This window comes from Pseudomonas sp. MYb60, assembly GCF_002979555.1.
Lineage (GTDB): Bacteria > Pseudomonadota > Gammaproteobacteria > Pseudomonadales > Pseudomonadaceae > Aquipseudomonas.
The window spans coordinates 57,672-115,342 of record NZ_PCOZ01000012.1 but is presented as its reverse complement, the minus strand read 5'-3'; the positions used below and the strand labels follow the sequence as shown (position 1 = coordinate 115,342).

Below are 57,671 nucleotides of genomic sequence, written 5' to 3'. Positions count from 1 at the left end.
TTGGCGACGGCCAGCCCGAAGCCCACCAAGAAAAAACCGCCTGGAACGGCCTCGAACGGATGTTCGCGCGTGCCGGACTCGGCAAGCCCACCGATCGACTTGGCCTGTGGCTGAGCGGTTGGGTGGTGGGAATCCTGTTGGGCTGGATCATGGCCGACGGGCTGGGGTTCATCGTGATGCTGGTCGCGCCGCCGCTGGTGCTGCGGATCTATATTTCCTGGCGCTATCAGCGCCGCGTGCAGCGCATGGTCGAGCAGTTGCCGCAGCTGCTCGACCACAGCGTGCGCAGCCTTAAATCCGGTCGCACCCTGGCCGACGCCGTGCTGGGCGGTATCGAGAACGTCGAAAATCCGCTCAAGGATGCGTTGGGTCGGGTGCAGCGCAACGTGCGCATGGGCGTGAGCCTGCCGGACTCGGTCAGCGACTTTGCCGAGTTCTATGAACAGGACGAGTTTCGCCTGTTCGCCCTGGGCCTGAAGGTCAACCACCGCTACGGTGGCAACGCCAGCGAACTGCTGGAAAACCTGATCAAGATGATCCGCGAGCGCGAACAGGGCTCCCGCCAACTCAAGGCCATGACCGGTGAAACGCGCATGACCGCCTACGTACTGGGCGGGCTGCCGATCCTCATCGTCGGTTACTTCATCATGGTCAACCCCAACTACTTGCTGACGATGTGGAACGACGAAACCGGCCGCAACATGCTGTTTGGCGCCCTGGCGATGGACGTCACGGGAACCCTGATGATGTGGCGCATGCTGAGGAGTGTCTGAGATGGTGCTGCTGGCAGCCGTCCTGATGTTGCTCGCCGTTGGCGTATTGGTGGGCGGTCACTTGCTCGAAAACCGTCGGCGCGAGCGGCGCATCGCCGATCGCCTGCAGGGGCAGCTGGGTGGCGATGCCACGCTCGGCACCCTGATGCGCCAACTCGGTGGCAGCACCCTGGCCCAGCGCTCGGTGAGCCTCGACAACGAAAGCCAGATCCTGCTCAACCGCGTCGGCTGGCGCAAGGCCAACCAACGCTCGCTGTTTGCCGCGTTTCAGATCGGCACGCCGATTGTGGTCATGGGCTTGACCATCCTCGTGCAACAGGTGTTTTTCCACGACTTCGAACCGGCCTGGATCGCCCCGGCCCTGGCGCTGGGCGTTGGCTACCTGCTGCCCAAACGGGTGCTGGCGGCCGCCGCCAAACATCGCCAGGCCCGCATCGCCAAAGAGATCTCCACCTTCATTCCGCTGCTGCGCATCCTGTTCGAGTCGGGGATGGCGGTTGAACAGTCACTGCGGGTGCTGGGCAACGAGGCCCAGCGTCTGCTGCCGCACCTGACCCACGAGTTGCGCCTGATCCTGGCGCGGGTCGATTCCGGGCTGGAGCTGGGCGAGGAACTGGGCAAGACCGCACGCCTGCTGGAAGTGGATGAATTTACCGACACCTGCATCATCCTCCAGCAACTGATCCAGCAGGGCGGCGGCGCGATGAAGTCGTTGCTGGCCCTCAAGCAATTGCTCGATGACCGGCGCCTCACTGGCCTGCAGGAATACATCTCGAAAATGTCGGCGAAGATGTCCGTGGTGATGATGGTGTTTCTGTTTCCCGCCTTGCTGATTGTGCTCGGGGGGCCGGCGTTTATCGGCATTGCCCGAGCCCTGAAAAACTTTTGAGGAGCGCCTGATGAAACTCATGATTGCCGCCATGGCCCTGCTGATGCTGGGCGGCTGCGCCACCAACGGCCAATCGCCGTGGGCATCGCTGGGCTCCGGCAGTTGCAGCAAGCCCAGTGCCGACCAGGAATTGGCGCTGAACCTCGCCGATGACATGGCCAACGAAGGCAAGCTGCACGCCAGCCTGGCCAACCTGCAAAGCCTGCCCGATGCTCTGCCCCAGGTACGCCAGCGCAAGGCTCGCGCCTATCGTTTGCTGGGCCGCAATGAAGCCGAGCCGCTGTACCGCAGCCTGGTGGGCACGTGCATGGGCGCCGCAGGCGAGCATGGCCTGGGCCAACTGGCGGCGGCCAAGGGCGACAACGCCCAGGCCCTGGCCCATATGCAACGGGCCGCACAGTTGGCGCCCACCGACGACAAGATCCGCAACGACCTGGGCGTGGTGTACCTCAACCAGCTGCGCCTGGAGGACGCGCGCTTTGAATTCATGACCGCCATCGAACTCAAGCAGAGCGACACGCTGGCCGCCGTCAACCTGGTGACGTTGCTCATCTATCAGGATGACTGGGGCCAAGCCGCCAAGGTGGTCAGCCAACTGGGCCTGAGCCCCGAGCAGGTCAACCAGGCCCAGGCGCGCGCGCAGCAACTCAAGGACTCAGGCGCCTCGGCGCGCAAAGTAGCGGCGGTCAGCGATGCCCAGCCGCTGACGATCAAGTAAGGAGTCAGTGATGAAAGCCCATTACCTTGCCTGCCTGGCACTGCTGCCACTTGCAGCGTCGGCGATTGAACCGGGGCCATCGTCCCCGCAACAAGCCGAAACAGAGAACTGGATGACCCTGCAGATCAATGGCCGTGCCGCGTCGTCAACGCCACAACGCACCTCGCCCGCTGAACGGGAGCAGGCATTGCAACGCTGGCTGGACAGTAACAAGCACCCGATTCCGGAATTCTTCGAATCGGAATCGGGCGGGGGCTCTTCAGGCGGGAGCAGTCAGTGAGCGGTGACCCGCTGGCGCATCGCCGAGTTGTTCGGTGACAGCGCCAGCGCCAGTTGCGTGCGGTTATGCATATGGGTCAGGCGCAACACCTGGGACACGTACAGCTTGACGGTGTTCTCGGTAATCCCCAGTTCACAGGCAATCTGGTAGTTGGTCTGGCCCTTGCCGACCAGCCGCGCAACGTCGAGCTGGCGCGGTGACAGCTGGGTGAAAATGCTCGGTATTTCCACTGCACCCGCGTCTTCGCCCGCCAACTCGCCTTCGTCCGCCGCCGCACTGGCAGGGCTGCGGCGCACTTTGTCGAGGTCCAGATACAGGTCGTTGATGGATTCGGAAAGGTATTGCAGCTTCTGGTTCAGGTGCCCCAGTTGCAATTCTTTCTGGCGCTCTTCCAGCGCCGACTCTTGACGCTGCAGGCCCTCGAGCAACTCATCGAGGTTGATGGGCTTCTGGTAGTAATCGGCGATACCGGCGCGCAGGGCCTTGATCACGTCCTGCTTGTCGGCGCGCCCGGTGAGCATGATGGCTTCAAAGGCGCGCTGCTTGCCGGCGACTTTCTGCATGGCCTGGACCAGCTCGATGCCGTCCATGTCAGGCATGTGCAGGTCGCAGAGCACGAGGCCCACTTCGGCGTCCTCGGTAAAGCGCTGCAACGCCTGGCGGCTTGAGCCACACGGCACGCAACGATAGCCACTGCTTTCGAGAAACTCGCAGAGTTCTTCAACGATCAGCGGTTGATCGTCGACTACAAGTACTTTTACTGCCGAGGTAAGCTTGTTCACGCGCTACTCCATGCCTGGCAAGCCAATTGATTGACCTATCCCTTTTGACGAAAAATCCTGCTCATCTGTTGAATAAACCTAGCTCTACTTTCCGACTATGTACATAGCAGTAGAGCGGCTGGGCGACTAATGGATCCAAAGCCAATACAGTACAAACCCTGTCAATACAAACGGGGCGAATGGCTGTTTTTTTGACGGTTTGTCGACGGATACGTCACTACCGCGCCTAAGCCATTGACTAATAAGTAGCCAGCCGATTTGCGCTGCCGCAGCCCCAATCAACGACCACAGCAAATAATCGACCGTGGTGGCCAAACCCAAGGCACCGAGCAGTTTCACGTCTCCCGCGCCAAACCGCCCAACGGCATAGCCCGGCAATGTCAACAGCAGCGCCAGCGCGAATGCCCACCCTCCTTGACTGGCGGGCGCGCCCAGCCAAGTGGCGCCGGTCCACAACAGGTAGATCAACGCCAACAGCGCCAACCCCAGGGTCAGGCTGTTGGCAATTTGCCGCTGACGCATATCCTGAATTGCACACAGTCCCAGCCAGATCACAATTACTGCGCCATGAATCACGTAAAAAACATCCCTTTTTGCTGATTGATTCTATGCTGATATCAAGTAGTAGCCGTCAGGGTAGACGCAGTCATGAAAACAAGCCTCCCTAGAAAGCAAAAAGGTGCGGCGGCGATTGAGTTCGCGCTGGTATTCGGGATTTTTTTTGCCGTGTTCTATGGGTTGATCAGTTATAGCTTGCCGATGCTGTTGCTGCAGTCGTTCAACCAGGCGTCGGCGGAAGCCGTGCGCCAGGCCATGGCTGTCGACCCAGTGACCGCCGGGACGGCATTTGGCGCCCAAGTGACCCAACGGGCGAAAGACGCTGCCGTGCTCCAATTGAGCTGGATCCCTCCCAGCTTTCAGTTCCAGGCTTCCCATGTGGTCGCCACTTATGTGGGCACCACCCTGACGGTGGAGATCAAATACCCCACCACTAACCTCTATTCAGTATTCCCCGCGCTGGTGATACCCGGCGTAGGCACGGTGCCGAACCTGCCCGCCACCCTGTACGCCCGTTCGAGTCTGCAATTTTGACGGCGGGGGATAATCTGTTCGGACGCCTGCTCGGTCGTACCCACGCCCTGCCCCTCGAAGCGTCCGCCGCGCCCGGCAATGGCCTCTACGTGCTGTTGGACCACCAGGGTCACGTCCTGAATGTCAGCGGCGCCCTGCGCATGCTGTTGGCCGCCCGCAACCTGGGCCACGCCGGCGTGTTGCTGCGTGACCTGTTGAGCGCCGACAGTGCGCTGAGTATCGAAGGCAGCCCCGCCGATTGGCAACGACACAGCCTTGACCTGGACTTCCAGGGCCCCGCTGGCCAGGTCCTGCACACCCGCGGATGGGTGGAGCGCCAGGGCGACGGCTGGACCCTGCGCCTGCTGGACATCAGCGACCTGCTCGCCGGCCGCCAATTGAGCCAGCACCGCGAACAGCATCACCGCCTGGCCAGCCAGATGAGCGAGCAGTTGCGTGTCTGCAGCCTGAGCCGCCTGCCCGAGGTGTTCAACGAACACCTGCGCATTCTCTCCCAGCACTGGCGCGTGCCCTGCGTCGCACTCGCCCTGCTGGACGAAGAGCATCAGGACTGGCGCATCTACGGCCAGTACAGCGCCCATGATGCCCCGGCCCTGTGGCAAACCGGTCAGCGCCTCGGCACCTGCCTGGACAGCGCCAATGGCAATGCACCGCTGACCCTGGACATCACCAAGGGCGGCAGTGAAAACCTGCGCCTGCACAGCTTGTTTGGCAATGCCGATGGATTCCTCGTCCCCTACCGCGATAGCCAGGGCATCGCCGCCTGGCTGCTCTGCGGCTTCTTCACCGGACAGCAGCACACCAGCGACCGGGACTGGCTCACCCTCACCGCCGCCCTCGCGGACCCTCTGCTCGGCCGCCTGCGCGAGCAGCGCCATCAGCAGCAACTGGAACGTGTCGACGCCCTGCAAGGCCTGCTCGGAACCGGCTGGTGGGAGCTGCTGCCCGCCACCCAGGAAATCCAACTCGCCCCGCAACTGCTGCGCAGCCTGGGTCAGGCGGAAGCCACGCCCAAGCAAGCCCTCGGCCGTTGGCTGGACGTGATCCACCCCGCCGACCGCCAGGAACTCGACAGCCGCCTGCAAGACCTGCACACCTTGGGCAAACCCTTGCTGACCAGCGTGCGCCTGCACCCCAGCGACGCCGAGCCGAACCCCATCTGGTACCGCGTCCAGGGCCAGGTGCTGGGTGCCGGCGACCACCGCCGCTGGGTCGGTTTCATGCTCGACATCAGCGACATCAAGAACCAGCAAGTGCAAGCCGCCGCCGCTCACGCGCGGCTGGACAACCTGATCGCCAGCGCCCCGGCCGTGATCTACGTGCAACGCTACGTCAGCGGCGCCCTGCATCCGGCCTTCTTCAGCGACAGCCTGCTGCCGCTGCTGGGCTGGACCCTCGCCGAGTGCAACCACGACAACCTGGCCGCACTGATCCATCCCGACGACCGCGACCTGTACTTCGAACGCACCCGCCAGTTGCTGCGCGAAGGCACTGCTCGCAGCCGCTACCGCGTGCGCGATAAACAGGGCGGCTACCACTGGCTGCTGGATGAAGCCAAGCTGTTGCGCGACGACCTCGGCCTGCCGGTGGAAGCTGTCGGCCTGTGGCTGGACGTGACCGAGGCGACCCTGGCCGCCGAGCACGTCAAGCAAAGCGAAGAGCGCTATCGCATCCTGGTGGAAGACTCCCCGGCGATGATCTGCCGCTACCGCCCCGACCTCACGCTGACCTTCGGCAACACGCCGCTGGCCAACTACCTGGAATGCGTGCCCAGCGAACTACCGGGGCTGAATCTCGGCCAGTGGCTGTCGGACGACCAGCGCCAGGCCTTCGTGCAACGCATCAGTCAACTGAGCCCGGAATTCCCGGTGAGCACCGCCGAAATCAGCCTGGAGCTGCCGGGCCGTGAGCATGCCTGGTGGGTGTGGTCGGACCGTGGCGTGTTCGATGAACAAGGTGCGCTGGTGGAAGTTCAGGCCGTGGGCCGCGATAACACCGAGGTGCGCCGCTCCCAACAGCAACTGACCCAGAGTGCCAAGATGGCCACCCTGGGCGAAATGGCCACGGGCCTGGCCCACGAGATCAACCAACCGCTGAACGTAATGCGCATGGCCATCGTCAACGTGCTCAAGCGCCTGAGCAACGGCGACGTGCAAGTGGAGTACCTCACCGAAAAACTCCAGCGCATCGACAACCAGGTGCAGCGCGCGGCACGGGTGGTGGACCATATGCGTGTGTTTGGCCGCCGTTCGGAAATCGAACAAAAGCCCTTCGACCCGGCCCAGGCCGTGGAGGGCTCGCTGTCACTGCTCAGCGAAGGCTTGCGCGGCAAAGGCGTGGAAGTGCTCGTCACTCCACCGGCCTTCGCGGTGCAGGTCAAAGGCTACGTCGATCAACTGGAACAGGTGCTGATCAACCTGATGGTCAATGCCCGCGATGCGTTGTTGAGCAAAAAGGAGAAACACCCGGACTTCCAACCCTGGATCGCCCTGCACTGTGAACATGACAGCCGTCATGTGCGCATCCTCGTGGAGGACAACGGTGGCGGCATCGACCCGCGCCTGCTGGAGCGGATTTTCGAACCGTTTTTCACCACCAAGCCTATCGGCGTGGGCACCGGGCTCGGGTTGTCGGTGAGCTACGGCATTGTGGAGAACATGGGCGGACGCTTGAGCGTGGTCAATGGCGAGCACGGCGCACGGTTCTGCGTGGAACTGCCGGTGCTTTAGATCACCAGATAGGCACGCCCCATGTGACAACTGAGGTTGGCCCCGACTTCAGCGCCGCCGAGGGTGATGCCCAAGGCTTTGAACAGCGTATTCAGGATCGGGTCGAGGATGGGTGACAGCAGGCTCTGGATCGCGCCCACCAATGTGTTGGTGATCGACGTCAGCAGGCCTGCTACACCGGCCAGCGCACCGCTGGACACCGAACCGCTGGGCGGCGCGTAGGTGACTTGAAGGCCGGTGAGGGTGCCGCTCAGGCTCGACACCAGATTGGTTGAGCCCAAAGTCTGGTAGGTGGGTGCCAGGTTCATTTCCGCCACCGGCATGTAGTACATCGCGCCGGAGGTCGAGCCGATGCTCGATTGGGCCTTCAACAGCAGGCCGCCGCCCTTGTTGGCTTGGCGCGTCCCGCAAACGACCAGCAGCACGCAGTGCCTGGAGCCGATGTCGAGCAGGCGCATGGGCTGCACGGCCACGGGAGCCGACGAGGAAAATGCCGTCGACGGGTCAATGTCACCGACCGTCAGCGTGGCCAGGCTGGTGGTGGTTTGCGCGGTCAGGGATTTCGTCGCGGTGCTGGCGCAGGTGAAATCGCTCACATAGCTTTGCGCACCACCCGCTTCGATCAGGATGTCCAGGCTGCTCGCAAGCTGGATATCGGTGGTGTCGCAGGCCACCACGCACAATACCGAGTTGATCACCCCGCCCAGGTTCAGGTTCAACAGGTTGCTGACGATCCCGGTCACCGGCGTGGTAATGCTGGTGACCGCAGAGGCCAGTGCCGAGACGGTGTTCAACACCGGCAGGTCGATGGATATCAAGGTCCTGACCTGGGCCGTGCGCACGAAAATCTGATCGACCTTGGGCGTTTTGGTAAACCCGACCTTGGCTTTATATGGGTTGCCAATCGCCGACAACTGCGGGGCTTCCATCACCTTGGACTGGATCGACACGCTGCCCAGCCCCAGGAGATTGACCTGCACCGCCGCGCCCACTGCGTTCTTGCTGCTCGACAGTTGCGCCACGCCTTGCAGCAGGCCAAACAACTGCACATCGGTATTCAGCGCTGCGGCGGGCGTACCGGTGGCGATCTTCAGCAGATCGCCCACGGTCAATACCTTGGTGTCCGGCGCAATGGCCTTTATCGCCAGGGTGTCATTGATGACAGCAGTGAGTGCCGGGCTGTTTTTTTGCAGCACCTTGACCGAGGCGTCAATCAACTGGTTGGCGGAGACGGCGGTTTTCAGCAAGGCATCGTAGTCACCGGCCTGGACGTTCAACTGCACGGCCAACTGGTCGAGGTAATTGAGCAGGTTGACGTTCGCGCTGGCCAACCCCGTGTACCCAGCCGCTGAAATCGACAGGCTGCCGCCCAGAAAACCGCCAAGGGTGGCGTTGAGCAACGCAGATTTGCTCGAGTCGACGTTGACCAGCGTGCTGCGGATCGTCAACTGCGCCACCGGCGGGGCGAACGCCGCGACCGCGGTCGCGGTGAGGTTGGTCTGGGTGGTAACCGCATTGCCGGAGAACAGGTTCCACAGGCCGCTGGCAATACCGGTGACCACACTGCGGGAAGCGATCACGCGCACGGCGTCGTTCTTGCTGGCATCGGCGGTGAACACGCGGATATTGCTGGCATTGGTGGCCAGGGTGCCACAGGTCACGGCCAACCCACGGCTCGCGTCTCCGGCGACCACGGTAAAGCCATTGCGGGTAGCGTTCTGCTTGGCGTAATCGTTGGCGGTGGTGGTAGGTGAACAGAGGCCGCCGCGGGTGGCGGCTTCCAGCGCAGCGGAGTCGGCGATGGACTGCAGTTTGCGCTTCTCGAGGTACAGGCGACCGCTGTCGACGGCCAGCAACATGAAAACCAGCGCCACCGCCAGGGTTGCCGCCGCCATCAAGCCAATCGCACCACCTTGCCTGGAACGAAGTCGGGGAGACATCGAGCACTCCTTTAGCGCTTACTCTCCGTAGTTGAATTGGAGTGTAGACAAGGCTAGGAGACCGACAGGATTTTTGTGTCTGGAGCAGGATCAATGGGGGGAGGAGGCTAGCCCCTCCCACACTATTCAGCGCGGCGGGTAGGTCGAGAGAATGTGATTCACCGTGTTGCGAATCGCACTGCTGCGATCCTGCGGGTTCGGCGTACTGCTCATCATCTGCTCATCACTGCCACGCCACACCAGTTTGCCGTCCTTGCCGTCGAGCAGGTCGATCTGGATGGTCGCCACCTTGTAGGTGATGTTGCGGGTTTCGTTGTACATCGGCCCGCCCCAATAGCCATTCCACGGGCCGCCCCAGGCGCCGCCGTAGTTGGTGGTGACTTGTTGCTGGCGGTCCTCGACGATCAGGTAGGCCTGTACATTCAGGTCAGCCTTGGTCCCCGCCGCTGCCGGGCGCAGGCCGCGTTGGTCGAGTTGATCGCTGACGGCCTGGCGGATGCGTTGTTCGGTGAGGTCGCTCTTGATGCGAGGATCATCCGGGCGGTATTGCAGGGCCGGGTCTTTCCAGGCCCAACTGCGGTAGGCGCCGAAATCCCGACTGGCGTCAAAGTCGTGGTTGACCTGATTGGTCTGGCAACCGCCCAGCAACATCACAACAGCGAGCGTAGCGATACGACGAAACATGATGGTTCTCCAAAAGCGCACGGCGCTTGAAATGAGAATAGCGGTTAACTGGGAGGATACGCCGTCATCGCCTTCTGCACGGCCTGGCGCAGGGCGTCGCCGCGTTCGCTCTGGCTGCCTTTGCTGCCGGTTTCCGCACTGGCACTCCAGACCGGCTGACCGGTGCGCGCATCGAACAGGTCGACGCGAACCACCACAACCTGGACTTCATAGGTGCGCACGATCGGCACCGAGTTGTACATGCCGTAGCCATTGCCATAGCGGTTATAGCCGCCATAGCCGTAGCCGTAGTCGTCCTGGACCTGCCTGAGGCGCTTCTCCAGGCGGACATCGGCGCTCACAAACAGATCGGCGGGACGCTTGTCATGCAAAGGGCGCAAGCCGCGCTGGTCGAGAGCGCCGCTGACGGCTTCGGCAATCTGCGCCGAATCCGCCCAGGCCGTACCCGCCGGCAACTGGCCGTTGCGCCAGGCCCAATTGCGGTAGGCACCGTAGTCACGCACGGGCGCCGGATAGGCGCTGGCATCGAAGGTCCTGGCCGCCTGGGGCGGGGCCGCGGGGATCGGGGCCGAAGCGGCCACGTAGGGATTGGGGCTGGAACAGGCCGCCAACCCCAGGGAGAACAACACCAAACAGAGACGACGCATTTCGACCTCCGCAGACTGGGCCGCCTATACCGGACGGCAGACCCAGTGCAAATAACGCCCAAGTCCGGCAAAGCTTGGGTGACGACGGTGAGCGAGCTCCATCTCCAAAAGGTCCTGTAGATCAGCGCGGGCCTGGAACTCCACCGGCATGTAATCGTGGAACACCCGCACCCCGCTTTGGCTTTGGACCTGCCAGAGCCCCGCGAGTTGCGCCGCCAATTCACGCGGGTCAAGCGGCTGCTGAGGGGTGAGGCTCTGTTTTTCGCCCGCCATGTCATTTTTGCGCATCTTGCGGAAATGGCCCTTGAGCAGATTGCGATAAATCAGCGCATCGCGGTTGTAGAACGCCAGGGATAACCAACCGCCGGGCAGCGTGAGCTGGTGCAGCACCGGGAGGATCGCATGGGGTTCGGCCAGCCATTCCAGCACGGCATGGCAGAGCACCAGGTCGTAGGGTTCGGTGAGCTGGCCGGGCAGGTCTTGCCAGGGGGCGTGAATGAAGGTCGCTGTCTGACCTGCGTCGGCGAAGCGCTGGCGGGCGCCGTCGAGCATCGGCTCGGCCGGTTCGGCCAGCGTCACGTCGTGGCCCTGCTCGGCCAGCCACAGCGACATGTGGCCCAACCCGGCACCGATATCCAGCACCCGCAGTGGGCGCGTGGGCAAGGCTTCGGTCAGGTCGGCCTGAAGCACCGCCAGGCGAATCGCGCCCTTGGCACCGCCGTAGATTTTCTCGGCAAAACGCGTGGCCAATTGGTCGAAATGACGGTCACTCATGGGCGAACCGCCGTTCGCTGTCGGCCAGTTTGGCGCGCACCACCTCATTCATGTCCAGCCCCAACTCACTGCACAACAGCAGCAGGTACAACACGACATCGCCAACTTCCTGCCCGGCGTGGGCGAGCTTATCGGCTGGCAACTGGCGCGATTGGTCTTCGCTGAGCCATTGGAAGATTTCCACCAGCTCGGCCATTTCCACGCTGGCGGCCATGGCCAGGTTTTTCGGGCTATGGAACGGCTTCCAGTCGTTGTTATCGCGGATGCGGTGCAGGCGTTCGGTGAGGTGTTCGAGGTTCATGCGGGGGCTCCTGAAGGTGTGTAGCTTCAAGGGGATCGGCCTTTAAGGCAAGCGAATCTCCGGTGTGCCCGCGAAGGCGATTTAGTCGACGACACTGAACTCAAGCCTGGCTGTTTGCCCGGCTTCATCGAGCACACTCAACTGATACCGCCCCAACCGCTCGAAGCTGGCGTTGATGAAGTCCTGGTTGCCACTGTCCCCCAACGGCGCCCCGTTGAGGAACCACCAGCGCCGCCCACTGCCGCCCAACGCAGACAGTTTCAGGCGCAGCGCCTGCTGGCTGGCAGCGGGCAGCCGCAGTTGATCACCTTCGCGCACACCGACAATCGACAAGGGTGACGAGGCCGCCAACACCGGCGGCGGACACTCCGGATCCGCCACCGGGATACGCGCCTCACGGCGTTCGGCCCGAGGTAGCCAGGGCTCCAGCGGCGCCGGCCACAGGGCGATATGTTTCGCCTGCGCCCCGGGGCAGCGCGCGTCGACCCGCAAACCCGCAGCATTGACCCATACGCTCTCCATCAGACCCACGCTCAAGGGCTGATCCAGAGCCTGCAAGGTCGGCGGCGTGGTGTTGTCCAAGGTCCAGGCGAAGCGTTGGCGGCGGCAATTGGGATCACTGCGGCTCATGGGCTGGCCCAGCGGCCAACAGATCGCGGCCACGCCGACATTGGCCGGTACCGGCAACACCCGCGCACTGATGCCGCGCTGGCTGTCGCGGTTGGTGAGGACGTCGTGCACCTGCAACATCAGCGGCGCTGCCGAAGCCAGGCCGAACTGGCCGGGCACGGGCGTGCCATCAGGGCGGCCGATCCATACGCCGATCAAGTAGCGCGGGCCCACGCCAATCGCCCAGGCATCGCGAAAGCCGTAGCTGGTCCCGGTTTTCCAGGCCAGCACGGGGCGCTGCACCAACTCGGCACGCGGATCACGGTCGGGGCGCGCCTGGCCGCTGAGGATGCGCCGCACAATCCAGGCGGCACCGGGGGACAGCAGCGGGCGTTCACGCAGCACATCGTCGGGCTGCAAGCGAATCGTCGCGCTTTTGCCCTCGCGCGCGAATGCACTGTACCCGCTCACCAAGTCTTCAAGTCGGCTGCCGGCGCCGCCGAGGATCAGCGCCAGGTTCGGCTCGGCCAACGCCGGCAGCGCCAGGGGCACGCCGGCGATGCGCATTTGCGCGGCAAACCGTTTGGGCCCATACGCCTCCAGCAGTTGCACCGCCGGCAGGTTCAACGAGCTGGACAGCGCTGTACTTGCCGGTACCGCACCGGTAAAGCCCATGGAGAAGTTGCCCGGCCGGTAATCGCCATAGCGCCGGGGCACGTCCTGCAACAGGGATTCGGAGTGGATCAACCCGTCGTCCAGGGCCATGCCATAGAGGAAAGGTTTCAAGGTCGAGCCCGGCGAGCGTAGCGCGCTGATCATGTCCACATGGCCAAAGCGCTTGGCGTCATTGATATCCACCGAGCCGAGGTAGGCGCGCACGGCCATGGTTTCCTCTTCCACCACCAGGATCGCGGCCGAGGTGTGCTCCGGCAACCGCGCACGCCAGCCCAACAGCAAGTCTTCGAGACGGCGTTGCAAGGTGGCATCCAGGGTGGTGCGGATCAGTGGCGGGCTGTCGGCGCGGTTCAGGCGTCGGGCGAGCAACGGCGCCAGGCTCGGTTCCAGGCGCGGGGCCAGCAGCAGGGGTTCTTCCAGGGCTTCATCGACGGCCGCTTGCGGCCACACCTGGAACTCGGCGAGCCGGCGCAGCACTTTGTCGCGAGACTGTTGGGCACGCTGCGGGTGACGGTCCGGACGCAGTCGGCTCGGGGCCTGGGGCAACACCGCAAGCATGGCGGCTTCGGCGTGGGTCAGGTGCGCCGGAGACTTGCCGAGATAGGCCCAACTGGCCGCCGCCACACCCTGCAAGGTGCCGCCAAACGGCGCGCGATTCAGGTAGAGGTTGAGGATTTCGTCCTTGGACAGGTGCCACTCCAACTGCGCCGTGCGCCATAGCTGGCGCAACTTGCCGTGGAACGTGCGCGAATGCGGGTCCAGCAAGCGCGCCACCTGCATCGACAGGGTGCTGCCACCCGACACCACCCGCGCACCGCTGAGGTTCTGCCAGGTCGCCCGCGCCAGCGCCAGCGGGTTTACGCCGGGGTGCTGGAAGAACCAGCGGTCTTCGTAGGTGAGCAGTGCGTCGAGGTAATACGGCGAGACTTCGCGGGTGTGCACCGGGTAGCGCCAGACGCCGTCGGCATCGGCGAAGCGCCACAGCGGCGTGCCGTCTTCGGCCAGTACCACGCGGGCCAAATCATCCTGGGGCAATGGCAGCGGCCAGATGCGGTCGGCGAGCCACAGCAGCGCGATCAGCAACACGGCGAACCCCAAGGCCCAGCGCAGTAACTGTGGGAGGGCTGCGTACATTAATCGCAAACTCAAACGGGCAAACCTCTATGCTTGAAGGGAACTAGCCTGTCGCATCAACAACCAAAGGCACAGACACGCCCACCTTCTCATCAGGACACACATATGCAGGTAGAAAGCTTCTTCGAATGGTTGGGCCAGGCGCTCGGTTCGGTCATCCGCTTTATCGTCGACGGCCTCAGCGGCCTGTTCGGGGCACTGACCAACGCGGGTGGCAACTTCATCGAAGGCCTGTCGCGCACCCTGGGCATGGACACCTCGATCATCAGCATCATCACCCTGATCGTCGGCCTGCTGTTGCTGTACTCGGCCGTGCGCGCGTTCATGCGGGCGTCGATCATCATGGGCATTATCTGGCTGATGCTGGGGCTGTGGCTGCTGAGCTGGGTCGTGCACTGATCGCGCGCACCTCAGGCTTCCTGTGGGAGCGGGTTTGCCCCCTCCCACATTTGGCCCGCATTTCACGTTGAACGATCAGCGGCCCTTGATCACCAGATCCGCCGGGGTTTCACCCACCGCCTGCCAGTTCGGCCGATACATCGACTCCACCTGCGGCGGCGGCACACGATAGGTGCCCGGTGTCACGGCACGCGCCAGGTACAGCAGGTGCGTGGAGCCATGACCCTCGAGGTTCAACGCTGCCACGTAGCGGTCATCGCGGAACTCCTGATGCTTGAGCGACGCGTTCTGCATCGACTCGCGCCATTCCTTCACCTGACTGCTGGCGTTTTCCAGGCTGGCGGCACTTTGCGCCAGGTTCTGGTTTTCCAGTTCCAGGCCGGCCGGTAGCAGGTCCACCACCAGTGCATCCGGCACACGCTGCTTGGCGCTCACGGCCAAGTGCACCAGCACCAGGTCGCCGCTGTTGAGGTTGCGCAGGTTCAGCGGCTGGCCGTTCATGCCCAGGTATTCGCGGCGGATGTTTAGGTTCTCGCCGCCCGCTGCCGGTGGCACCTGCGGATAACCGGAGATCGTCAGTTGCTGATACAACGGCGCGTCGCCCTGATTACTCAAGGTGAAATGGGAGAGCAGAGTGCCTTCCAGGTTCAGCGTCGGTTGCAGATTGTTCAGCTCGTTGATCCCGGCTTTGCTGTCCATCAGCACTTTCCAATCCGCTTCCGGTTTGGCAAACCCGAGACGCCCCGCCAGGAACAGCGAATTGCGCTCCTGAGTCGACAGATAGGGACTCGCTGCCAATTGATCCGACAGCGTAAACAAGCGCTCTTCACGTTTGCCCTTGGCCAGGTCGTTTTCTTCAAGCAACGCCAGGATCATCGCCTGATCCCGCAGCGGGCTGCCGTAGTCGGCCAGCCATTCGTTGGCATTGCGCTGCGCCGCCAGGCCCGCGAACAGGGCTTGATCGGCGCGCGGCTGGTCGCCCATTTTCTGCAGGGCGATGGCCAGTTGCACCAGCGGCAGACCCGAGCGCGCATCGCTGCGGCGCTCGAAGATGCTGCGCAACGCGCCCAACGGCGCCTGCTGGCTGCGCGCCAACACCATGCCGGCGTAGGCTTGCACGGCGAAGCGGGTGTGGTCGGCGTTGTCGCTGTAATCGACGTCGATCAGGTTACGCTCCTGCACATAACGCAACAGGCGCTCGCTGGCCTTCTTCAAGGCTTCGGGCGGCACGGCAAAACCCTGGTCACGTGCGCGCAGCAGGAAGTCGGTGACGTAGGCCGTCAGCCAATATTCTTCCTCGCCATCGGCGCCCCACAGGCCGAAGCTGCCGTTGTAACGCTGCATGCCCAGCAGGCGCTCGATACCGATCTCGATCTTGCGCTTGCGCTCGGCATCCGGCTCGCCCTTGATCGCCAGGCGCTTGAGCAAGGCATCGTCGGCGTAGAGCGACGGGTACAGGCCGCTGGCGGTCTGCTCCAGGCACCCATAGGGGTACGCTTTTAGCGCACTGATCTGCGCGCCAAGGTTCAGCGGCGGCCGGCTCGAAAGGCTCAACAACGCCTCGCGCCCGGAGGCATCGAACTGATCCAGCGCGCCGACCGGCAGGCTCCACGGTTCGTTCTTGAGGACCGCGCGGTAGTGCTTGAGCAATGCCGGATACGCCGGACGCACGCCCAGGGTCCATTCCCGCGAGAACGGCGGCAGGTTTTCGCCCGGCAGATCCAGCCCGTTCACCGTCACCTTGACCTTGCCCTGCCCCAGGCCGCCCCAGGCGTTGACCGGAATGCGCAGTGTGGTGCGTTCGCCTTGTTTCAACTCGACGGTTTGCGCGGTGTCGCTGGCCAGCTCCAACTGCCCTTCGGCACTCAGTTGTACCTCGAGTTTCTGCGCCTTGCCCGACAGGTTGGACAGGTCCAGCGCCAGGGTGGTCTGGTCGCCGCCGGCGAGGAAGCGCGGCGCCGACAGCTCGGCAATCAGCGGGGCGGCAATCACCGTCTTGGCTTCGGCCATGCCGTAGCGGTCATCACTCCAGGCCTGGGCCATCAACCGCAGCTCGCCGTTGAAATCCGGAATATTGACGCTGACTTCGCCCTCGCCCTGGTCATTCAAGGTCACCGGTGCGCTTTGCAGGGCGACAATGGTCACGCTGGTGTCGGGGCGTTTGCCGCCCTTGGCCAGCGCCGCATCACCGCCAAACGCCAGGCTGGCGAGGCGCCCCTGGCCGGCTTCGATCAACTGCCCGTAGATGTCGAACTGGTCGACGCCATAAGCCTTGCGGCCGAACAGGCTGGAGTACGGATCGGGCGTCGGGTATTCGGTGATGTTGAGGATGCCCACGTCCACCGCCGCCACCAGCACATGCACCTGTTTGGGTACGCTGCCATCGGCATTTTTGGCGACGACTTTGACCGTCAGCGGCTGCTTGGGACGCATTTTTTCCGGTGCGGTGAGGGTCAGCCCGAGTTTGCGCTGGGTGCGATCCAGCGGCAGATGCAGCAAGCCCACCGCCCGTTTCGGGGTGATATTGGCTTTGCGCTCGCCGGGACGAATCACCAGCGCGCTCACATAGAGGTCATGGCGCGACCATTTCGGGTCGAGCTTGACCGCAAAGCTTTTGCCCTCGGCCGGCACGTCGATTTCCTGCCACCACAACGGGCCTTCGGCAGATTCCACTAACAGATAGCCCTTGCCGGCCGCCGGCGGGGTGACGGTGACGTTGGCCGTATCGCCGTCGCCATAGGCGGGTTTATCCAGCGCCAGCTTGACTTGGTCCGGGCGCACGGCGCCGCCTTCGGTATTGTCCTGGGCCTGGTAACCGGCCCAGAAGCGCAGGCTGCTGACCAGTCCGGTCTGCGGGTCTTCGACCTCGACGCGGTAGGGGCCCCACTCCACCTGGAAGCTGACCCTGGCGGTGTCGCCAGCCTTGATATCCAGGGTCTGCTCATCGAGGTTGAGGAATTTTTCGTTGAAGTGGTAGCTCCAGCCGTCGCTGTCGGAGTAGTTCCAATAGTAATCGCGACGCTCGCGCACCAGGCGCACCTTGAGGCCTTGGGCGGCGAGCTTCTGCCCGTCCTGGTTGGCGAGCAACACTTCGAATTCGGCCGGGCCGTCGCCAGTGGTCTCGGTGCCGTCAAACAGTCCACGCAGGCCCGGCAATTGCTCGGCCGGCCAGATCGGCTGCACCAGGCGCCGGGTGATCGGGCGCCCGCCAGACTCTTGCAGGCTGGCCTGCACGATCAATTGCAACGGCGACTTGGCGTCGGCCCATTTGCTTTCCAGGGTCAGCGCTTCCTGGCCCTTGGCGTCGAGTACGCTTTCGTCCAGTTCAAAATCCTGGCTCAACTCTTCTTCGGTGACGGAGCCAAACTGGTAGCCCGGCAAGGCCTTGACCGCTTCACGCAGCGGCCGCACATAGACCTGACCGCTGACCCGGTTGCCCGATGCCGGTGCGCCGTAGAGGTAACGGCCGTTGACCTGGATCACCGGGTTGTCCGCCGGGCTGAGCGGCGTGTCACTGCCCTTGAGTTCCAGCGCCAGCCGCTCTGGCAGGAAGTCTTCGACAAGGAATTCATACAGCTGCGGCTTGCCGTCGCCGAGGTCGAACACCAGTTGCCAGCGCCCGGTCGACGCTTCGCCGGCCAATTGCAGTTGATATTGATAGAGGCCGGAGGCGTCGGCGTCCCACACGAACTTGCGGCTCACCTGTTCATCCGGGCGTCGCACTTCGACGCTCACCGGTTGCGGCTTGACGGCATTGCCATCCGTGTCCCGCAGCAGGGCATTGAGCAGCACGGTTTCGCCCGGGCGGTAGAGGTCACGCGGGCCGAACACAAAGAATTGCAAAGGGTGCGACGGCTGGCCGCCGATGTCGAACTCGGCCAGATCCAACGCAGCGCTGTCCAGGCGCAGCAGGCTGGTTTGTTCGCCCTGCTTGGCCAGCAGCACCTGGGCTTTCTTCGGCAACGGCAACTCGACGTGACCGCCCTTCTCGGTCTTGCCCTGGCCCAGCACGCGGCCCTCGGCATCGAGGATTTCGAGGTCGACGCCATCCAGCGCCTTGCCGCCTTCCAAGGCCTGGGTAAACACGTCCAGGCGATTGGCGTAGCGGTGCACCGACAGGCCGATGTCACTCAAGGTGAACAGCGTGGCCGGTTGGGAGTAATTGTAGGTGCCGGACGCACGCATCACCGCCAGGTACACGCCGGGCTGTTGCAGTTGCTTGAGGCCCGCGATCGGCAGCAGCAGGGTTTCGCGGGTATTGCGCGCCGGATTCAGGTCGAAACGCCCGCCATAGACCAGTTCGGCCATGGGCAGCAGTTCGCGGGATTCGTAGCTCTGCAGGCTGGTATTGCGCCCCCACTGCGCCAGGAAGGCGGGCAGCGACTCGGGCTTGATGCGGAAGAATTCGACGTCGATCTTGTCGACGTTCAGTGCGATCACCGGCAAGCCTTCGGCCAGGCGCGTCGGCAGCAGGGTGCCACGGCTGGCGAAGCCGACGGTGGCTTGCAGGTCGCGGGTTTCCAGGCGGGCGATGTACTCGGCGGCGAGGGTGTTGTCGTTGACCGCCTTCAGGCCAGGGTCGACCGTGAGCACCAGTTTGCGCTGCGGTTCCAGATGGCGCAGGCGCAGTTCCATGAGGTTGTCGGAGATTTCCCAGGCGCCATCGACCTTGCCGGACTTGCTGTCCACCAGGTGGAGCTTGTCGGCGAATTTCTGCTCGGGGTCGAGGGGAATGGAAAAGCTCACGGACAGCGTGCTGGCCCCGTCGAGTTGCACCTCGGATACATCCACCACGCTTAGCTCGCGCCCGGCGTAACGCTGCTTCAGCGCCGCCACATCCACTGCCGCCTTGGCCGGTTTAGGCGCAACCGTCGCTGTGGTGGGAGCGGTCGGGGCAGCCGGTTTGTCGGAGGAATCGCAGGCGCTCAGCAGGGCCAGCGCGCAAGCAAGGAACAGTCCTTTGTTAAGCATGGGGCACTCGTTGTGAGGGGGTCCGAGGAGTGAACTATATATCAGCCTGCAGAGGGCCGATGGGGTACTGGTCACATTGACCGACGGAGGGTGGTTTGGTTCTTGAGGAGACCTAATGCCGAGCCAAATCCCACAAACACTGGAGATCCAAATGTGGGAGGGGGCTTGCCCCCTCCCACATTGGTTCTGGGTACAATGCCACTCCCCTGATGGAGCCCGCATGTCTACCGTACTCACCGACTGGCGCCACCGCCCCACCCATCGCAATGTCTGGGCCCTGGCCGCGCCCATGATCCTGTCGAACATTTCGGTGCCGCTGGTGGCGCTGGTGGACAGCATGGTCATCGGCCACCTGCCCCACGCCCACCAGTTGGGCGCCGTGGCCGTTGGCGCCAGCCTGTATACCTTCCTGGCCTGGGCCATGGGTTTCCTGCGCATGGGCTCCACCGGATTTGCCGCCCAGGCCGCCGGGCGCAATGATGGCGCTGCGCTGCGGCAAATCCTGCTGCAAGGCTTGTTACTGGCGCTGGGGTTGGCGCTGGTGCTGGGCACGGTGGGCATTCCACTGAGCCACCTGGCCCTGGAGTGGATGCAACCCTCCCCCGAGCTGAATCAACTGACCCAGGATTTCTTCCACACCCGCCTGTTCGGCCTGCCCGCCGCCCTCGCCAGCTATGCGCTGGTGGGTTGGTTCCTCGGCACTCAAAACGCTCGGGCACCGCTGGCGATTCTGCTCACCACCAACCTGGTGAACATCGCCCTGAACCTGTGGTTCGTGCTCGGCCTGGAGTGGGGCGTGGTCGGTTCGGCGCGCGCGTCGGTGGTGGCAGAATGGACCGGCGCCCTGCTCGGCCTGGCCATGACGCAAAAAGCCCTGCGCGCCTACCCCGGCCATATCGCCTGGGCGGCGCTGAAGCTGTGGGAGAGCTGGCGCCCGCTGCTGGCGGTGAACCGTGACATCTTCATCCGCAGCCTGGCGCTGCAATCGGTGTTTTTCATGATCACGGTGCAAGGCGCGCGCCTGGGCGATGCCACCGTGGCGGCCAATGCGCTGCTGCTCAACGGCCTGCTGCTGACGGCCCACGCGCTGGACGGCCTGGCCCATGCCGTCGAAGCCCTGTGCGGCCACGCCATCGGCGCCCATGACCGCAATGCCTTGCGCCGCTCGCTGGTGGTGGCCGGCGGTTGGTCGCTGATCGCCAGTGTGGGGTTCGCGCTGCTGTTCAGCCTCGCTGGGCACCTGTTTATCGCCATGCAGACCGATATTCCCAGCGTGCGCGAAACCGCCGACCTCTATCTGCCGTATCTGGCCGTGTTGCCGCTGATTGCGGTGTGGAGTTACTTGCTCGACGGCCTGTTCATCGGTGCCACCCGTGCGCGGGAAATGCGCAACGGCATGCTGCTGACGCTGTTGCTGACGCTGCCCATCGCCTGGGCGCTGCAGAGCCTGGGCAACCACGGCCTGTGGATCACCTTCCTGCTGTTCATGGCCCTGCGCAGCCTTACTTTGTGGGCGATTGCCTGGCGCTTGAATCGGCAGGATCAGTGGCTTGGATAAATGCGCTCACGCGGTCCAGCACCGGCGCCAGCCAACGTAGCGGTTTGGAAAGGGCCGCCACCAGGGTCTGGTGATTGGTCTTGCCGAAGTAGAACGTTTCAACGGGCACGTCCGCGGCCCTGAGCTTCTCAGCCAACCCGCCCGTGTTACGCACGGGATTGACGAGTTTGTCATCCGTGGCGGCAATCAACAGGCTCGGCGGAGCCCCCGCGCTGACATGGTTGATCGGCTGGGAATCCGGCGGTGAGTCGGGGAAGAAAAACACCGGTTTCACGTCCGGGTTTTCAATCGGCAGAAAGTCGTAAGGGCCGGCCATGCCGATCCAGCCTTTGAAGATCGACGGCGACAAGCCCACTTCATTCAGCCAGCGCGCATCCAGTGCGAGCATCGACGCGTTGTAAGCGCCGGAGCTGTGGCCCATCACATAAAGCTGCTTGGGATCGGCGCCGTACTCGGCAATACGCTGATGCGTCCAGGCCACCGCTTGGGCGCCGTCCTGGAGGAAAGCGGGGTAACGCACTTGCGGGTAGAGCCGGTAGTCGGCGATCACCACGACAATGCCGCGTGAGGCCAGGGCTTCGCCGACAAAACCGTAATCTTCTTTAGAGCCTGAGTTCCAACTGCCGCCGTAGAAAAACACCACCACGGGGGCATTGGCAATGGCAGGCGCAGGGCGGTAGATATCGAGTGTTTGGCGGGGGTCGGTGCCGTAGGCGAGGCCTGCGGTTTTAGTGAAGGTGCTGGAGGGGGTGAGTGCGTTAAGCACGTTGATGGGCGAGCAGGCCGCGAGGAAAGCGGCGAATGCCAGGGTGACGGCTTGTAAGAACCTGCTCTGCATCACTGAGCCCTCATGTGTAAAGGTGATCCAAATGTGGGAGGGGGCTTGCCCCCTCCCACATTTTGAATCGATGCCGGCTGAGGTTACGAGGACAGGTACGAAGACCGCGTCAGGCCCAGTCGCAACGCATCCAGGAACTGGGTGCGCTCGCTGGCACTGATCTTCGCACTCGCACACTTGTCGCGGTAATGCGTCATCAACTCTTCCGGCGACAAGTGCACGTAGCGCAGCATGTCTTCGATGGTGTCATGGGTTTCGATACCGGCGCTGTACACCGAACCGTCTTCACGCTGGTAGATGTTCACCGAGTCGGTGTCACCGAACAGGTTGTGCATGTCACCCAGAATCTCCTGGTAAGCACCCACCAGGAAGATGCCGAGCAGGTAGTCTTCACCTTCGTTCAAGGCGTGCACCGGCAGGCTGGTCTCGATGGATTGCTCGTCGACGTACTGCTTGATCTTGCCGTCGGAGTCGCAGGTCAGGTCTTGCAGCACGGCGCGACGCAACGGCTCTTCATCCAGGCGATGCAGCGGCAGGATCGGCAGGACCTGGCCGATGGCCCAGGTGTCCGGCAGGCTCTGGAATACCGAGAAGTTGCAGATGTACTTGTCGGCCAGCTTGTCGTTGAGTTCATCCAGCACCTGGCGGTGCGAGCGCTGGCGGGCTTTCAACGAGTTGTGCAGGCGACGGCACACGGCGAAGTAGCATTGTTCGGCCAGGGCTTTCTCGGCCAGGGTCAGCTTGCCGTCGGCGTACTGGGCGGCCACGTCGCTCATGTAGTGAGTGGCGCGCCAGTAGGTCTCGGTGACCATCTCGATGTCGGTCGGGCCCAGCAGGTCCACCAGCCATTGCACGGTTTCCGGCAGGGCTTCCTTGTTCTCGATGGTCGGGATTTCGTCGTTGTGTTTCTCGACGTCGGTGACCTGCACCACCAGCATGGCGTGGTGGGCGGTCAGGGAACGGCCGCTTTCGGAGAAGATGTGCGGGTGCGGCAGGCTCTGCGCGTCGCAGAATTCCTTGAGCATGCCCACGACCACGCCGGCGTAGTCGTCCATGTCGTAGTTGATCGAGCTGGCGTTACGCGAGTGGGTACCGTCGTAGTCAACACCCAGGCCGCCGCCGACGTCGATGTGATCCACCGGCAGGCCGAGGTTGCGCAGTTCGCCGTAGTAACGAATGGCTTCCTTGAACCCGTGCTGGTAATCGGCCAGGTTGGCGATCTGCGAACCCATGTGGAAGTGCAGCAGGCGGATGCCCTGGTCCAGGCCGGCGGCGCGGAAGCGCTCGACCACCGACAGCAACTGCGCCGCCGACAGGCCGAACTTGGATTTCTCGCCGCCGGTGTCCGCCCACTTGCTTGAGGCCAGGGAGGACAAACGCACGCGCAGGCCAACCTGTGGCTTGACCTTGAGGCTTGCCGCCTCTTCGATCACCAGCTCAACTTCGGATTCTTTCTCGATCACGATGAACACGTTGTGGCCGAGTTTCTGGCCCATCAGCGCCAGGCGAATGAACTCACGGTCCTTGTAACCGTTGCAGACGATGGTGCCGCCCTTCGGCGCCAGGGCCAGCACGGCCAGCAGCTCCGGCTTGGAGCCGGCTTCCAGGCCAATGGAAACGTTCTGGGTGGCGATGATGTTCTCGATCACGGCCTCCTGCTGGTTCACCTTGATCGGGTACAGCGCGGTGTACTGGCTCTGGTATTCCAGGCGTGCGATGTTCGCATCGAAAGCCCCGGTCAGCTGGCGTACACGGTCTTGCAGGATGTCGGGAAAGCGCACCAGCAGCGGCAACGACAGACCGCTCTTGCGCAGCTCGTCGACTTGCTCGTAAAGGTCGACGGGCGTGCTGTTCGGGCCGTTCGGACGGACTTCAACGCGACCGGCTTCATTGATCGCGAAATACCCGGCCCCCCAATGGCGAATCCCGTAAACACTGCGGCTGTCCGCAACTGTCCATTGGCTGCCATCGTCTTTGCGTGTGCGTCGTACGGACATCGAAGTCCCCTATAAATGAAGTCGAAGGCGCCGCCCCTATCAGAGGCTGGCGCAGTCTAAAGAATGAAAATGACGATTTGCCTGCATCCAGGGTAGGACCCCACTTGCAGGACAGAGTTTAGACACAGGTCGGGAAGAGGCTTTCAGCCGCCGGACTTCTTGGCCTTGTAACCCAGCTTGATCAGCTCGGCCAACAACAGTTCGACGTGATCGCCCTGGATCTCGATGACGCCGTCTTTCAACGCGCCACCCGTGCCGCAACGCTTTTTCAGCGTGGTGGCGAGTTCCTTGAGGGCATCTTCGGCCAGCGGCACGCCGGTGATGGTAGTCACCGTCTTGCCGCCACGGCCCTTGCTCTCGCGTCGCACGCGGGCAATTCCGTCGCCTTCAGGGATCAGGGTCTGTTTGCAGGTACACGAATCCACGGGCTGACGACAGTCCGGGCAGTGTCGACCTGCGTCGGTGGAAAATACCAGGCCACCAAGGGCGGCGAAGGATGCGGCTTTTTTGGCCACCGGCAATCCTCTTGGGAGGACAAAGACTGATCGGCACCCGCTAAGGGATAGGCCGACCGCGAAGCCCCACTCAGGCAGGGGCAGCGCTACCGATCCGCCAAGGTTCAACCCTACCTGTAGGAGCGAGCTTGCTCTCGAAGAACGCAAGGACGCCGCGTTAAATCAGGATGCACGCGTTATCGTTGACGTTTTTCGCGAGCAAGCTCGCTCCTACAGTGATTCCGGGGTGAAACAAGGGCGGTTCGGGTGAAAAGTCGCGCAGTGTAACGGCAAACAGACGACTTGCTAAGGGCCAAATCGCGCCAATTTCTGCAACTTTAGCGACGTGTGGCCAGATAGCGGCGCAACCCTTCCTGCGCGTCCGGGCAGTAGGGCTTTTGTTCGGCTTCCTGCAGAACCTCATCGATGGGCAGGAAGCGCGCTTCCATGACCTCTTCGGGTTGCAGGCACAGGGGACCGTCCCACACCGCAGAATAGGACTTGCACCACAGCCGGCTGTCGCCATCGGCAAAATAAAAATGGTCATGCTCGAGCAGGTCCACCCCGGCCACACCCAGTTCTTCCTCCAGCTCGCGGGCCGCAGAATCGGCATAACTCTCCCCCGCTGCCACCATGCCTCCCGCCGCCGTGTCCCAGAAACCGGGGTACATGGCCTTGCTCAGGGTGCGCCGGTGCACACACAGTTCGCCTTTGGAATTGAACAGGAAGATAAAGGTGCAGCGGCCGATCAGGCCGCGCTGGCGCAGGTCGGACCTGACCAGATGGCCGAGCAGGTTGTCGTGCTCGTCGACCCAGCAGATCAGTTCAGCATCGGAGGCCGCGCGATGTGCGGCCTCCTTTTGAATAGCATCCATCATCAACCCTGGTTGAGAAGCTGACGCAAGTCGATCACTGCAGCGTTTGCCCGGGAAATGTAATTGGCCATCACCAGCGAATGGTTCGCCAGTACGCCGAAGCCACTGCCATTCAGGATCATAGGACTCCACACCGGTTCCTGCGAGGCTTCCAGCTCACGAATGATCTGGCGCACGCTCACAGTGGCGTTCTTCTTGGCCAACACGTCGGCAAAATCGACTTCGATGGCACGCAGCAGGTGGGACAAGGCCCAGGCCTGGCCACGGGCTTCGTAGAACACGTTGTCGATCTGCATCCATGGGGTTTCCACCACTTCCTCATCGACCTGCGGCACTTCACCTGGCGCCAGGGCTTCGGTTTTCAGTGCGGTGTTGAGCTTCACCCGGCCAACGCTGGCCGACAGGCGTTGCGACAGCGAGCCCAAGCGGGTGGCGACATCGCCCAGCCAGTTGTTGAGGTTGTCGGCACGCGCATAAAACAGCGCGCCGCGCTGGTTCGGGTCGGACAGACGTGCTTCGTAGCGGCTCAGGGAATTGATGCCTTCCTGGTATTCCGACTCGCTGGACGGCAGCACCCAGCTCTTGTTGTCGAAGTTGAAGCGCGGCTCGGCCTTGGCCAGGTCGGCGTCTTCAGCCGACTGCGACTGCGAGCGGGCAAAGTCTTTACGCAGGGCGCGGGTCAGGTCGCGCACTTGCACCAGCACGCCGTATTCCCAGCTCGGCATGTTGTCCATCCACAGGCCAGGCGGGAAGCGGTCGTTGGAAATATAGCCACCGGGTTTGGTCAGCAAGGTGCCGACCACGGTCTTGAGGGTTTCGACGGTGGTGTAGCCCACGACCATCTGCTTGCCTTCCTTCTCGGCGGCAAGCTGGGCATTTTGCTGGACCGGGAACAATGCTGGCTCTTCGCTCCAGTACCAGCCCAGGGCACCGGTCACCAACAGGTACAGCCCGAGTACGCTGAGCAGCGCGCGGCTCATCAGCAGTGTACGAAAATAGCCGCGGTTGGCCGACTTGGGCTCAGGCGCAGGGCCTTTGGCGCTGTCTGCACGGTTTTTCCAGTCCAGCATGGCGATATCCTTTCAATCACTTGAGTTCATGCACTTGAATTGATGGCGTGCGTTCAAACACTCCGACCACAACCCTACCCCATCGTGCCCGCTTGTGCGGGGCTTTTCACCAAACCGGCGCACGAGCGCCGTCCGACCATGAAGGATGCACGTTTTTTACGCCCCGCGACCAGTCGGTCAGTAACTGAATATCAGGAACGCGCACTTTATTGATGTACGACACTCATCCCGTGGAAAAGAGGTGCTAGCATAGAGCCATCAGTTCGACCTCAGCATGCACCCTCACTAGTAGTCAGGATATGACCGAGCCAGAAGACCCCAGCCGTGAGCGTCTCAAGCACCATTTTGCCCAGCGGGTAATTCATCAGGCACGTCAAATTCTTGAGATCTGGCAACGCCTGCAAGGCAGCGAATGGTCCAGCGGCGACCTCGCCGAACTCAGCGAAGCCAACCTGCGCCTGCAGCGTTTCGCCGAGCGTTTCGAACAGCCGGAGCATGGCCAACTGGCGCAGCATATCGGTGAATCCCTCAAGGCCGTGGACGACAATCGCGGGCGCCTGAGCAGCCACCTGATCACCGAACTCAACCGCCTGATGCAGCGTCTGTCGCGCACCGGCCTGCGCCAGGGCGACCAGTTGGAGCAAACCCTGCTGCCGCCCATGCGCAAGCCGATCTATGTGATGCTCGCCGATCACGACCGTGCCGACCGCCTGGCCAAGCAGCTGGAGTTCTTTGGCATGAGCGCCCAGTCCCTGGACAGCGTAGCGGCATTCAACGCCGCCATGACCGAACGCTTGCCGTCGGCCATTGTGATGGACGTGGACTTCTGCGGTGCGGGCCTGGGGCTCAAGCTCGCTGCGCAGGCCCAGGAAGGCCTGGAACAGAAACTGCCGCTGCTGTTTTTCAGCCTGCACGAGACCGACACCCCGACCCGCCTCGCCGCCGTGCGCGCCGGCGGCCAGGAGTTCCTCACCGGCACGCTGGAAGCGTCGAGCCTGCTGGAAAAAATCGAAGTGCTCACCTGCGTCGCCCAGTACGAGCCCTATAAAGTGCTGATCATCGACGACTCGCGCGCCCAGGCCCTGCACACCGAGCGCCTGCTCAACAGTGCCGGCATCGTCACCCGCACGCTGATCGAGCCGATCCAGGCCATGGCCGAGCTGGCCGACTTCCAGCCCGACCTGATCATCCTCGACATGTACATGCCGGCCTGTACCGGCACCGAACTGGCCAAGGTGATTCGTCACAACGACCGCTACGTGAGCGTGCCGATCATCTACCTGTCGGCCGAGGACGACCTGGACAAACAACTGGACGCGATGAGCGAAGGCGGCGACGACTTCCTCACCAAGCCCATCAAGCCGCGCCACCTGATCACCACCGTGCGCAACCGTGCCGCCCGTGCGCGCCACCTCAAGGCGCGGATGGTGCGCGACAGCCTGACCGGCCTGTACAACCACACCCACATCCTGCAACTGCTCGAAGACTGCAGCTTCCGCGCCCGGCGCGAGAACAAGCCGCTGAGCTTTGCCATGCTCGACATCGACCACTTCAAGCGGGTCAACGACAGCCACGGCCACCCCATGGGCGACCGTGTGATCAAGAGCCTGGCGCTGTTCCTCAAGCAGCGTCTGCGCAAGACCGATTTTATCGGGCGCTACGGCGGCGAAGAGTTCGCGATTGTGATGCCCGACACTGACCTGGAAGCCGCCTGCACAGTGCTCGACGAGATCCGCTGCCGCTTTGCCGAGATCCACTATCCCGCCCAGCCCCAGGACCTGTGGTGCACGTTCAGCGCCGGTCTGGTGGAACTGCAGGATGGCTGCGACAGCCTGATGATGGCGGCCCAGGCCGACGAGGCGCTGTACCGCGCCAAGGATGCCGGACGCAATCGCGTGCAGACCGCGCGAGCATCAAAGCAAAGTGCCATCTTTTCACCGGAATCGACTGATTCGGTCATAACTTTGTAATGGAAACGCAATAACTTCAGGCACTTACCTTTTGCTGTCGGTTGAAACCACGCATGCGCCTGAAGCTGCTGACCAATCTCAATACGCTCTTGTTGGTGGCCGTGTGCCTGGCGCTGGGCGCGACGCTGTGGTGGTCGCAACGCGCGCTGGAGCGGCCTTACCTGCTGATGGAGCGCTACCTGGGCCTGTCCCAGAATTTCCAGAACCAGGCCGCGCGCAATATCGACGACTACCTCGCCAGCGGTGACGCCCTGCGCCTGAGCAGCGCCAGTCAAAGCCTGGAAAGCCTGCTGCAACACCTCGACGAACTGCCCGCAGACCTCGCGCAGAGCCTGCGCCCCAGCCTCACGGACCTGGATGCCTTCGGCAAGACCGACCTGCTGGCCGCTGGCAAATTGGCCGGCGACCCGCAGGCCCTGCTGCTGCAAGCCGAGCGTGAACTGGGAGCGAACCTCGAACAACTCAGCCAGTACGCCCTGGGCGTGAACGCCGCCGAGGCAAGCCGCTATCTGCCACCGCTGCTCGCGGCGTCCCAGCATCTGGGCAAACTGTCCCTCGCACGGGACAAACTGGTGAGCAGCGGTCGTGCCGAACTGGCCGATGACGTGGAACGTGAGCTGGGCAATATGCGCAACCAGGCTGACGTGCTGGAACAACTGCCATTGCTGGGTGTGAAGGCCAGCGCCGAATCCAGCGCGGATGATTTCTCGGCAATGATGGGCTTGGAAAACACCGAGAAAACCGAAGCCCAGGACACCGGCATCGACCTCAAGCGCGAACTCAACAGCCTGCTCAACCGCTACCCCGCCGAGCTCAAGCGTACCCGCGAGCAAATCCAGCAACGCGCCGACCTGGCGGCGGCCACCCGCCTCAAGATCAATGCAGTCCACCAGGCCATCGCCGGCCTGGAGCCGGTAGTGCGCGCCCAGCACGGCACGATCCAAGGCGAAGTGCGCCTGATGCAAGGGCTGATGATCGGCCTGATCCTGCTGATCGCCTTGTTGATCGACACCCTGCAGCGCCGCCTGGCCCGCGTGCTGACCAACCTGGCCCCGGCCTTGTCGACCTGGGCCGAAGGCGACTTCAGCCAGCCGATCGCCCTCGGCAAGACCAACCGCGAACTGCATGACATCGAAGCCTCCCTGAACCGCCTGCGTGCGTACCTGGTGGACTTGGTGGGCACCATCCGCGGCAATGCCGAGCAAGTCGCCGGTAGCAGCCGCACCCTCGCCGAACTCAGCAGCGGCCTGCACGACGGTGCCGAGCGTCAGGCCGGCGACACCGCACAGATCCGCGACTCATTGGGCGAACTCGAAGCGACGATCCAACAGGTGGCCGGTGATGCCAGCCAGGCCGCCGGGGCCAGCCGCAGCGCGGGAGAAGCCGTGGAGCACGGCCAACGCGTCATCGGCCTGAGCCTGACCGGGTTGCATGCCTTGGTGGGCGAAGTGCAGCAAAACGCGCAGATGATCGAGAAACTGGCCGAAGAATCCGCCACCATCGGCGGCGTGCTCACGGTGATCCGCTCGATTGCCGACCAGACCAACCTGCTGGCCCTCAACGCCGCCATCGAGGCCGCCCGTGCCGGTGAAGCCGGGCGAGGTTTTGCGGTGGTCGCCGATGAAGTACGCTCCCTGGCCCAACGGACGGCGGGCGCCACGGCAGAGATCCAGACCCTGATCGCCGGCCTGCAAAGCGCCGCCCACCAATCGGTGGAAGGCATGCGCGCCCAGGTCGAACACGCCGAAGCCACCGCGCAGCAGGCGCAGGCGGCGGACGGTGCGCTGGATGAAATCGTCGGCGCGATCCAGACCATTTCCGACACCGCGGTGCGCATCGCCGATGTCACCGCGCAGCAGAGTGGGGCGGTGAGCGAAATCCGTGACAACAGTGAGCGGATTCATCAGTTGGGTGAGGATAATTTGCTGCGAATAGGCCAGGGCCGCAGCCAGGGTGAGCACTTGTTGGTGCTGGGAGGGCAGCTCAACACGGCCGTACAGGCCTTCCGCGTCTAGCTCAATCATGTGCCACATTTGATCTCCATTGGATTCAAGACTGTGTTGCCAATGACCGGATTCGAGGCCTTAGTCACAAATTTTGCGCTATCCTCGCTAATCGTGCTGCCTACTGCATAGAACTGGACAGTCACAAAGGCTTTGCGGCATAGTCGCCGGGTTCTGTCGTACCCACATCCATAACAAGGAACAGCCGATGGCGACCTTTCTGGTTCTGCACGGACCCAACCTGAACCTGCTCGGCACCCGTGAACCGGGCGTCTACGGGGCAGTCACCCTGGAACAGATCAACCTCGATCTGGAACGCAGGGCCCGTGAAGCCGGCCATCATCTGCTCTACCTGCAAAGCAATGCCGAGTACGAATTGATTGATCGCATTCACGCCGCCCGCGGTGAAGGCGTGGACTTCATCCTGATCAATCCCGCCGCTTTTACGCATACAAGCGTTGCATTACGTGACGCGCTGCTGGCGGTGAGCATCCCATTCATCGAAGTGCATTTGTCCAACGTGCACAAACGCGAAGCTTTCCGCCATCACTCTTACTTCTCCGACGTAGCGGTGGGAGTGATCTGCGGCCTTGGCGCCAGCGGTTACCGACTGGCCCTGGAGGCCGCCCTGGAACAACTTGAACAACCGGCCAAGCGCCCCTGACCGACCCTTGGGAGTTGATGATTCATGGATATCCGTAAAGTTAAGAAACTGATCGAACTGCTGGAAGAGTCCGGTATCGACGAGCTGGAAATCAAGGAAGGCGAAGAGTCCGTACGGATCAGCCGCCACAGCAAGACCCCGGCCCAACAGTTCTACGCGCCACAGCCGATGCAAGCGCCAGCCGCTGCTGCCCCGGCTGCCGCACCTGCCGCCGCCGCTGCTCCAGCAGCACCGGCTGCCCCGGCGCTGAACGGCTTCGTGGTCAAGTCGCCAATGGTCGGTACCTTCTACCGCACCCCGGCACCGACCTCGCCAGCCTTCGTAGAAGTCGGCGCAACCGTGAAAGTGGGCGACACCATCTGCATCGTTGAAGCGATGAAGATGATGAACCACATCACTGCTGAAAAAGCCGGCGTGATCGAATCCATCCTGGTAGAAAACGGTCAGCCGGTTGAGTACGACCAGCCGCTGTTCACCATCGTTTGAACCGCGGAGTGCCTTCGATGTTGAAACCTGCGAAGAAACTGGAAAAAGTCCTGATCGCCAACCGCGGTGAAATCGCCCTGCGAATCCTGCGCGCCTGTAAGGAACAAGGCATCAAGACCGTCGCTGTTTACTCGACGGCCGACTCGGAACTGATGCACGTGAAACTGGCGGACGAAAGCATCTGCATCGGCCCGCCACTGGCCACGAACTCGTACCTGAAAGTCCCAAGCATCATCGCCGCGGCAGAAGTGACCGGCGCTACTGCTATCCACCCTGGCTACGGTTTCCTCGCGGAAAACGCCGACTTCGTCGACCAGGTGGAAAAATCCGGTTTCACGTTCATCGGCCCTAAAGCCGAGACCATCCGCCTGATGGGCGACAAGGTTTCGGCCAAGGACGCGATGATCGCGGCCGGCGTGCCCACTGTTCCTGGTTCCGACGGCCCTCTGCCGGAAGACGAGGAAACCGCCCTGCGCATTGGTCGCGAAGTCGGTTACCCGGTGATCATCAAGGCCGCCGGTGGCGGTGGTGGTCGCGGCATGCGTGTGGTGCACAAGGAAGAGGACCTGATCGAGGCTGCCAAGCAGACCCGTTCCGAAGCCGGTGCCTGGTTCAACAACCCGATGGTCTACCTGGAAAAATACCTGACCAACCCACGTCACGTGGAAGTGCAGGTATTGTCCGACGGCCAGGGCAGTGCCATCCACCTGGGCGACCGCGATTGCTCGCTGCAACGTCGTCACCAGAAGGTACTGGAAGAAGCGCCGGCACCCGGCCTGGACGAAAAAGCTCGCCAGGAAGTCCTGGCTCGCTGCGTCAAGGCATGCATCGACATCAACTACCGTGGCGCTGGCACTTTCGAGTTCCTCTACGAGAACGGTCGTTTCTACTTCATCGAGATGAACACTCGCGTGCAGGTAGAACACCCGGTGTCGGAGATGGTCACCGGTATCGACATCGTCAAGGAGATGCTGAGCATCGCCGCCGGCAACCCGCTGTCCTTCACCCAGGACGACGTGAAGATCCATGGCCACTCCCTGGAGTGCCGGATCAACGCCGAAGACCCGAAGACCTTTATCCCAAGCCCTGGCCTGGTCAAGCATTTCCACGCGCCCGGCGGCAACGGCGTGCGTGTGGATTCGCACCTGTACAGCGGCTACAAGGTTCCGTCCAACTACGACTCGCTGATCGGCAAGCTGATCACCTGGGGCGCCACCCGCGACGAGGCCATGGCCCGTATGCGCAACGCCCTGGACGAAATCGTGGTTGACGGCATCAAGACCAACATCCCGCTGCACCGGGACCTGGTTCGTGATGAAGGCTTCTGCGAAGGTGGTGTGAACATTCACTACCTGGAACACAAGCTGGCCAACCAGTAAGTGCTCCACCCAACAAAACCGCCTTCGGGCGGTTTTGTTGTTTCTGGGCCCTGCATTTCCTGGATGTACACAGCCCCCTCCCACATTTGATCGGTGTATGTCGTCTTCTTCTGTGCGCTCGCGTAAACTTGCGCCCTTTCGCGGCCCTCTCGTCGCACATTCAATTTTTTCAAAGGTGCCCGCCATGCCTTGGCTGCAAGTCCGTCTCGCCATCAGCCCAGAACAAGCCGAAACCTACGAAGACGCGTTCCTCGAAGTGGGCGCTGTGTCGGTCACCTTCATGGACGCCGAAGACCAGCCGATCTTCGAACCCGAGCTCAATACCACCCCGCTGTGGTCCCATACCCACCTGCTGGCCCTGTTCGAAGACGGCACCGACGCTGCCGCCGTACTGGCCCACATGGAACTGCTCACGGGTGGCCCGTTGCCGGAGCATCACAGCGAAGTGATCGAAGACCAGGACTGGGAGCGCAGCTGGATGGACAACTTCCAGCCGATGCGTTTCGGCCAGCGCCTGTGGATCGTGCCGAGCTGGCACGCCGCGCCCGAACCGGACGCCGTCAACCTGCTGCTCGACCCGGGCCTGGCGTTCGGCACCGGCACCCACCCCACCACCGCGCTGTGCCTGGAATGGCTCGACGGCCAGGACCTGAGTGACAGCCACGTGCTGGACTTTGGCTGCGGCTCGGGCATTTTGGCGATTGCCGCTTTATTGCTGGGCGCCAAGGAAGCGGTGGGTACCGACATCGACGTGCAGGCCCTTGAAGCCTCCCGCGATAACGCCGGGCGCAACAACATTCCTGAAGGCAAATTCCCACTTTACCTGCCTGAGGACCTGCCCCAGGTGCAGGCAGACGTCCTGGTGGCCAATATCCTCGCCGGGCCGCTGGTTTCCCTGGCGCCGCAGCTGTCGAGCCTGGTCAAGCCGGGCGGGCGCCTGGCGCTGTCGGGCATCCTCGCCGAACAGGGTGAAGACGTGGCCGCCGCCTACGCCAAGGATTTCGACCTGGACCCGATCGCCAACCGCGACGGCTGGGTACGCATCAGCGGTCGTCGGCGCTAGAATGAGCGCTTGCCTGAATCGGATGGCCGCATGACCGACAGTTTCGTCACCCAGTGCCCGCATTGCCAGACCCGCTTTCGCGTCAACCACGCCCAGTTGAGCGTGGCTCGCGGCGTGGTGCGCTGCGGCTCGTGCCTGCAAGTGTTCAATGCTGCCCGCCAGTTGCTGGAGCAGCAGCGCGCGGGTGCGCCGGATGCTGAGTTGCCGACTGTCGAGCCGGCTGTCGAGCCCCCACGCGCCATCAGCCAGAAGCAATGGACCGCCGAAGAGCTGGACCTGGACAACCTGGACCTGGATGTAGAACTGGCCAAGCTTGAACGCCGCGAGATTCAGCACATGCTGCCCCCCGGCGCGGAGCGTCGCCAACCCGGCGCCGAGCGTCGGCAAATGGACGACACCCTCAGTGCCAGCCGCGAAACGGCCAGGTCCGAGGAAGAAAAATGGGCCTCGAGCCTGTTCAGCGAGCCGCCCGAAGAACGCATCCAACCTGTTGAAGACGAACCTGCCAAGGCACCGGCAGGCCGGGAGCGCACCGAACCGTCGATGTCAGCGCATACCGATGACTTCGATGATGAGCCACCATTGCGCTCAACGCTCGACGATGAGGAGATCGACCCGCCCTTCACCCCCCTGACCCAGTCAGCGGACGACGTCGAACCCGAGGAGCGCCCGCAACCACGCCGCAAACGCCCGCGCACCGACGCCGGCATGCACGACGATATCCTCCAGGACCTGGAAGACGACCCGCTGCACCTCTATGCGCAAAAGCGCTCAGCAAGCTGGGGCCGTCGCCTGCTCTGGATCGTGCTGGTGCTGCTTGCCGCCGCCGGCCTTGCCGGTCAGTACATTGCCTACCAATTCGACGAATTGGCGCGCCAGGACGCGTACCGCCCCTGGTTCCAGCAACTGTGCCCCACACTGGGCTGCACCGTGCCGTCACGGGTCGATATCGCCCACATCAAGAGCAGCAACCTGGTGGTGCGCAGTCATCCGGAGTTCGCCGGGGCCTTGGTGGTGGACGCAATCATCTACAACCGTGCGACCTTCTCCCAACCCTTCCCGCTGCTGGAGCTGCGCTTTGCCGACTTGAACGGCGGCCTGATCGCCAGTCGGCGCTTCAAGCCAGCCGAATACCTCAGTGGCGAACTGGCCGGCGTGAGCGAAATGCCATCGCAGACCCCCATCCACATCTCCCTGGACATCCTCGATCCGGGCAATAAAGCCGTGAATTACAGCCTGAGCTTCCACTCGCCCGAGTGAATCGGTTCACGCCCTGAGGTTTGACGGCGGATTCTTGACTTCACCCCCGCCAACCAAACCGGCAGCGATAAAGAAATAACTGTTCAGATTTTATCCAATTCAGCCTTTATCCAGTCATCGAGAGCGGGTATCATGCCAACCCTTTTTCGAACTCTAATGATCCGGCCCCACAACAGGGAAGTCCTATGTCGGCGGTACGCATCGGCCCATATACATTGCAGAACGGCTTGATTCTCGCCCCAATGGCGGGCGTCACCGACCAGCCCTTTCGTCAGCTGTGCAAGCGTTTGGGCGCAGGTCTTGTAGTCTCGGAAATGGTCACCAGCGACATGAGCTTGTGGAACACCCGCAAGTCGCGCATGCGCATGATCCACGAAGGTGATCCCGAGCCCCGCTCGGTACAGATCGCCGGTGGTGACGCGCAGATGCTGGCGGATGCGGCCCGGGCCAACGTGGAGTTGGGGGCGCAGATCATCGACATCAACATGGGCTGCCCGGCCAAGAAGGTCTGCAACAAGGCCGCCGGTTCCGCGCTGTTGAAAGATGAACAGTTGGTTGCCGAGATCCTGCAGGCCGTTGTCGCCGCAGTCGATGTGCCGGTGACCCTGAAGATCCGTACCGGCTGGGACCGGGACAACAAGAACGGCCTGACGGTGGCGAAGATCGCCGAACAGGCAGGCATTACAGCGCTGGCGGTGCATGGCCGCACCCGCGCCGACCTTTATACCGGTGAAGCCGAGTACGACACCATCGCCGCGATCAAGCAGGCGGTGTCGATGCCCGTCTTTGCCAATGGCGACATCGACTCGGCCGAGAAAGCCCGGCGCGTGCTCAACGCAACCGGTGCCGACGGCCTGTTGATTGGCCGGGCCGCCCAGGGGCGTCCATGGATTTTTCGTGAGATCGAGCATTTCCTGCGTACCGGCGAAGTATTGCCGGCACCGGCGCTGATCGAGGTGGAACGTATTCTGCTAGAGCATCTGGCCGCCCTGCACGCTTTCTACGGAGACGTGATGGGAGTCCGCATTGCTCGAAAGCATGTCGGCTGGTATCTCGCAACCCTGCCGGGCGCCAGGGAGTTTCGCGCCCACTTCAATCGTTTGGATGATACGGAAGCACAGTGCGCCAACGTTCGTGAGTTCTTCAGCGAGCGTTACAAGAGCCTGGGGACAGGGGACGGAGAGGGGGTGGCCGCATGACGATGATGACCGAGACTTTAGTGAGTGGAACAACACCCGTGAGCGACAACGTCAATTTGAAACAGCACCTGAACACGCCGAGCGAAGAAGGCCAGACCCTTCGCGGGAGTGTCGAGAAGGCGCTGCACAATTATTTCGCCCACCTTGAGGGCGCTTCCGTCACGGACGTGTACAACCTGGTGCTCTCCGAAGTCGAGGCGCCCTTGCTCGAAAGCGTGATGAACTACGTGAAGGGCAACCAGACCAAAGCCAGTGAGCTGCTGGGCCTCAACCGTGGCACCTTGCGCAAAAAGCTCAAGCAGTACGATTTGTTGTAAGCATTCAATCAAACCAGAAAGGCGCCCGCGTAAAAAACGGTCGCCTTTTTTGCTGACTCCTTTGCTTTTGATGGAAATTGAAATGACCGACCAGACTACCCGCCTGCCGATCCGCCGCGCCTTGATCAGCGTTTCCGACAAGACCGGCATCCTCGAATTTGCCCGGGAGCTGGAAGCCCTGGGCGTGGAAATCCTCTCCACGGGCGGGACCTTCAAACTGCTGCAGGACAACGGCGTGGCCGCAGTGGAAGTGGCGGACTACACCGGTTTCGCAGAAATGATGGACGGTCGGGTCAAGACCCTGCACCCGAAAATCCACGGCGGCATCCTCGGCCGTCGCGGTACCGACGACGCGATCATGGCCGAGCACGGCATCAAGCCGATCGACCTGGTAGCCGTCAACCTGTACCCGTTCGAGGCCACCATCAACAAGCCAGGCTGCGACCTGCCGACCGCCATCGAAAACATCGATATCGGCGGCCCGACCATGGTTCGCTCGGCAGCCAAGAACCACAAGGACGTGGCCATCGTGGTCAACGCCAGCGACTACGCCAATGTACTCGAAGGCCTGAAAGCCGGCGGCCTGACCTACGCCCAGCGCTTCGACCTGATGCTCAAGGCGTTCGAGCACACCGCCGCCTACGACGGCATGATCGCCAACTACATGGGCACCGTTGACCAGGCCGCTGAAACCCTGTCGACCGAAGGCCGCAGCCAGTTCCCGCGCACCTTCAACAGCCAGTTCATCAAGGCCCAGGAAATGCGCTACGGCGAGAACCCGCACCAGAGCGCGGCGTTCTACGTAGAGGCCAAGCCAGCCGAAGTGGGCATCGCCACCGCGACCCAATTGCAAGGCAAGGAACTGTCCTACAACAACGTGGCCGACACCGACGCTGCGCTGGAATGTGTGAAGAGCTTCGTCAAGCCGGCCTGCGTGATCGTCAAGCACGCCAACCCGTGCGGCGTGGCCGTGAGCCCGGACGCTGAAGGCGGTATCCGCCAGGCATACGAACTGGCCTATGCCACCGACACCGAATCGGCGTTTGGCGGCATCATCGCCTTCAACCGTGAACTGGATGCCGAGACCGCCAAGGCGATCGTCGAGCGTCAGTTCGTGGAAGTGATCATCGCGCCATCCGTGAGCATCGAGGCCCGCGCCATCGTGGCGGCCAAAGCCAATGTACGCCTGCTGGCCTGCGGCGAGTGGTCGGCTGACCGCGCTGCGGCCTGGGACTACAAACGCGTCAACGGCGGCCTGCTGGTACAGAGCCGCGACATCGGCATGATCGGTAGTGAAGACCTCAAGGTCGTGACCAAGCGCGCCCCGACCGAGCAAGAGATCAACGACCTGATCTTCGCCTGGAAAGTGGCCAAGTACGTTAAATCCAATGCCATCGTCTACGCCAAGAACCGCCAGACCATCGGTGTCGGCGCCGGCCAGATGAGCCGCGTGAACTCGGCGCGTATCGCCGCGATCAAGGCTGAGCATGCGGGTCTGCAGGTAGTGGGCTCGGTGATGGCGTCTGATGCGTTCTTCCCGTTCCGCGATGGCCTGGACAACGCCGCGAAAGCCGGTGTGACCGCCGTGATCCAACCGGGTGGTTCGATGCGTGATGCCGAAGTCATCGCAGCTGCCGACGAAGCCGGCATCGCCATGGTGTTCACTGGCATGCGCCACTTCCGCCACTAAACAGCACCGCTTTTCACCTGTAGGAGCGAGCTTGCTCGCGAAGAACTTGAGGACGATGCGGGGTGTCAGGTTTCCCCGTTTATCGTTGACGACTTTCGCGAGCACGCTCGCTCCTACAGAAAAGCACAGCGTTTCTCAGAGGTTTTTGAAATGAATGTTTTGATCATTGGCAGCGGTGGCCGCGAACACGCCCTGGCCTGGAAAGTTGCCCAGGACCCACGCGTCCAAAAAGTATTCGTCGCCCCCGGCAATGCTGGCACCGCCATTGAAGCCAAGTGCGAGAACGTCGCCATCGACGTACTGGCCCTGGAACAACTGGCCGATTTCGCTGAAAAGAATGTGTCCCTGACCATCGTCGGCCCTGAAGTCCCACTGGTTGCAGGCGTTGTGGACCTGTTCCGCAGCCGTAACCTGGATTGCTTCGGCCCAACCGCCGGCGCGGCCCAGCTGGAAGGCTCCAAGGCGTTCACCAAGGACTTCCTGGCGCGTCACAAGATCCCGACCGCCGACTACCAGAACTTCACCGAGATCGAGCCGGCCCTGGCTTACCTGCGTGAAAAAGGTGCGCCGATCGTGATCAAGGCTGACGGCCTGGCTGCGGGCAAAGGCGTGATCGTCGCGATGACCCTGCAGGAAGCCGAAGACGCCGTGCGCGACATGCTCGCTGGCAACGCCTTTGGTGACGCCGGCTCGCGCGTGGTGATCGAAGAATTCCTCGACGGCGAAGAAGCCAGCTTCATCGTGATGGTCGACGGCAAGAACGTCCTGCCAATGGCCACCAGCCAGGACCACAAGCGCGTCGGCGACGGCGACACCGGCCCGAACACCGGCGGCATGGGTGCCTACTCCCCTGCCCCGGTGGTGACCGCTGACGTGCACCAGCGCGTGATGGACCTGGTCATCTGGCCAACCGTGCGCGGCATGGCCCAGGAAGGCAACGTGTACACCGGCTTCCTGTACGCCGGCCTGATGATCGACAAGGCGGGCAACCCGAAAGTCATCGAATTCAACTGCCGTTTCGGCGACCCGGAAACCCAACCTGTGATGCTGCGCCTGCAGTCGAGCCTGGTACTGCTGGTGGAAGCCGCCCTGGCCCAGGCCCTGGACAAGGTTGAAGCGCAGTGGGACCCACGTCCGAGCGTCGGCATCGTACTGGCAGCCGGTGGCTACCCGGCCGACTACGCCAAGGGCGACGTGATCGACGGCCTGGACGCGGCGGCAACGCTGGAAGGCAAAGTCTTCCACGCCGGCACCGCGCTCAAGGACGGCCAGGTCGTGACCGCCGGTGGCCGCGTGTTGTGCGCGACCGCCATGGGCGCCAGCGTCGACGCTGCGCAGCAACAAGCGTACAAGCTGGCCGAGAAGATCAGCTGGAAGGGCTGCTTCTATCGCAAGGACATCGGCTACCGCGCCATTGCACGCGAACGAGGCGAGAACCTGTAAGCCGTCCGCGTCGGTAGCTATCCGTTCGGCTAGGCAAGGGCCTTTGGCCCTTGCCGTATACACGCGACCCCGCGCATAGTTAACCCGTGCATCAACCTACGAAGGGATTTCGCCGTGCGCTGGCTCAGGATCGCCATAGGTTTTACTGTCAGTCTGCTGACGCTGCTCTGCCTCTTTCCGGCCCAAGTCGCCGCGCAAGGCAGTGGCTGGGCAGTATTGCTCGATGAACAGTCCGACCTGCAGTTGAGCGACATCCGTTCCTCACGCTACATCAATCAATTCAGCCCCATCGAACTCGACCGCATCACGGCCGCACCGCCGGACGGTGCGTTGTGGGTGCGCTTCAAGCTGCAACCCGGTACGCACGAGCAAGTGCTGCGGGTATTCGCCCCGGACCTGTCCCACCTGAGCCTCTATGTATTGGACGGCGACAGCCTGGTGGACCAACAGAGCACCGGCACGCGCCAGGCCCAGTCCGATCGCCCATTGCCCAGCAGCGATTTCATGCTGCCGATGCCCCAGAGCACCAAGCCTCTGGACGTGTACATGCGCCTGGTCTCGGAACACGAACTGCGCCCCTATATCACCCTGGAGCCGGCCGTGCTGGCTGCCGCCGACCAAACCCAGACGCTGATCTACGGCCTGTTGTTCGGCTGCCTGCTGATGCTGATCCTGCACAACCTCTCGCGCTTCGCCTACCACCGCTCGCGCAGCAGCCTGTGGCTGGCGGCCTGCGAATTGCTGCTGATGCTCAGCCTCGCGCTGCTGCTCAACCTGGTCGGCCCCTGGCTGCCGAACTGGCATGGCATCCAGACGCCAGGCGCCTACCTGGCCCTGTTGCTCACCGCACCGTGCGGGCTGATGTTCGCCTATCGCTTCTTCATGCCCCTGGGCCCGCACCCGCTGAACAAACTGCTGATGGCCGATATCCTGCTCATCGTGCTGTGTGGCCTGCTGCTGTTGTTCGTCAACACCTTGCCGCTGAACATCATCACTTACGCGCTGGTGGCGCTGGCCGGCCTGAGCATGCTGTTTGTCTCGGCTTATCACTGGCAAAAAGGCTACCGCCCGGCGCGTCTGTTCGTCGCCGGGATGGTGGTATTCAACACCGGCACGCTGATCATCCTGCCGGCCCTGCTCGGCCTGACCCTGCTGGCGCCCCAGGGCCTGATCCTGACCCTCCTCGGGTTTATCTGCCTCAGCGGCCTGCTGATGAGCCTGGCCCTGGGCGAGCGCCAGCGTGCCATCGTCGAGGCGCGTTTCAGCCTCAGCCGCGACCTGGCCGCCAGCAACGCCGAGATCGCCGCCAAGGCCGAGTTCCTGGCCAAGATCAGCCACGAGATCCGCACCCCCATGAACGGCGTGCTGGGCATGACCGAACTGTTGCTGGGCACACCGCTGTCGGTGAAGCAGCGCGACTACGTGCAGACCATCCACAGTGCCGGCAACGAGCTGCTCACGCTGATCAACGAGATCCTCGATATCTCCAAGCTCGAATCCGGCCAGATCGAGCTGGACGACGTGCAGTTCGACCTCAATGCCCTGATCGACGATTGCCTGAGCATCTTCCGCGCCAAGGCCGAGCAGCAGAATGTCGAGCTGATCAGCTTTATCCAGCCCCAGGTGCCCCGGGTGATCAGCGGCGACCCGACGCGCCTGCGCCAGGCGCTGTTGAGCCTGCTGGAAAACGCCCTGCAAAAAACCGACGAGGGCGAAGTGCTGATCGTCGTGGCCCTCGACGACCGCAGCACCACACCGCGCTTGCGCATCGCAGTGCAGGACAGCGGCATCCCGATGGAAGCCGCCGAGCGCGATGCCCTGCTGCACAGCGAACTGCACAGCAAGAACTTCCTTTCGGCGACGCGCCTGAGCGGCCACCTGGGCCTGGTGATTGCGCGCCAATTGATCCTGCTGATGAACGGCGAGTTCGGCATCAAGAGCGGCAGCCTTCAGGGCAGCACTCTTTGGCTGACTCTGCCGCTGGACCCGGAACGCCTGGAGCACCCCACGTCCGACCTCGACGGCCCGCTCAAGGGTGCGCGCGTGCTGGTGGTGGACGACAACGACACCTGCCGCAAAGTGCTGGTGCAGCAATGCTCGGCCTGGGGCCTCAACGTCAGCGCCGTGCCGTCCGGCAAGGAAGCCCTGGCGCTGCTGCGCACCAAGGCGCACCTGCGCGACTACTTCGACGTGGTCCTGCTGGACCAGAACATGCCCGGCATGACCGGCATGCAGCTGGCCGCGAAGATCAAGGAAGACCCGAGCCTGAACCACGACATCCTGTTGATCATGCTCACCGGTATCAGCAATGCGCCAAGCAAGATCATCGCGCGCAACTGCGGGATCAAGCGCATCCTCGCCAAGCCGGTGGCCGGCTACACCCTCAAGACCACCCTGGCCGACGAATTGACCCAGCGCAGCAAGGGCGGCGCGCCTCAACGCCCGCAGCCGGTTGCCCCGGCGGCCGTCACCGTGCCCGAGAACTTCCGCATCCTGGTGGCCGAAGACAACAGCATCTCCACCAAAGTGATCCGCGGCATGCTCGGCAAGCTCAACCTCAACCCGGACACGGCCAGCAACGGTGAGGAAGCGCTGGAAGCGATGAAAGCCCAGCGCTATGACCTGGTGCTGATGGACTGCGAAATGCCGATCCTCGACGGTTTCTCGGCGACCCAGCAGCTGCGTGCCTGGGAAGTCAGCCACCAGCGCATTCGCACGCCGGTCGTGGCGTTGACGGCGCATATCCTTTCGGAACACAAAGAGCGCGCACGCCAGGCCGGCATGGATGGGCACATGGCCAAGCCAGTGGAGTTGTCGCAGTTGCGCGAGCTGGTGGAGTTCTGGGTAGCCCAGCGCCAACAGCGCCCCGAGCACGCCCCTTCTTAAGATTGAAAGGCAGTCAACTGTGGGAGGGGGCAAGCCCCCTCCCACATTTGATCTCGTTCGCCTGATAGACTCGACACACCTTACCCGCCGCGAGCCTCCCCCATGCTCCACGTGTTATTCAGCGTCTACCTGAAAATGCTGGTGCTCTACAGCCCGTTCTTCGTGCTGTCCTGCTTTATCAGCCTGACCCGTGGTTATTCGAGCAAGGAACGCCGCCGCCTGGCCTGGAAAGTGGCGCTGGCGACGCTGGTCTCGAGCGTGTTGCTCTACTTGTTCGGCCGGGTGATTTTCAGCGTGTTCGGCATCACCGTCGACGCCTTCCGCATCGGCGCTGGCAGTGTGCTGTTCATCTCCGCCCTGGGCATGGCCCAGGGCAAGTCGGCGGTGCAGACCGACAATGTGCAGCAGGACGTGACCATCGTACCGCTGACCATCCCCCTCACCGTCGGCCCGGGCACCATCGGTGCGTTGCTGGTGATGGGCGTGAGCCAGCCGCACTGGGACGACAAGATCACCGCCATCCTCAGCATCGCCCTGGCCAGCTTCACGGTGGGCGTGGTGCTGTACCTGTCCAACCGCATCGAGCGGATCCTCGGTGACCAGGGCTTGCAGATTGTCAGCCGCCTGATGGGCTTGTTCGTGTGCGCCCTCGCCGCACAAATCATCTTTACCGGGGTGCGCGGTTATCTGGTGCCCTAGATGCGGTACTTGGCAATTGCCAACTGCACCTTGTCACCCGCACTGTCGCGCATCAGTTGCAGGGTTTTTTCGTTGACCACCGACGTATTCAGCACCAGGCACGTCTGCCCGCTGAAGGCCTCGAACGAGGAGCTGTCCCACTCCAGAAACGGCAGGCCGACTTGCTTGCTCACCCCGCGAGTGCTGTAGGTCACCAGCACCATCGTCACTTCGCCGGCGGACTCGACACAGGAGGCCAGGCCAAAATCGCCCCCCTGCTGCACCGTGCAGTTACGTTTGAACAACTCGAACGACGCCGGCTGTCGCTTGAGCGCCTCCAGCGCGTCGGCCGCCAACGTGGGCAAGGCATTGAGCAATGGCCCGGCCAGCGTCATCGAGGCCAACATCCCCGCGATCATGTTCAGCGCCGCCAGCTGCACTGTCAGCCCCTTGCCGGCGCTCGACACCCGCTCAAAGCTGCTGCGCACCGGCAGCCAACCCAGGCTGATCATCACCTTGATAAATTCGTCATACCAGCCTTCCGTGCCTCGCTGCACCTTCAGCACATCGCTCACATAACTGCTGGCGAGCAAGTAACTTTTGCGCACGTATTCGCGATTCAACGCCGACATGCCCTGCACAAACGAAATCACGCCGTTGTTCACCACCGCCGCGTTGCATTCATCCTCGGCGTCCACCGCCAGGGTCGGCTGCAACCCCGGTGCCCCCGGCAGCTTGTAGGCGGCAATCAATTTTCGCCTTTTTGCACTGATGGTCCTTCTGTGATGTCGCTCCATTGCAGTTCTCCACAAGCACCCCAACATGGGGCTTGTTTTCACACTAGACCAGCTGCCGAGGGGCTTTCCATGCCACAAACATCCCTTGGCGCGACCCCATGGAACAGGCTGACCAGCGATCACGGGGCCACAGGTTTTTTCATCGCCAAAAAAAGAAAAAGCTCCGAATGACAGTGGGCATTCACCCACTGTCATTCGGAGCTTTCCGGCGCCAACAACGGCGTTTTCAGGACAGCGGTTTTTCGCCGTACCAACGTGGCGTGTACACCCAATCGCCGCCGCCGGCGCGCGGAAACACGCAGGTGGTGGATGAGCCGATCAGCACCATGGTGCGCATGTCCACCTGCTCAGGCGTGAGTTGCCCGAGGGTGGTGACGCGCAAGGTCTGGCCCGGACGACCGATATCACGCCCCAGCACCACCGGTGTTTGCGGCGTGCGATGCAGCGCGACGATCTCCAGCGCACGCCCCAACTGCCACGGCCGCGAACGGGAGATCGGGTTGTAGAACGCCAGCGCCAGGTCGGCCTGGGACGCGAGGTCCAGGCGCTTTTCGATGATCGCCCAGGGCTTGAGGTTGTCCGACAGCGACATCACGCAGAAATCATGTCCCAACGGCGCACCCGCCTGGGCAGCGGTGGCCAGGGAGGCCGAGACGCCGGGCAGGATTTCCAGGTCGACCTGATGCCAGGCCGGGTCGCTGGATTCGTGAAGCGCCTCGATCACCGCAGCAGCCATGGCAAACACACCCGGGTCGCCGGACGACACCACCACCACCGAACGGCCCTGGGCCGCCAGTTCAAACGCGTGGCGGGCGCGTTGCATTTCTTCGCGATTGTCGGTGCAGTGCTGCACCTGATCATCACGGAACGGCCCGGCCATGCGCACATAGGTTTCGTAACCGAGCACGTCGGTGCAGCGCGCCAGTTCGGCTTTCACCGCGGGCACCATCAACTCGGCGGCGCCCGGGCCCAGGCCGATCACGGCGAGGCGGCCACGCACGCGGCCCACTTGCGACAACTCCAAAGGTTGCTCGGCAACGTCAATGACGATATCGGCGTCCTGCTGCACGCTGACAAAACGCAGCGGCACACCCAACGTCAGCGCCGCCTCGTGCAACGACGCTTCAGCCATCTGCGTATCACTGGCCAACAGGCACGCCAGGGATTGCACGGCGATGCCCGCCTCATGCAACGCTGCGCGTACACGCTCAGCCAGGTGCGCGCCGGGCTGGCAGGTCACGCTGACGTTCTTGGGGTAGATTAGTAGTTCATTGGCGGCAGGTGTGCGCTCGGCATTGCCCACGTGAATTGCCAGGCGCGCCTGTTGGTCCTGCGGCAGGTTGGCTTGATCCAACCACGGCGCGGCGCCTTCGATGCGCACGCTCTCGCCGGCCAGCAGGTCGGACACGAAGCGCTTGCCCAGCTCCAGGTCGGCCAGTTCATAACCACTCGGCGGGTTGAGCAGGCAGGTGCCGAAACGCAACTCGCCACTGGTGGTGATCGCCGCGGCGACGTCCAAAGCCGCCGCGATTTCCCGCGCCATCACATTCACTCCGCCCAGGCCACCGAGCAACGGCACCACGGCGCTGCCGTCTTCGGCCACCGCCAGCACGGCGGGTTCTTCGCCTTTCTCCAGCAGCAGCGGCGCCAGGGTGCGGATCACGATGCCAGCGGCGCACAGCGCAATCAGCGGCGTGCCTTGCTGGTACAGCTGGCGCAGGGTCTCGCCAAATTCGCTGTAGGCCAGGTCGGCCCCTTCAACGCGGCCTGCCAGGCCGTGGATCAGCGCGCCAGGGTAAACCTGCTGGATGCTGCGCGCTGTGGCCAGGCTGCCCTGGCCAAGGATCACAATCGCCGGGCTCTTCAACCTTGCCACCGTTCACCGGGCACGATGATCAGAGAGAAGTACGGCGAGGACGACGGATCGACCTGATCCAGCGCCACGATTTTCTGGTTGGCCATGGTGGCGCGTTCCACATACAGCGCGCGTCCGGCCAGGCCGAGTTCTTCCAGCACCTGGCGCACTTTCGGGAAATTGCGACCCAGCTTCATGATCACGGCCGCGTCGGCATCCGCCAGGCGACGCTTGAGGTCTTCGTGGGGCAACACCCCCGAGAGCACCGACAAACTCTGGTTGCGATACACCAACGGCGCGCCCAGCACCGAGGCGCCGCCGAGCATCGAGCACACACCCGGAATCACCTGGGCTTCATAGCGTTCGGCCAGGCGGTCGTGCAGGTACATGTAGGAACCGTAGAAGAACGGGTCACCTTCGCAGATCACCGCCACGTCACGGCCGGCATCCAGGTGCGCAGCCACGTCGACGCTGGCCGCATCGTAGAAATCGCTGATCACCTGCTCGTAGGACATCGGCGCCGGCAGCACCTCGGTGGTCACCGGGTAGACCAGTGGCATCAGGGTTTGCTGGGGCACCAAGTGGTCCTCGATGATGCCGAAGGCGTTACCCTTTTTGCCCTTGGCCACGAAGTACGCCACCACCGGTGATTCGCGCAGCAGGCGCAGGGCCTTGAGGGTGATCAATTCCGGATCGCCGGGCCCCACGCCCAGGCCGATCAAACGTCCACGTGCCTGCATTATTCGACCTCCGTGGCCAGGGCATTCACCGCTGCAGCGGCCATCGCACTGCCGCCCAGCCGGCCCTGCATGATCACAAACGGCACGCCACGGCTGTCGGCGGCGAGCATCGCCTTGGATTCGGCAGCGCCGACGAAGCCCACCGGGAAACCGAGGATCAACGCCGGTTTCGGCGCGCCCGCATCGATCATTTCCAGCAGGTAGAACAAAGCGGTCGGCGCGTTGCCGATCACCACCACGCTGCCTTCCAGGTGCGGGCGCCACAACTCCAGCGCGGCGGCGGAACGGGTGTTGCCCAGTTCGCGCGCCAGCTCCGGCACGCTGTCGTCGCGCAGGGTGCAGATCACTTCGTTGTTGGCCGGCAGGCGCGCACGGGTCACGCCTTCGGAGACCATGCGCGCATCACACAGGATCGGCGCACCGGCCGCCAACGCATCGCGCCCAGCCTTGCCGGCACCTTCGGAGAATTGCAGGCCGTCAATGGCCTCGACCATGCCACAGGCATGTATCACCCGCACCGCGAGTTTTTCCAGGTCGGCCGGGATACGGTCCAACTTGGCTTCCGCGCGAATAATGGCGAAGGAGTTGCGATAGATCTCCTGACCGTCGCGGATGTAATCAATCATCGGTGTTGCTCCGTGGGCGGGCGCGCAGCAAGGCGCCCGTCGCTTCAATAGAAAGGGCATGCGCGTGCAGCCGGCCGAAGCCTGGAAGGGCTGCATCGCGGAAATAGAGGTCGTAATGGCCGGGGCTCACGGCCAGCAAGGTGACTGGCGCGGTGTGCGCCGCCGCACAGGAACGGGGGCAGCCGGACAGGTGAACGTCGTGGCCCGGTTGCAGGGCGGCGAGTTGCGCGGCGTCGGCCTTGGTGTCGGCCAGAGCCTTGCCACAGCCGCTGGAGCCGGTGCAGGCAACCATGTGCGCCAGAGGCTGGTCGACTGAACACAGAAAGCCAAGCTGCGCCAGGCGCTCGGTCACGGCGTGGGGTTTTTCGATGTTGGGAAACAGCACGCCCTGCCAGGGGGTGAAGCGCAAGGTGCCGTCGCCGTAGTCGCTGGCCAGTTGGGCCGCGCCTTTGAGCATCGTCGAATCCAGACGGCCCAAGGGTGCGATGGCGGCCACGTACAGCTTGTTATGTTGATGCTGTGGATAAGTCCCAAGGTGCAACAAAGCGCCGCTGGGCGGTCGCTTGAAGCCATGCGCCGGCAATAACGGCAGGCTGAGATGGCTCAATAACTTATCCACAGCCAGATGACGCATACGGGTTTGCTCTGGCGTGGCGAGGTCAAGAAACGCCTCAAGCACGGCCACCACCAGTGCATGCCCCTGCTCCAGCGGCACGGCGGCCAGCGGCGCATCCAGCCCCGGGCAACCGGCCAGGCCGAAGGCCAGGAGCGTCTGGCCATCGCGCACGAACGCCGACAGCCACAGGTCGTGATGGTGCTCGAGCATTGCCAAGTCCTCACCGCCATCCAGTTGCACGGCAAACTTGGCCGACAGCTCATGGAAACGCGGGTGGCTTTGCAGGGTATTGAGGATCTGCTCGGCCAGCGGGCGGGTGTCGAAGAGCATCTGCGGGTCGATGCCGGCGCTGGGGCTGAGCATCAGGTTGCGCACGTCGTCGCCGGCGGCGTTGTTGGGGCCGAGACCGGCCGCCAGCAGCCTCGCGATCAACGCGTCCTCTTCAGCGCCAATCCCGCGAACCTGCAGGTTGGCGCGGTTGGTCGCTTCGATCACCCCGCCCGCGTAGGCCTGGGCTGCGACTGCCACCGCATGGGCCTGCTGTGCCGTGATGGAGCCGCCGGCCAGTTTGATCCGGCAAATGCCGCCGTCCAACGCCTGGACAATACGCAGCAACCCCGGACAAGCCGAGGGGCGCAAGGTATTCACAGCGGGCGTTGGGTTCACGGGGCTACCGGTTCACAGGTAAAGGCGCGGTATTATGCCTGCTTTGTCCGGCGGCATGAAAAGCCTGCCCGTCGGATGTCGTTCAAGGAATTCATATGTCGCCCTGGCTGACGGTTGTAGGCATCGGTGAAGACGGCTTCAAGGGGCTGGGAAAAAATGCCCGGCATGCCCTGTTGCGCGCCACGCGGATTATAGGTGCTCAGCGCCAGTTGGACCTGTTGCCGGTGTGTATTCGGGGCGAACGGGCGTTGTGGCCGAGCCCGTTTTCGCTGGCGCCGGTGCTGGCGCAGCGTGGCGAGCCGGTGTGTGTGCTGGCCAGCGGCGACCCGATGTTCTATGGCGTGGGCGCCAGTTTGGCGCGGCAAGTGGCGGCAGATGAGCTGCTGATTTTACCGGCGCCGTCGTCGGTATCGTTGGCGGCAGCACGCTTGGGTTGGCCGTTGCAGGAGGTGGTGACGCTGTCCGTGGTGGCACGGCCGTTGGCGGCGCTGAATGCGCACCTGGCCAGTGGCGTAAGGTTGTTGGTGTTGAGCAATGATGGCGGCAGCCCGGCGTCGATTGCGGCCCTGTTGGCTGAATCCGGGTTTGGTCCAAGTCGTGTGAGCGTGTTTGAACACGTGGGCGGCGCGGACGAGCGGCGTCTCGATGGGCTGGCTATTGATTGGCAACACGCTGGCATCGCCGACTTGAACCTGGTCGCCATCGACTGCGTGGCTGACCCGCAGACGCTGCGCCTGTCCCGCCTGGCCGGCTTGCCCGATTCGGCCTTCAGACACGACGGCCAACTGACCAAACGCGACGTACGCGCCATGACCCTCGCCCGCCTCGCCCCCATGCCCGGTGAATTGCTGTGGGACGTGGGCGCGGGGAGCGGCTCCATCGGCATCGAATGGATGCGCGCCCACCCGAGCTGCCGCGCCTTGGCGATTGAAGCCGATGAAGGCCGCCAAGGCCTGATCGAGCACAACCGCGATGCCCTCGGCGTACCCGGCCTGCAACTGATCCGCGGCAAGGCCCCGGCAGCATTGCACGGCCTGGAAGCCCCGGACGCCATCTTCATCGGCGGCGGCGTCACGCGTGAAGGCGTGCTCGACACCTGCTGGCAACACCTGCGGCCCGGTGGCCGTCTGGTCGCCAACGCCGTGACCCTGCAAAGCGAAATGACCCTGATGAACTGGCGTGCCCGACATGGCGGCGAACTGACCCGCATCCACGTGGCCCAGGCGCAGGCGTTGGGCGCGTTCGATACCTGGCGCCAGGCGTTGCCGATCACCTTGCTGGACGTGGTCAAGCCGCTATGAAACCCATCCTGCTGCTGGGCGGCGTGACGGAAGCCCTGGCCATCGCCCGCAGCCTGGGCCCGGAACATATCTACAGCCTGGCCGGCGTGGGACGGGTGCCGACTGACCTGACCTGCCAAGTACGCGTGGGCGGATATGGCGGGGCTGAGGGCCTGGCGCAGTATGTTCGGGATGAAGGGATCAGCCTAATTCTCGACGCGACCCACCCGTATGCGGCGCAGATCAGTCGTAATGCTGCCGAGGCTGCACGGTTGAGCGGCGTGCCTTGTTGGGCGCTGCGCCGACCGGCATGGCAGCCGCAGGGCGGGGATGATTGGCGTGAAGTCAGCGATTGGGCTTCGTTGATCGAAGCGCTGAAACCCTTCAAGCGCCCGCTGTTCACGTTGGGGCGCGAGCCGTTGCAGCACCTGGATGAGATCCCCACAGACCAATTCTGGACACTGCGCGCACTGGATATGTATCCGGGGAATGAGCGCTGCGAAGTCATCGGCGCACGTGGGCCGTTTCTGATCGAGGATGAGCGGACGTTGTTCGAGCGCCGTGGCATTGATGTGTTGATCAGCAAGAACAGCGGCAGCACAGCGACGGAGCCGAAGCTGGAGGTGGCACGAGAGCGTGGGGTGCCGGTGTTGGTGTTGAAGCGGCCGGTGTTGGCTGCGGTGGACCGAGAATTCACTACCGTGCCTGCGCTGCTACAGGCAATCCATGCTCGCTGAACAACACCGACCCAATGTGGGAGGGGGCTTGCCCCCGATAGCGTCAGTCCTATCAACAATTCAGTGGCTGATCCACCGCCATCGGGGGCAAGCCCCCTCCCACATTTTGAGCTACGTTGTTAGCAGCTAGCGGCGTACTCCTGCCCAATGCCAGTGTGCACACGATCAGCCAACGACTGCGCCAACTCAATCAACTGCGCAACGCCGAGCAATTCCTCTCGTTTCGAGCCTTCCAGACCAAACGCAAGATCGCAGCTCAATGCATTGGCCGAGGCGAGGGTTTCGCTGAGGTTGACCAACAGGTCTTCAGTGCTGATGCCGTCGGCTACGGTGAATAGCCGGATGGGGGGATTGGGGGTGGGTTTGATCATCGTGAAGCTCCTTAATCTAAGTGGAGCTGACACTCATCGCCGCGACGCGAGTAGGTGGCAGCTGTGCGCAGGTTCGCGGACCGGAGATCAAGGAAGCCGGCATACCCGAAGGTATCCCACGCACAGCCACCATAGCGCCGCACCAAGCAATAGGCGAACACAGTTCAATGTGGGAGGGGCTGTGCAGCGTTGAAGATCGGCGCCCAGTCGATTCCCCGTCTATCCTCAAATCAGCCGCTGCGACACCAAACCACACCACCCCTTTTTACTTATCCCCCACGATCAGGCTAAATACCCGCCTGATCGTTTAACCCTACGGATTGTCCGCCATGGCCCGTCAACGCTTTGCAATCGTCTGGATCGCCTGCTTGGCAGTGCTGTTCAACGCCTTTGCAATGCCGATGGCCGGTGCAATGCAGCTGTCGGATGACCCGGTCAAGCAACTGATGTGGGGCAGTTTCTGCTCCTCCAACGGCGCCAGCCTCAAGACCATCGCCCTCGGCAAGCTGGAAATTCCGACGCCGCAGCAGGACGATCACTCCACCATGCAGCATTGCTGGTGTTGCTCGGGCTCGGCGCCGTTGGTGGCGTTGCCGGGGCATGTGCCGCAGTTGTATGTCGCGCAATTCAACACCTCACCACGTTTGCCGCCGACCCAACTGCAACCCCCTACCCCACGCCAGCAATGGCCGAGCCTCAACCCTCGCGCGTCTCCAACGGTTTGATTTATTCGCAAGTGAACTGCGTTTAGTCCCGTTCTGGAGAACTGCCATGCTCAAATCTTCCTTGCTTCTGGCCGCGCTGTTGCTGCCGGTGTTCAGTGCTGCCAATGCTGATGACTACAAGGCCGGCGACCTGCTGGTCAGCGAACCCTGGTCCCAGGAATTGCCACCGAATGCGCCCACCGTCGCGGCGTATTTTGTCGTCCACAACACAGGGGAAACCCCGGACCGCCTGCTGAATGTCGAGACGCCCGTGGCCGACAAGGCCGAGTTGCACGAGCACGTCATGCAGGGTGATCTGATGAAGATGCAGCAGGTGCCCAGCGTCGCCGTGCCGGCCAAGGGCGACCTGACCTTCGCGCCCATGGCTTACCACGTGATGCTGCTGGGCCTTAAAGACCGCAGCCTGCTGGCCGACGGCAAGCACTTTCCGCTGACCCTCACCTTCGAAAAGGCCGGCAAGGTCGAGGTGCAAGTGTCGGTGCAAAAGGTGCCGCCGATGGCCGCCCGCGAGCACAAACACGCGCAATAGGCTGACGTTCGATGGGCGCCCCTCGCGCCAGGCTGTCTCCACAGTCGCGTGTGAAACGCGGCAGTTGGATCAGCCTGTTCGCCATGCTGATGATCTTTATCGGTCCGCTGATTTCCCAAGCGATGCCGATGGACCATCACGCCGGCATGTCGATGGACATGCCGATGGAGCACGGTGCCTCCCATCACCCTAAAGCCCCTGACGAACACCACGCCCTCTGGTCCAAGTGCGGCTATTGCGACCTGCTCTACAGCTGCCCAGCCCTGCCCGGTGGCGTTTCAACGTTCACCCTCAACGCCCCACCGCCCGCCAACGCCCTCAGCCCTGCCACGCGCCTGGGCCATGCCCGACAGAGCATCTTCCCCGGCGCCCGCAGCCGTGCTCCCCCCATCAACGCGTAAGCACTTTACATAGCGCCACTTCACACCGGCCGACTTCAGATAGACAGCCGCAGGCTGCTGGCCGTGTTGTTTACGATTGATTGATGGAACGTGTCATGTCCAGAGTGACTGCTGACTCCCGTTTGGGATGTACCCCTGTGCTCGCCGCCCTGTGCGGCGCGCTACTGACCCCCTATGTTCAGGCTGACGAGCACGCCGAGCATGAGCTGACCCCCACGGTGATCACTGCGATTGCACCCAGCTCGCCGCTGACCGTGGTCACCAACCCCAAGGACCCACGCCAACCGGTGCCCGCCAGCGATGGCGGCGACTACCTCAAGACCATTCCCGGCTTCGCCCTGGTGCGTAACGGCGGCACCAATGGCGACCCGGTGCTACGCGGCATGTTTGGCTCGCGCCTGAACATCCTTGCCAACGGCAGCATGATGCTCGGTGCCTGCCCCGGTCGGATGGACGCCCCTACTTCGTACATTTCCCCGGAAACCTACGACCAACTCACCGTGATCAAGGGCCCGCAAACCGTTCTGTGGGGCCCCGGAGCATCGGCCGGCACGGTGCTGTTCGAGCGCGAACCGGAGCAGTTCGGCGAACTGGGCACACGCCTCAACGCCAGTGTGCTGGCCGGCTCCAACGGGCGTTTCGACAAAGTCATCGACGCCGCCGCTGGTGGCCCGCTGGGCTATGTGCGCGTGATCGGCAACCAGGCCCACGCCGACGACTACAAGGACGGCAACAACGACACCGTCGCGTCGCGCTACGACAAGTGGAACGGTGACGTCGCCGTCGGCTTCACCCCCGATGCCGACACCCTGCTGGAACTCACCGCCGGGCGTGGCGATGGCCAGGCACGCTACGCCGGGCGCGGCATGGATGGCTCGCAGTTCCTGCGCGAGAGCCTGGGGGTGCGGTTCGAGAAATCCAACCTTGGCGAAGTGCTGGACAAGGTCGAAGCCCAGGTCTACTACAACTACGCCGACCATGTGATGGACAACTACAGCCTGCGCACACCGTCGGGCACCGGGATGATGGCCGGGCCCATGGCCTCCAACGTCGACCGCCGCACCCTCGGTGCACGGGTCAAGGCCACCTGGCGTTGGGAGGATGTGCAACTGATCGGCGGCCTGGACGCGCAGACCAACGAACACCGCCAGCGCAGCAGCATGGGCATCGACACCTACAAGGCATTGCCGCGCACCAAGGACGCCAACTTCCACAATTACGGCGTGTTCGGCGAACTCACCTGGTACGCCGCCGACCGCGACCGGCTGATCACCGGCGCGCGCCTGGACCGCGCCTCGGCCAAGGACTTCCGGGCCACCAGCGCCACCGCCAACGACACGCGTGCAGACACCTTGCCATCGGGTTTTGTGCGCTATGAGCACGACCTTGCCGACACCACCCTCTACGCCGGCCTGGGGCATTCGCAACGCTTCCCGGATTACTGGGAGCTGTTCTCGCCCAACACCGGCGCCGTCGGTTCGGTGAACGCTTTCGACGGAGTAAAACCGGAGAAGACTACCCAGCTCGATTTCGGCGCGCAGTACAAAGCTGACGACCTCGAAGCCTGGGCCTCGGGCTACATCGGCCAGGTACGCGATTTCATCCTGTTCGACTACCGGCCCGGGATGATGGGCACCACCTCCCAGGCGCGCAACGTCGATGCGCGGATCATGGGCGGCGAACTGGGCGCGGCGTACACGCTTGCCCGCCACTGGAAAGCCGACGCCACCCTGGCCTACGCCTGGGGCAAGAACAGCAGTGACGGCAAGGCCCTGCCGCAAATGCCGCCACTGGATGCTCGCCTCGGCCTCACCTACAGCGAAGACGACTGGAGCGCCGGTGCGCTGTGGCGCGTTGTCGCCGCGCAAAATCGTATCGACCAGAACAAAGGCAATGTGGTCGGCAAGGACTTCGACAAGAGCGGCGGCTTTGGCGTGTTCTCGCTGAATGCTGCGTACCGCATCAACAAAAACTTCAAGGTCAGCACCGGCGTCGACAACCTGTTCGGCAAGGCCTACGCCGAGCACTTGAACCTGGCCGGCAACGCCGGCTTTGGCTACCCGGCCAGCGACCCGCAGGCCATCAAGGAGCCGGGGCGAACGCTCTGGACTAAAATCGACATGAGTTTCTAAAGCACCGCAGTAGGCGTCGGCCTTACCGACAAAGGGGTTGCCTGCCAGCCCCGTTTACAAGATCCATCACCTTGCGGAGCACACCCTGATGAATACTCAAAAAATCTCTTTCTACAACCTGGCCTGGCGTTGGCATTTTTACGCCGGGCTGTTTGTGGCGCCCTTTATGGTGCTGCTGGCCCTGACCGGCATCATCTACCTGTTCAAGCCCCAACTCGATCCGCTGATGTACGGCGACCTGCTCAATGTGCCGGCCGCCGAACACGCCCTGAGTGCCGACGAGCAACTCATGCGCGCCAAACTGGCCTACCCCCAGGCCGCTATCAGCCAATACCTGCCCCCGGCCACCGCCACCCGCAGCGCACAATTCGTGATGCACAACGACGGTCGCGAGCTGACGGTGTTCGTCGACCCCTACCGTGGCACCGTGCTCGGCGAACAGGACGCCAAGTACAACCTGCAAGCCATCGCCCGCGCCCTGCACGGTGAGCTGATGATCGGCACCACGGGCGACCGCCTCGTGGAGCTGGCCGCCGGTTGGGGCGTGATGCTGGTGGTGTCCGGCCTCTACCTGTGGTGGCCGCGCGGCAAGTCGGCGGCCGGTGTGCTGTGGCCGCGCTTGAACACTCGCGGTCGGGTGCTGTGGCGCGACCTGCATGCAGTCACGGGTTTCTGGGGCGCGTCGCTGTTGCTGGTGATGCTGCTCAGTGGCATGACCTGGACCGGCTTTTGGGGCAAGCAGTACGCCGACCTGTGGAACACATTCCCGGCGGCCATGTGGAATGACGTACCGACGTCGGACCAGCAGGCCCGCGTGCTCAACAGCGCCCACCAACAGACCGTGCCCTGGGCCATGGAAAACACGCCGATGCCGATGTCCGGCGACCACGCCGAACACATGAACCACGGCGCGATGCACTCAGGCCCTGCCGCGCCAACCGTGCGCCTGCAACAAGTGGTCGACCTAGCCACCGCACGCAAGGTCGAGCCCGGCTACAGCATCACCTTCCCCACCACTGCCGAAGGCGTGTTCACTGTCGCGGTGTTCGCCGACGACCCGCGCAACGATGCGACCCTGCATGTGGACCAATACACCGGCAAGGTCCTCGCCGATGTGCGCTGGGAGCACTACAACACCGTCGCACGCGCCACTGAGACCGGCGTGATGCTGCACGAGGGCAAGATGTTCGGCTGGGTCAACCAACTGATCGTGCTGCTGATCTGCCTGATGATCCTGCTCAGTGCCGTCAGCGGCGTGGTGATCTGGTGGAAGCGCAAACCCGAGGGCAAGCTCGGCGTCCCGCCGCTGCGCCATGACCTGCCGAAATGGAAGACGGCGATGGCAGTGATGCTCGGCCTGGCGATCATTTTCCCGCTGGTGGGCGCCTCGCTGATCGCCGTGTGGGTGCTGGATCGCCTGATTCTTTCGCGCTTTTTCGGTCAACATGAATCCGCCTCAGGTTCGGCATGAACCCGGCGAGATGCCCGTTCTAGAGCACTTTCTGTAACCTTGCGCGACTGTGGCCGCGCAGCGAACACGTGTTAACCCATAACACCCTCTGCGTTATCGTTGCTCGCCGCCACACGCGGCGAGCATCCTCCAAAGAAGACTGACCCATCAATGAACAACTACCTCGCGTCCGGGCTGTGCCTGCTCGCCTTGCATCACCACGCCTACGCCCTGACCCTGCCTGCCAGCGCCGTCAACGCACCCGCCGTGGACAACGAACACGTCGACCTCAAGACCCCGACCACGGCCGGTTCGCGCCTGAACCTCACGGCCCTGCAAACGCCGGGCAGTGTCGAAAGCCAGACCGGCACGCAGATTCGCGAACGCGGCGACGCCAGCGTGCAGGACGCGATTTCCCGCGCCACCGGCGTCAGCCGCACCGGTTCGCCGGGTGACGGCGGCACCTCACTGTCGGCCCGTGGTTTTACCGGCCAGGGCTCAGTGATGCAGCTCTACGACGGCAACCGCATGTACATGGGCATGGGCTCCTCGACCTTCCCGGTGGACACGTGGTCGGTGGAGCGCGTGGACGTACTGCGCGGCCCGGCCTCGGTGCTGTACGGCGAAGGCGCCACCGGCGCGGTGATCAACACCGTGCCGAAAAAGCCGTTTGAAGGCGAGATCGAAAACCACATCCGCCTCGGCTACGGCGCCTACGATCGCCAGCAACAAGCCCTCGACAGTGGCGGCTCGCTGACGGATACCCTGAGCTATCGCCTCAACCTCAATCGCCTGCGCAGCAACGGTTTCATCGACCGTGGCGACTCCAGCAGCGACTTCGTCAGCGGTGCGTTGCGCTGGCAGGCGGCGGATAACCTGAGCTTCACCCTGGCCAGCGACTACGGCGACCAACGCCCGCAAAATGACTTCGGCACGCCGCTGCTCAACGGCCGCCTGCACAAAAGCCTGCGCGACAAGAACTACAACGTCAGCAACGACACCCAGCACTACAACGACCAATGGACGCGCCTGACCAGCGAGTGGCAGATCAGCGACAACGTCAGCGCCACCAACGAGTTGTTCTACCTGAAAAACCAGCGTCGCTGGCAGAACGCCGAGAACTACAATTTCACCAACGGCCAACTCACCCGCAGCGGCAACTTTGGCATCAAGCACAATCAGGAACAGGTCGGCGATCGCCAGTCCTTCACCTTCAAGCACAGCCTGTTCGGTCTCGACAGCCAGACCGTGGCCGGCGTGGAATACAACCGCATCCGCTTTCGCCTGGCCAGTAACTCGCCGTTCACCGACAGCTTCAGCGACGGCCAAGCCATCGACGTGAACCACCCGGTAGCCGGGCAGTTTGCGAGTAGCGATCCGTTCAAGCCGCTGTTCGCGACGACCACCAAAACCGTCGCGGGCTTTGCCGAAAACCGTCTGCAGCTCACCGACAAGCTGGCACTGGTCACCGGCATCCGC

At 63.1% G+C, this 57,671-nt stretch carries 49 protein-coding genes (2 of these 49 cut by a window edge); 29 read left to right on the top strand and 20 right to left on the bottom strand.

Annotated features, from left to right (window positions below; all coding sequences use genetic code 11):
* The 4 genes in view from CQ041_RS19625 to CQ041_RS19610 are tightly spaced (at most 10 nt apart) and all read left to right on the top strand, a layout consistent with a single transcriptional unit that may run on beyond the window.
* On the top strand, window positions 1-773 hold the 3' portion of the coding sequence (locus tag CQ041_RS19625; RefSeq protein WP_105521901.1) for a type II secretion system F family protein. 109 nt of this gene lie to the left of the window's left edge; only the last 773 of its 882 coding nucleotides appear in the window; its start codon lies beyond the left edge, outside the window; it ends in the stop codon at window positions 771-773.
* A gap of 1 nt (window position 774) precedes the next feature.
* The gene (locus tag CQ041_RS19620; RefSeq protein ID WP_105521902.1) at window positions 775-1,662 is read left to right on the top strand and encodes a type II secretion system F family protein; all 888 of its coding nucleotides are present in this window, start codon (window positions 775-777) and stop codon (window positions 1,660-1,662) included.
* A 10-nt stretch (window positions 1,663-1,672) separates the two neighbouring features.
* Complete coding sequence (locus tag CQ041_RS19615) at window positions 1,673-2,380, top strand: tetratricopeptide repeat protein (protein WP_105521903.1); 708 nt, start codon at window positions 1,673-1,675, stop codon at window positions 2,378-2,380.
* Between the two features lie 10 nt (window positions 2,381-2,390).
* Window positions 2,391-2,660 (top strand): DUF3613 domain-containing protein, encoded by a 270-nt coding sequence (locus tag CQ041_RS19610; RefSeq protein ID WP_105521904.1) that lies wholly within the window; start codon window positions 2,391-2,393, stop codon window positions 2,658-2,660.
* Here CQ041_RS19610 and CQ041_RS19605 read toward each other — a convergent pair.
* Both CQ041_RS19605 and CQ041_RS19600 read right to left on the bottom strand, forming a co-directional pair.
* Window positions 2,654-3,442: a response regulator transcription factor gene (locus CQ041_RS19605; protein WP_105521905.1), complete on the bottom strand. Its 789-nt coding sequence runs from the start codon at window positions 3,440-3,442 to the stop codon at window positions 2,654-2,656. The genes CQ041_RS19610 and CQ041_RS19605 overlap by 7 nt on opposite strands.
* A 126-nt stretch (window positions 3,443-3,568) precedes the next feature.
* The gene (locus tag CQ041_RS19600; protein WP_105521906.1) at window positions 3,569-4,018 is read right to left on the bottom strand and encodes a prepilin peptidase; all 450 of its coding nucleotides are present in this window, start codon (window positions 4,016-4,018) and stop codon (window positions 3,569-3,571) included.
* A 72-nt stretch (window positions 4,019-4,090) separates the two neighbouring features.
* Here CQ041_RS19600 and CQ041_RS19595 point away from each other — a divergent pair, with 72 nt between their 5' ends.
* Window positions 4,091-4,534: a TadE/TadG family type IV pilus assembly protein gene (locus CQ041_RS19595; RefSeq protein WP_105521907.1), complete on the top strand. Its 444-nt coding sequence runs from the start codon at window positions 4,091-4,093 to the stop codon at window positions 4,532-4,534.
* Complete coding sequence (locus CQ041_RS19590) at window positions 4,531-7,263, top strand: ATP-binding protein (RefSeq protein ID WP_105521908.1); 2,733 nt, start codon at window positions 4,531-4,533, stop codon at window positions 7,261-7,263. Before CQ041_RS19595 ends, CQ041_RS19590 begins: the two co-directional genes overlap by 4 nt.
* Here the strand turns inward: CQ041_RS19590 and CQ041_RS19585 are convergent.
* The 6 genes from CQ041_RS19585 to pbpC all read right to left on the bottom strand — a co-directional run bounded on the left by CQ041_RS19585 (window position 7,260) and on the right by pbpC (window position 14,027).
* Window positions 7,260-9,203 carry a pilus assembly protein TadG-related protein gene (locus CQ041_RS19585; protein ID WP_105521909.1) on the bottom strand — a complete coding sequence of 648 codons (1,944 nt, stop codon included), beginning with the start codon at window positions 9,201-9,203 and terminating at the stop codon, window positions 7,260-7,262. The two genes, CQ041_RS19590 and CQ041_RS19585, sit on opposite strands and share 4 nt — an antisense overlap.
* A 126-nt stretch (window positions 9,204-9,329) precedes the next feature.
* The gene (locus CQ041_RS19580; protein WP_105521910.1) at window positions 9,330-9,887 is read right to left on the bottom strand and encodes a DUF4136 domain-containing protein; all 558 of its coding nucleotides are present in this window, start codon (window positions 9,885-9,887) and stop codon (window positions 9,330-9,332) included.
* Between the two features lie 44 nt (window positions 9,888-9,931).
* Window positions 9,932-10,534 carry a DUF4136 domain-containing protein gene (locus tag CQ041_RS19575; protein ID WP_105521911.1) on the bottom strand — a complete coding sequence of 201 codons (603 nt, stop codon included), beginning with the start codon at window positions 10,532-10,534 and terminating at the stop codon, window positions 9,932-9,934.
* Between the two features lie 24 nt (window positions 10,535-10,558).
* Window positions 10,559-11,308, bottom strand: a complete 750-nt coding sequence (locus CQ041_RS19570; protein WP_105521912.1) for a methyltransferase domain-containing protein — start codon at window positions 11,306-11,308, stop codon at window positions 10,559-10,561.
* A complete protein-coding gene (locus CQ041_RS19565; protein ID WP_105521913.1) occupies window positions 11,301-11,609 on the bottom strand; it encodes a MazG-like family protein in 309 nt (102 codons plus the stop codon). Before CQ041_RS19565 ends, CQ041_RS19570 begins: the two co-directional genes overlap by 8 nt.
* 81 nt (window positions 11,610-11,690) lie before the next feature.
* A complete protein-coding gene (gene pbpC, locus CQ041_RS19560) occupies window positions 11,691-14,027 on the bottom strand; it encodes a peptidoglycan glycosyltransferase PbpC (RefSeq protein ID WP_105521914.1) in 2,337 nt (778 codons plus the stop codon).
* A 105-nt stretch (window positions 14,028-14,132) separates the two neighbouring features.
* Between pbpC and CQ041_RS19555 the strand changes: the two genes are divergently transcribed.
* Complete coding sequence (locus CQ041_RS19555) at window positions 14,133-14,426, top strand: hypothetical protein (protein ID WP_105521915.1); 294 nt, start codon at window positions 14,133-14,135, stop codon at window positions 14,424-14,426.
* Window positions 14,427-14,501: 75 nt separating this feature from the next.
* Here CQ041_RS19555 and CQ041_RS19550 read toward each other — a convergent pair whose 3' ends face one another.
* Window positions 14,502-19,397 (bottom strand): alpha-2-macroglobulin, encoded by a 4,896-nt coding sequence (locus tag CQ041_RS19550; protein ID WP_105521916.1) that lies wholly within the window; start codon window positions 19,395-19,397, stop codon window positions 14,502-14,504.
* A gap of 220 nt (window positions 19,398-19,617) precedes the next feature.
* Here CQ041_RS19550 and CQ041_RS19545 point away from each other — a divergent pair, with 220 nt between their 5' ends.
* Window positions 19,618-20,955, top strand: coding sequence for an MATE family efflux transporter (locus CQ041_RS19545; RefSeq protein ID WP_105521917.1), 1,338 nt, complete (start codon window positions 19,618-19,620; stop codon window positions 20,953-20,955).
* Here the strand turns inward: CQ041_RS19545 and CQ041_RS19540 are convergent.
* The 5 genes from CQ041_RS19540 to CQ041_RS19520 all read right to left on the bottom strand — a co-directional run bounded on the left by CQ041_RS19540 (window position 20,900) and on the right by CQ041_RS19520 (window position 26,139).
* A complete protein-coding gene (locus CQ041_RS19540; RefSeq protein ID WP_105521918.1) occupies window positions 20,900-21,793 on the bottom strand; it encodes an alpha/beta hydrolase in 894 nt (297 codons plus the stop codon). The genes CQ041_RS19545 and CQ041_RS19540 overlap by 56 nt on opposite strands.
* A gap of 83 nt (window positions 21,794-21,876) precedes the next feature.
* Window positions 21,877-23,790 (bottom strand): arginine decarboxylase, encoded by a 1,914-nt coding sequence (gene speA / locus CQ041_RS19535; RefSeq protein WP_105521919.1) that lies wholly within the window; start codon window positions 23,788-23,790, stop codon window positions 21,877-21,879.
* Window positions 23,791-23,933: 143 nt separating this feature from the next.
* Window positions 23,934-24,305, bottom strand: coding sequence for a translation initiation factor Sui1 (locus CQ041_RS19530; protein WP_005784408.1), 372 nt, complete (start codon window positions 24,303-24,305; stop codon window positions 23,934-23,936).
* 317 nt (window positions 24,306-24,622) lie between these two features.
* On the bottom strand, window positions 24,623-25,159 hold the full coding sequence (locus tag CQ041_RS19525) for an NUDIX hydrolase (protein ID WP_105521920.1): 537 nt from the start codon (window positions 25,157-25,159) through the stop codon (window positions 24,623-24,625).
* Window positions 25,160-25,161: 2 nt separating this feature from the next.
* On the bottom strand, window positions 25,162-26,139 hold the full coding sequence (locus CQ041_RS19520) for a DUF2333 family protein (RefSeq protein WP_371923027.1): 978 nt from the start codon (window positions 26,137-26,139) through the stop codon (window positions 25,162-25,164).
* Between the two features lie 389 nt (window positions 26,140-26,528).
* Here CQ041_RS19520 and CQ041_RS19515 point away from each other — a divergent pair, with 389 nt between their 5' ends.
* From CQ041_RS19515 to CQ041_RS19450, 13 genes are all read left to right on the top strand, one after another.
* Entirely contained in the window at window positions 26,529-28,199 is a 1,671-nt protein-coding gene (locus CQ041_RS19515) for a PleD family two-component system response regulator (protein ID WP_105521922.1), read from the top strand.
* 53 nt (window positions 28,200-28,252) lie between these two features.
* Window positions 28,253-30,214: a methyl-accepting chemotaxis protein gene (locus tag CQ041_RS19510; RefSeq protein WP_105521923.1), complete on the top strand. Its 1,962-nt coding sequence runs from the start codon at window positions 28,253-28,255 to the stop codon at window positions 30,212-30,214.
* Between the two features lie 196 nt (window positions 30,215-30,410).
* A complete protein-coding gene (aroQ, locus tag CQ041_RS19505; protein ID WP_056860456.1) occupies window positions 30,411-30,866 on the top strand; it encodes a type II 3-dehydroquinate dehydratase in 456 nt (151 codons plus the stop codon).
* 24 nt (window positions 30,867-30,890) lie between these two features.
* Complete coding sequence (accB, locus tag CQ041_RS19500; protein ID WP_105521924.1) at window positions 30,891-31,352, top strand: acetyl-CoA carboxylase biotin carboxyl carrier protein; 462 nt, start codon at window positions 30,891-30,893, stop codon at window positions 31,350-31,352.
* Window positions 31,353-31,369: 17 nt separating this feature from the next.
* Window positions 31,370-32,731, top strand: a complete 1,362-nt coding sequence (gene accC, locus CQ041_RS19495; RefSeq protein ID WP_105521925.1) for an acetyl-CoA carboxylase biotin carboxylase subunit — start codon at window positions 31,370-31,372, stop codon at window positions 32,729-32,731.
* Between the two features lie 184 nt (window positions 32,732-32,915).
* Window positions 32,916-33,794: a 50S ribosomal protein L11 methyltransferase gene (gene prmA / locus CQ041_RS19490; protein WP_105521926.1), complete on the top strand. Its 879-nt coding sequence runs from the start codon at window positions 32,916-32,918 to the stop codon at window positions 33,792-33,794.
* Window positions 33,795-33,824: 30 nt separating this feature from the next.
* Window positions 33,825-35,054: a DUF3426 domain-containing protein gene (locus CQ041_RS19485; protein ID WP_105521927.1), complete on the top strand. Its 1,230-nt coding sequence runs from the start codon at window positions 33,825-33,827 to the stop codon at window positions 35,052-35,054.
* 185 nt (window positions 35,055-35,239) lie between these two features.
* The gene (gene dusB / locus CQ041_RS19475) at window positions 35,240-36,253 is read left to right on the top strand and encodes a tRNA dihydrouridine synthase DusB (RefSeq protein WP_105521929.1); all 1,014 of its coding nucleotides are present in this window, start codon (window positions 35,240-35,242) and stop codon (window positions 36,251-36,253) included.
* Window positions 36,250-36,570, top strand: coding sequence for a DNA-binding transcriptional regulator Fis (gene fis / locus CQ041_RS19470; protein WP_002555375.1), 321 nt, complete (start codon window positions 36,250-36,252; stop codon window positions 36,568-36,570). Before dusB ends, fis begins: the two co-directional genes overlap by 4 nt.
* A gap of 82 nt (window positions 36,571-36,652) precedes the next feature.
* Window positions 36,653-38,260, top strand: a complete 1,608-nt coding sequence (gene purH, locus CQ041_RS19465; protein WP_105521930.1) for a bifunctional phosphoribosylaminoimidazolecarboxamide formyltransferase/IMP cyclohydrolase — start codon at window positions 36,653-36,655, stop codon at window positions 38,258-38,260.
* A gap of 150 nt (window positions 38,261-38,410) precedes the next feature.
* Window positions 38,411-39,703 (top strand): phosphoribosylamine--glycine ligase, encoded by a 1,293-nt coding sequence (purD, locus tag CQ041_RS19460; protein WP_105521931.1) that lies wholly within the window; start codon window positions 38,411-38,413, stop codon window positions 39,701-39,703.
* Between the two features lie 114 nt (window positions 39,704-39,817).
* Window positions 39,818-42,589 (top strand): hybrid sensor histidine kinase/response regulator, encoded by a 2,772-nt coding sequence (locus CQ041_RS19455; protein WP_105521932.1) that lies wholly within the window; start codon window positions 39,818-39,820, stop codon window positions 42,587-42,589.
* 102 nt (window positions 42,590-42,691) lie between these two features.
* Window positions 42,692-43,288 carry a MarC family protein gene (locus CQ041_RS19450; RefSeq protein ID WP_032890615.1) on the top strand — a complete coding sequence of 199 codons (597 nt, stop codon included), beginning with the start codon at window positions 42,692-42,694 and terminating at the stop codon, window positions 43,286-43,288.
* Here the strand turns inward: CQ041_RS19450 and CQ041_RS19445 are convergent.
* From CQ041_RS19445 to cobG, 5 genes are all read right to left on the bottom strand, one after another.
* Window positions 43,285-44,064 (bottom strand): hypothetical protein, encoded by a 780-nt coding sequence (locus CQ041_RS19445; RefSeq protein WP_105521933.1) that lies wholly within the window; start codon window positions 44,062-44,064, stop codon window positions 43,285-43,287. The genes CQ041_RS19450 and CQ041_RS19445 overlap by 4 nt on opposite strands.
* A 226-nt stretch (window positions 44,065-44,290) precedes the next feature.
* A complete protein-coding gene (cobJ, locus tag CQ041_RS19440; protein WP_105521934.1) occupies window positions 44,291-45,931 on the bottom strand; it encodes a precorrin-3B C(17)-methyltransferase in 1,641 nt (546 codons plus the stop codon).
* Window positions 45,928-46,659 carry a precorrin-2 C(20)-methyltransferase gene (locus CQ041_RS19435; RefSeq protein ID WP_105521935.1) on the bottom strand — a complete coding sequence of 244 codons (732 nt, stop codon included), beginning with the start codon at window positions 46,657-46,659 and terminating at the stop codon, window positions 45,928-45,930. The genes cobJ and CQ041_RS19435 overlap by 4 nt, the downstream gene beginning before the upstream one ends.
* Complete coding sequence (locus CQ041_RS19430) at window positions 46,659-47,285, bottom strand: precorrin-8X methylmutase (RefSeq protein ID WP_105521936.1); 627 nt, start codon at window positions 47,283-47,285, stop codon at window positions 46,659-46,661. Before CQ041_RS19430 ends, CQ041_RS19435 begins: the two co-directional genes overlap by 1 nt.
* Window positions 47,278-48,567: a precorrin-3B synthase gene (gene cobG, locus CQ041_RS19425; RefSeq protein WP_277342355.1), complete on the bottom strand. Its 1,290-nt coding sequence runs from the start codon at window positions 48,565-48,567 to the stop codon at window positions 47,278-47,280. Before cobG ends, CQ041_RS19430 begins: the two co-directional genes overlap by 8 nt.
* Before the next feature lie 95 nt (window positions 48,568-48,662).
* Between cobG and cbiE the strand changes: the two genes are divergently transcribed.
* Entirely contained in the window at window positions 48,663-49,868 is a 1,206-nt protein-coding gene (gene cbiE / locus CQ041_RS19420; RefSeq protein ID WP_105521937.1) for a precorrin-6y C5,15-methyltransferase (decarboxylating) subunit CbiE, read from the top strand.
* Window positions 49,865-50,584: a cobalt-precorrin-6A reductase gene (locus CQ041_RS19415; RefSeq protein ID WP_105521938.1), complete on the top strand. Its 720-nt coding sequence runs from the start codon at window positions 49,865-49,867 to the stop codon at window positions 50,582-50,584. The genes cbiE and CQ041_RS19415 overlap by 4 nt, the downstream gene beginning before the upstream one ends.
* 119 nt (window positions 50,585-50,703) lie before the next feature.
* Here the strand turns inward: CQ041_RS19415 and CQ041_RS19410 are convergent, their stop codons facing one another.
* On the bottom strand, window positions 50,704-50,955 hold the full coding sequence (locus CQ041_RS19410; RefSeq protein ID WP_105521939.1) for a DUF6124 family protein: 252 nt from the start codon (window positions 50,953-50,955) through the stop codon (window positions 50,704-50,706).
* A 329-nt stretch (window positions 50,956-51,284) separates the two neighbouring features.
* On the opposite strand from CQ041_RS19410, the gene CQ041_RS19405 reads away from it, so the two are divergent.
* The 6 genes from CQ041_RS19405 to CQ041_RS19380 form a co-directional block, all read left to right on the top strand.
* Entirely contained in the window at window positions 51,285-51,680 is a 396-nt protein-coding gene (locus CQ041_RS19405; RefSeq protein WP_105521940.1) for a DUF2946 domain-containing protein, read from the top strand.
* A gap of 46 nt (window positions 51,681-51,726) precedes the next feature.
* Entirely contained in the window at window positions 51,727-52,209 is a 483-nt protein-coding gene (locus tag CQ041_RS19400) for a copper chaperone PCu(A)C (protein WP_105521941.1), read from the top strand.
* A gap of 11 nt (window positions 52,210-52,220) precedes the next feature.
* Window positions 52,221-52,610 (top strand): DUF2946 domain-containing protein, encoded by a 390-nt coding sequence (locus CQ041_RS19395; RefSeq protein ID WP_105521942.1) that lies wholly within the window; start codon window positions 52,221-52,223, stop codon window positions 52,608-52,610.
* Window positions 52,611-52,705: 95 nt separating this feature from the next.
* On the top strand, window positions 52,706-54,742 hold the full coding sequence (locus tag CQ041_RS19390; protein WP_105521943.1) for a TonB-dependent copper receptor: 2,037 nt from the start codon (window positions 52,706-52,708) through the stop codon (window positions 54,740-54,742).
* Between the two features lie 88 nt (window positions 54,743-54,830).
* On the top strand, window positions 54,831-56,213 hold the full coding sequence (locus CQ041_RS19385; RefSeq protein ID WP_105521944.1) for a PepSY domain-containing protein: 1,383 nt from the start codon (window positions 54,831-54,833) through the stop codon (window positions 56,211-56,213).
* A gap of 150 nt (window positions 56,214-56,363) precedes the next feature.
* Window positions 56,364-57,671: the 5' portion of a TonB-dependent siderophore receptor gene (locus tag CQ041_RS19380; RefSeq protein WP_105521945.1), read on the top strand. The gene runs 801 nt beyond the window's last position; the window shows 1,308 of its 2,109 coding nt (coding positions 1-1,308); it begins with the start codon at window positions 56,364-56,366; its stop codon lies off the right edge, out of view.

Coding starts and splice junctions, on each gene's coding strand:
- accC (WP_105521925.1), top strand. CDS start 31,370: ATGTTGAAACCTGCGAAGAAACTGGAAAAAGTCCTGATCGCCAACCGC.
- CQ041_RS19545 (WP_105521917.1), top strand. CDS start 19,618: ATGTCTACCGTACTCACCGACTGGCGCCACCGCCCCACCCATCGCAAT.
- pbpC (WP_105521914.1), bottom strand. CDS start 14,027: ATGTACGCAGCCCTCCCACAGTTACTGCGCTGGGCCTTGGGGTTCGCC.
- CQ041_RS19525 (WP_105521920.1), bottom strand. CDS start 25,159: ATGGATGCTATTCAAAAGGAGGCCGCACATCGCGCGGCCTCCGATGCT.
- CQ041_RS19540 (WP_105521918.1), bottom strand. CDS start 21,793: ATGCAGAGCAGGTTCTTACAAGCCGTCACCCTGGCATTCGCCGCTTTC.
- CQ041_RS19385 (WP_105521944.1), top strand. CDS start 54,831: ATGAATACTCAAAAAATCTCTTTCTACAACCTGGCCTGGCGTTGGCAT.
- CQ041_RS19570 (WP_105521912.1), bottom strand. CDS start 11,308: ATGAGTGACCGTCATTTCGACCAATTGGCCACGCGTTTTGCCGAGAAA.
- CQ041_RS19450 (WP_032890615.1), top strand. CDS start 42,692: ATGCTCCACGTGTTATTCAGCGTCTACCTGAAAATGCTGGTGCTCTAC.
- CQ041_RS19610 (WP_105521904.1), top strand. CDS start 2,391: ATGAAAGCCCATTACCTTGCCTGCCTGGCACTGCTGCCACTTGCAGCG.
- CQ041_RS19620 (WP_105521902.1), top strand. CDS start 775: ATGGTGCTGCTGGCAGCCGTCCTGATGTTGCTCGCCGTTGGCGTATTG.
- CQ041_RS19445 (WP_105521933.1), bottom strand. CDS start 44,064: ATGGAGCGACATCACAGAAGGACCATCAGTGCAAAAAGGCGAAAATTG.
- cbiE (WP_105521937.1), top strand. CDS start 48,663: ATGTCGCCCTGGCTGACGGTTGTAGGCATCGGTGAAGACGGCTTCAAG.
- CQ041_RS19395 (WP_105521942.1), top strand. CDS start 52,221: ATGGGCGCCCCTCGCGCCAGGCTGTCTCCACAGTCGCGTGTGAAACGC.
- CQ041_RS19390 (WP_105521943.1), top strand. CDS start 52,706: ATGTCCAGAGTGACTGCTGACTCCCGTTTGGGATGTACCCCTGTGCTC.
- CQ041_RS19575 (WP_105521911.1), bottom strand. CDS start 10,534: ATGCGTCGTCTCTGTTTGGTGTTGTTCTCCCTGGGGTTGGCGGCCTGT.
- CQ041_RS19485 (WP_105521927.1), top strand. CDS start 33,825: ATGACCGACAGTTTCGTCACCCAGTGCCCGCATTGCCAGACCCGCTTT.
- CQ041_RS19580 (WP_105521910.1), bottom strand. CDS start 9,887: ATGTTTCGTCGTATCGCTACGCTCGCTGTTGTGATGTTGCTGGGCGGT.
- CQ041_RS19435 (WP_105521935.1), bottom strand. CDS start 46,659: ATGCAGGCACGTGGACGTTTGATCGGCCTGGGCGTGGGGCCCGGCGAT.
- CQ041_RS19400 (WP_105521941.1), top strand. CDS start 51,727: ATGCTCAAATCTTCCTTGCTTCTGGCCGCGCTGTTGCTGCCGGTGTTC.
- CQ041_RS19510 (WP_105521923.1), top strand. CDS start 28,253: ATGCGCCTGAAGCTGCTGACCAATCTCAATACGCTCTTGTTGGTGGCC.
- fis (WP_002555375.1), top strand. CDS start 36,250: ATGACGATGATGACCGAGACTTTAGTGAGTGGAACAACACCCGTGAGC.
- CQ041_RS19515 (WP_105521922.1), top strand. CDS start 26,529: ATGACCGAGCCAGAAGACCCCAGCCGTGAGCGTCTCAAGCACCATTTT.
- CQ041_RS19550 (WP_105521916.1), bottom strand. CDS start 19,397: ATGCTTAACAAAGGACTGTTCCTTGCTTGCGCGCTGGCCCTGCTGAGC.
- CQ041_RS19615 (WP_105521903.1), top strand. CDS start 1,673: ATGAAACTCATGATTGCCGCCATGGCCCTGCTGATGCTGGGCGGCTGC.
- CQ041_RS19430 (WP_105521936.1), bottom strand. CDS start 47,285: ATGATTGATTACATCCGCGACGGTCAGGAGATCTATCGCAACTCCTTC.
- CQ041_RS19410 (WP_105521939.1), bottom strand. CDS start 50,955: ATGATCAAACCCACCCCCAATCCCCCCATCCGGCTATTCACCGTAGCC.
- CQ041_RS19415 (WP_105521938.1), top strand. CDS start 49,865: ATGAAACCCATCCTGCTGCTGGGCGGCGTGACGGAAGCCCTGGCCATC.
- CQ041_RS19585 (WP_105521909.1), bottom strand. CDS start 9,203: ATGTCTCCCCGACTTCGTTCCAGGCAAGGTGGTGCGATTGGCTTGATG.
- speA (WP_105521919.1), bottom strand. CDS start 23,790: ATGTCCGTACGACGCACACGCAAAGACGATGGCAGCCAATGGACAGTT.
- accB (WP_105521924.1), top strand. CDS start 30,891: ATGGATATCCGTAAAGTTAAGAAACTGATCGAACTGCTGGAAGAGTCC.
- purH (WP_105521930.1), top strand. CDS start 36,653: ATGACCGACCAGACTACCCGCCTGCCGATCCGCCGCGCCTTGATCAGC.
- CQ041_RS19405 (WP_105521940.1), top strand. CDS start 51,285: ATGGCCCGTCAACGCTTTGCAATCGTCTGGATCGCCTGCTTGGCAGTG.
- CQ041_RS19555 (WP_105521915.1), top strand. CDS start 14,133: ATGCAGGTAGAAAGCTTCTTCGAATGGTTGGGCCAGGCGCTCGGTTCG.
- CQ041_RS19520 (WP_371923027.1), bottom strand. CDS start 26,139: ATGAGCCGCGCGCTGCTCAGCGTACTCGGGCTGTACCTGTTGGTGACC.
- dusB (WP_105521929.1), top strand. CDS start 35,240: ATGTCGGCGGTACGCATCGGCCCATATACATTGCAGAACGGCTTGATT.
- purD (WP_105521931.1), top strand. CDS start 38,411: ATGAATGTTTTGATCATTGGCAGCGGTGGCCGCGAACACGCCCTGGCC.
- prmA (WP_105521926.1), top strand. CDS start 32,916: ATGCCTTGGCTGCAAGTCCGTCTCGCCATCAGCCCAGAACAAGCCGAA.
- CQ041_RS19565 (WP_105521913.1), bottom strand. CDS start 11,609: ATGAACCTCGAACACCTCACCGAACGCCTGCACCGCATCCGCGATAAC.
- aroQ (WP_056860456.1), top strand. CDS start 30,411: ATGGCGACCTTTCTGGTTCTGCACGGACCCAACCTGAACCTGCTCGGC.
- CQ041_RS19595 (WP_105521907.1), top strand. CDS start 4,091: ATGAAAACAAGCCTCCCTAGAAAGCAAAAAGGTGCGGCGGCGATTGAG.